This window comes from Vibrio sp. 10N.261.54.E10 (genome assembly GCF_002877735.2).
Lineage (GTDB): Bacteria > Pseudomonadota > Gammaproteobacteria > Enterobacterales > Vibrionaceae > Vibrio > Vibrio crassostreae_C.
In genome coordinates, this window is the sequence record NZ_MCXE02000002.1 from 172560 (window position 1) to 230230 (window position 57671).

57 protein-coding genes and 2 pseudogenes (2 of these 59 cut by a window edge) are annotated in these 57671 nt (G+C 44.4%); 28 read left to right on the forward strand and 31 right to left on the reverse strand.

Features of this window, described 5'->3' with window-relative positions; translation table 11 throughout:
• The 3 genes in view from BCU07_RS12040 to BCU07_RS12050 are tightly spaced (at most 29 nt apart) and all read left to right on the forward strand, a layout consistent with a single transcriptional unit that may run on beyond the window.
• Positions 1–383 carry the 3' portion of a nitrate reductase cytochrome c-type subunit gene (locus tag BCU07_RS12040; protein ID WP_102428554.1) on the forward strand. 79 nt of this gene lie to the left of the window's left edge, so only the last 383 of its 462 coding nucleotides appear in the window; its start codon lies off the left edge, out of view; the stop codon is at positions 381–383.
• A 29-nt stretch (positions 384–412) separates the two neighbouring features.
• On the forward strand, positions 413–994 hold the full coding sequence (locus tag BCU07_RS12045; protein ID WP_009845456.1) for a NapC/NirT family cytochrome c: 582 nt from the start codon (positions 413–415) through the stop codon (positions 992–994).
• A gap of 11 nt (positions 995–1005) precedes the next feature.
• Positions 1006–1143, forward strand: a complete 138-nt coding sequence (locus BCU07_RS12050; RefSeq protein ID WP_010430103.1) for a TIGR02808 family protein — start codon at positions 1006–1008, stop codon at positions 1141–1143.
• A gap of 437 nt (positions 1144–1580) precedes the next feature.
• On the opposite strand, the gene BCU07_RS12055 is transcribed toward BCU07_RS12050, so the two are convergent.
• The gene (locus tag BCU07_RS12055) at positions 1581–2264 is read right to left on the reverse strand and encodes an SH3 domain-containing protein (protein ID WP_102428555.1); all 684 of its coding nucleotides are present in this window, start codon (positions 2262–2264) and stop codon (positions 1581–1583) included.
• 96 nt (positions 2265–2360) lie between these two features.
• Between BCU07_RS12055 and BCU07_RS12060 the strand changes: the two genes are divergently transcribed.
• Together BCU07_RS12060 and BCU07_RS12065 are read left to right on the forward strand one after the other, a co-directional pair.
• A complete protein-coding gene (locus tag BCU07_RS12060; RefSeq protein ID WP_102428556.1) occupies positions 2361–2936 on the forward strand; it encodes a hypothetical protein in 576 nt (191 codons plus the stop codon).
• A 269-nt stretch (positions 2937–3205) separates the two neighbouring features.
• Positions 3206–3448 carry a hypothetical protein gene (locus tag BCU07_RS12065; RefSeq protein WP_017062621.1) on the forward strand — a complete coding sequence of 81 codons (243 nt, stop codon included), beginning with the start codon at positions 3206–3208 and terminating at the stop codon, positions 3446–3448.
• A 169-nt stretch (positions 3449–3617) separates the two neighbouring features.
• Here the strand turns inward: BCU07_RS12065 and BCU07_RS12070 are convergent, their stop codons facing one another.
• Positions 3618–4076, reverse strand: a complete 459-nt coding sequence (locus BCU07_RS12070) for an Lrp/AsnC family transcriptional regulator (protein WP_017062622.1) — start codon at positions 4074–4076, stop codon at positions 3618–3620.
• 149 nt (positions 4077–4225) lie between these two features.
• Between BCU07_RS12070 and BCU07_RS12075 the strand changes: the two genes are divergently transcribed.
• A complete protein-coding gene (locus BCU07_RS12075) occupies positions 4226–5155 on the forward strand; it encodes a DMT family transporter (protein WP_017064490.1) in 930 nt (309 codons plus the stop codon).
• Between the two features lie 158 nt (positions 5156–5313).
• On the forward strand, positions 5314–5778 hold the full coding sequence (locus BCU07_RS12080) for a hypothetical protein (RefSeq protein WP_017062624.1): 465 nt from the start codon (positions 5314–5316) through the stop codon (positions 5776–5778).
• Between the two features lie 48 nt (positions 5779–5826).
• On the opposite strand, the gene BCU07_RS12085 is transcribed toward BCU07_RS12080, so the two are convergent.
• The 6 genes from BCU07_RS12085 to BCU07_RS12110 form a co-directional block, all read right to left on the reverse strand.
• Positions 5827–7200 (reverse strand): sensor histidine kinase, encoded by a 1374-nt coding sequence (locus tag BCU07_RS12085; RefSeq protein ID WP_102428557.1) that lies wholly within the window; start codon positions 7198–7200, stop codon positions 5827–5829.
• A gap of 66 nt (positions 7201–7266) precedes the next feature.
• Positions 7267–7998 (reverse strand): response regulator transcription factor, encoded by a 732-nt coding sequence (locus tag BCU07_RS12090; RefSeq protein ID WP_017067448.1) that lies wholly within the window; start codon positions 7996–7998, stop codon positions 7267–7269.
• Positions 7999–8079: 81 nt separating this feature from the next.
• The gene (locus BCU07_RS12095; RefSeq protein WP_017062627.1) at positions 8080–8760 is read right to left on the reverse strand and encodes a spondin domain-containing protein; all 681 of its coding nucleotides are present in this window, start codon (positions 8758–8760) and stop codon (positions 8080–8082) included.
• A 9-nt stretch (positions 8761–8769) separates the two neighbouring features.
• Positions 8770–9453, reverse strand: a complete 684-nt coding sequence (locus BCU07_RS12100; protein WP_065583911.1) for a spondin domain-containing protein — start codon at positions 9451–9453, stop codon at positions 8770–8772.
• Positions 9446–9586 (reverse strand): hypothetical protein, encoded by a 141-nt coding sequence (locus BCU07_RS12105; protein WP_017067451.1) that lies wholly within the window; start codon positions 9584–9586, stop codon positions 9446–9448. Before BCU07_RS12105 ends, BCU07_RS12100 begins: the two co-directional genes overlap by 8 nt.
• Positions 9587–9852: 266 nt before the next feature.
• On the reverse strand, positions 9853–10194 hold the full coding sequence (locus BCU07_RS12110; protein WP_017062629.1) for a YggL family protein: 342 nt from the start codon (positions 10192–10194) through the stop codon (positions 9853–9855).
• A gap of 254 nt (positions 10195–10448) precedes the next feature.
• On the opposite strand from BCU07_RS12110, the gene BCU07_RS12115 reads away from it, so the two are divergent.
• Complete coding sequence (locus tag BCU07_RS12115; protein WP_102428558.1) at positions 10449–12476, forward strand: PhoX family protein; 2028 nt, start codon at positions 10449–10451, stop codon at positions 12474–12476.
• A 256-nt stretch (positions 12477–12732) separates the two neighbouring features.
• Here BCU07_RS12115 and BCU07_RS12120 read toward each other — a convergent pair whose 3' ends face one another.
• From BCU07_RS12120 to BCU07_RS12130, 3 genes are all read right to left on the reverse strand, one after another.
• Positions 12733–13353 carry a LysE family translocator gene (locus BCU07_RS12120; protein WP_017064486.1) on the reverse strand — a complete coding sequence of 207 codons (621 nt, stop codon included), beginning with the start codon at positions 13351–13353 and terminating at the stop codon, positions 12733–12735.
• 164 nt (positions 13354–13517) lie between these two features.
• A complete protein-coding gene (locus BCU07_RS12125; protein WP_017062632.1) occupies positions 13518–14804 on the reverse strand; it encodes a DEAD/DEAH box helicase in 1287 nt (428 codons plus the stop codon).
• Between the two features lie 182 nt (positions 14805–14986).
• Positions 14987–15970 carry a CobW family GTP-binding protein gene (locus BCU07_RS12130; RefSeq protein ID WP_102333495.1) on the reverse strand — a complete coding sequence of 328 codons (984 nt, stop codon included), beginning with the start codon at positions 15968–15970 and terminating at the stop codon, positions 14987–14989.
• Positions 15971–16522: 552 nt separating this feature from the next.
• Between BCU07_RS12130 and clcA the strand changes: the two genes are divergently transcribed.
• Both clcA and BCU07_RS12140 read left to right on the forward strand, forming a co-directional pair.
• Positions 16523–17929, forward strand: coding sequence for a H(+)/Cl(-) exchange transporter ClcA (clcA, locus tag BCU07_RS12135; RefSeq protein WP_017064484.1), 1407 nt, complete (start codon positions 16523–16525; stop codon positions 17927–17929).
• Between the two features lie 206 nt (positions 17930–18135).
• Positions 18136–19116, forward strand: coding sequence for a TDT family transporter (locus BCU07_RS12140; protein WP_104216296.1), 981 nt, complete (start codon positions 18136–18138; stop codon positions 19114–19116).
• A 158-nt stretch (positions 19117–19274) separates the two neighbouring features.
• Here the strand turns inward: BCU07_RS12140 and hmpA are convergent, their stop codons facing one another.
• Positions 19275–20471: an NO-inducible flavohemoprotein gene (gene hmpA / locus BCU07_RS12145; RefSeq protein ID WP_065583915.1), complete on the reverse strand. Its 1197-nt coding sequence runs from the start codon at positions 20469–20471 to the stop codon at positions 19275–19277.
• Between the two features lie 368 nt (positions 20472–20839).
• Here hmpA and norR point away from each other — a divergent pair, with 368 nt between their 5' ends.
• Both norR and BCU07_RS12155 read left to right on the forward strand, forming a co-directional pair.
• On the forward strand, positions 20840–22432 hold the full coding sequence (norR, locus tag BCU07_RS12150) for a nitric oxide reductase transcriptional regulator NorR (RefSeq protein WP_017062637.1): 1593 nt from the start codon (positions 20840–20842) through the stop codon (positions 22430–22432).
• 89 nt (positions 22433–22521) lie between these two features.
• Positions 22522–22881, forward strand: a complete 360-nt coding sequence (locus BCU07_RS12155) for a glutaredoxin family protein (protein ID WP_017062638.1) — start codon at positions 22522–22524, stop codon at positions 22879–22881.
• 109 nt (positions 22882–22990) lie between these two features.
• On the opposite strand, the gene BCU07_RS12160 is transcribed toward BCU07_RS12155, so the two are convergent.
• Complete coding sequence (locus BCU07_RS12160; RefSeq protein WP_029235219.1) at positions 22991–23626, reverse strand: OmpA family protein; 636 nt, start codon at positions 23624–23626, stop codon at positions 22991–22993.
• Positions 23627–23884: 258 nt separating this feature from the next.
• Between BCU07_RS12160 and BCU07_RS12165 the strand changes: the two genes are divergently transcribed.
• The 6 genes from BCU07_RS12165 (at position 23885) to BCU07_RS12190 (ending at position 29474) form a co-directional block, all read left to right on the forward strand.
• Positions 23885–24511 (forward strand): thioredoxin domain-containing protein, encoded by a 627-nt coding sequence (locus BCU07_RS12165; RefSeq protein ID WP_017062641.1) that lies wholly within the window; start codon positions 23885–23887, stop codon positions 24509–24511.
• 76 nt (positions 24512–24587) lie between these two features.
• Positions 24588–25061 (forward strand): FKBP-type peptidyl-prolyl cis-trans isomerase, encoded by a 474-nt coding sequence (locus BCU07_RS12170; RefSeq protein WP_017062642.1) that lies wholly within the window; start codon positions 24588–24590, stop codon positions 25059–25061.
• Positions 25062–25225: 164 nt separating this feature from the next.
• Positions 25226–25816 carry a TetR/AcrR family transcriptional regulator gene (locus tag BCU07_RS12175; protein ID WP_017062643.1) on the forward strand — a complete coding sequence of 197 codons (591 nt, stop codon included), beginning with the start codon at positions 25226–25228 and terminating at the stop codon, positions 25814–25816.
• Positions 25817–25959: 143 nt separating this feature from the next.
• The gene (locus BCU07_RS12180; RefSeq protein WP_102428560.1) at positions 25960–26991 is read left to right on the forward strand and encodes an NADP-dependent oxidoreductase; all 1032 of its coding nucleotides are present in this window, start codon (positions 25960–25962) and stop codon (positions 26989–26991) included.
• Positions 26992–27026: 35 nt separating this feature from the next.
• Complete coding sequence (locus tag BCU07_RS12185) at positions 27027–27647, forward strand: glutathione S-transferase family protein (protein ID WP_017064479.1); 621 nt, start codon at positions 27027–27029, stop codon at positions 27645–27647.
• 150 nt (positions 27648–27797) lie between these two features.
• Positions 27798–29474, forward strand: coding sequence for an RluA family pseudouridine synthase (locus tag BCU07_RS12190; RefSeq protein WP_102333491.1), 1677 nt, complete (start codon positions 27798–27800; stop codon positions 29472–29474).
• 166 nt (positions 29475–29640) lie between these two features.
• On the opposite strand, the gene BCU07_RS12195 is transcribed toward BCU07_RS12190, so the two are convergent.
• The 3 genes from BCU07_RS12195 to BCU07_RS12205 form a co-directional block, all read right to left on the reverse strand.
• Positions 29641–29934, reverse strand: a complete 294-nt coding sequence (locus BCU07_RS12195) for a YkgJ family cysteine cluster protein (protein ID WP_080582263.1) — start codon at positions 29932–29934, stop codon at positions 29641–29643.
• 175 nt (positions 29935–30109) lie between these two features.
• Positions 30110–31294, reverse strand: coding sequence for a D-alanyl-D-alanine carboxypeptidase family protein (locus BCU07_RS12200; RefSeq protein ID WP_017064476.1), 1185 nt, complete (start codon positions 31292–31294; stop codon positions 30110–30112).
• Positions 31295–31472: 178 nt separating this feature from the next.
• Positions 31473–32060, reverse strand: coding sequence for a DUF4136 domain-containing protein (locus BCU07_RS12205; RefSeq protein WP_102333490.1), 588 nt, complete (start codon positions 32058–32060; stop codon positions 31473–31475).
• A 268-nt stretch (positions 32061–32328) separates the two neighbouring features.
• Between BCU07_RS12205 and BCU07_RS12210 the strand changes: the two genes are divergently transcribed.
• Entirely contained in the window at positions 32329–32583 is a 255-nt protein-coding gene (locus BCU07_RS12210) for a YgjV family protein (RefSeq protein WP_017068159.1), read from the forward strand.
• Between the two features lie 135 nt (positions 32584–32718).
• Here the strand turns inward: BCU07_RS12210 and BCU07_RS12215 are convergent, their stop codons facing one another.
• Positions 32719–34182, reverse strand: coding sequence for a sensor domain-containing diguanylate cyclase (locus BCU07_RS12215; protein WP_102333489.1), 1464 nt, complete (start codon positions 34180–34182; stop codon positions 32719–32721).
• Positions 34183–34455: 273 nt separating this feature from the next.
• On the reverse strand, positions 34456–37623 hold the full coding sequence (locus BCU07_RS12220; protein ID WP_017065692.1) for a chitinase C-terminal domain-containing protein: 3168 nt from the start codon (positions 37621–37623) through the stop codon (positions 34456–34458).
• 476 nt (positions 37624–38099) lie between these two features.
• Here BCU07_RS12220 and BCU07_RS12225 point away from each other — a divergent pair, with 476 nt between their 5' ends.
• Positions 38100–39686, forward strand: coding sequence for a BCCT family transporter (locus BCU07_RS12225; RefSeq protein WP_017062653.1), 1587 nt, complete (start codon positions 38100–38102; stop codon positions 39684–39686).
• Positions 39687–39814: 128 nt separating this feature from the next.
• Here BCU07_RS12225 and BCU07_RS12230 read toward each other — a convergent pair.
• Positions 39815–40176, reverse strand: a pseudogene (locus BCU07_RS12230) (RidA family protein).
• A 281-nt stretch (positions 40177–40457) separates the two neighbouring features.
• Between BCU07_RS12230 and BCU07_RS12235 the strand changes: the two are divergent.
• Positions 40458–40904: a DUF417 family protein gene (locus tag BCU07_RS12235; RefSeq protein WP_017108085.1), complete on the forward strand. Its 447-nt coding sequence runs from the start codon at positions 40458–40460 to the stop codon at positions 40902–40904.
• A gap of 116 nt (positions 40905–41020) precedes the next feature.
• On the opposite strand, the gene BCU07_RS12240 is transcribed toward BCU07_RS12235, so the two are convergent.
• The 6 genes from BCU07_RS12240 to BCU07_RS12265 form a co-directional block, all read right to left on the reverse strand.
• Entirely contained in the window at positions 41021–41539 is a 519-nt protein-coding gene (locus BCU07_RS12240; RefSeq protein WP_102428561.1) for a GNAT family N-acetyltransferase, read from the reverse strand.
• Positions 41540–41608: 69 nt separating this feature from the next.
• On the reverse strand, positions 41609–42073 hold the full coding sequence (locus BCU07_RS12245) for an acyltransferase (RefSeq protein ID WP_017062657.1): 465 nt from the start codon (positions 42071–42073) through the stop codon (positions 41609–41611).
• A gap of 118 nt (positions 42074–42191) precedes the next feature.
• On the reverse strand, positions 42192–42341 hold the full coding sequence (locus BCU07_RS12250; protein WP_198599055.1) for a hypothetical protein: 150 nt from the start codon (positions 42339–42341) through the stop codon (positions 42192–42194).
• A 94-nt stretch (positions 42342–42435) separates the two neighbouring features.
• Positions 42436–42792, reverse strand: coding sequence for a hypothetical protein (locus BCU07_RS12255; protein ID WP_102333486.1), 357 nt, complete (start codon positions 42790–42792; stop codon positions 42436–42438).
• A 213-nt stretch (positions 42793–43005) separates the two neighbouring features.
• Complete coding sequence (locus tag BCU07_RS12260; RefSeq protein ID WP_017064467.1) at positions 43006–44253, reverse strand: RidA family protein; 1248 nt, start codon at positions 44251–44253, stop codon at positions 43006–43008.
• Positions 44254–44822: 569 nt separating this feature from the next.
• Positions 44823–45707 carry an AraC family transcriptional regulator gene (locus BCU07_RS12265; RefSeq protein ID WP_102428562.1) on the reverse strand — a complete coding sequence of 295 codons (885 nt, stop codon included), beginning with the start codon at positions 45705–45707 and terminating at the stop codon, positions 44823–44825.
• Positions 45708–45900: 193 nt separating this feature from the next.
• Here BCU07_RS12265 and BCU07_RS12270 point away from each other — a divergent pair, with 193 nt between their 5' ends.
• From BCU07_RS12270 to BCU07_RS12295, 6 genes are all read left to right on the forward strand, one after another.
• Positions 45901–47049 (forward strand): iron-containing alcohol dehydrogenase, encoded by a 1149-nt coding sequence (locus BCU07_RS12270; protein ID WP_102333484.1) that lies wholly within the window; start codon positions 45901–45903, stop codon positions 47047–47049.
• A gap of 225 nt (positions 47050–47274) precedes the next feature.
• On the forward strand, positions 47275–48021 hold the full coding sequence (locus tag BCU07_RS12275) for an amino acid ABC transporter ATP-binding protein (RefSeq protein ID WP_017078274.1): 747 nt from the start codon (positions 47275–47277) through the stop codon (positions 48019–48021).
• Positions 48021–48818: an amino acid ABC transporter permease gene (locus tag BCU07_RS12280; protein ID WP_102428563.1), complete on the forward strand. Its 798-nt coding sequence runs from the start codon at positions 48021–48023 to the stop codon at positions 48816–48818. The genes BCU07_RS12275 and BCU07_RS12280 overlap by 1 nt, the downstream gene beginning before the upstream one ends.
• A 12-nt stretch (positions 48819–48830) precedes the next feature.
• Entirely contained in the window at positions 48831–49640 is an 810-nt protein-coding gene (locus BCU07_RS12285) for a transporter substrate-binding domain-containing protein (protein WP_017062665.1), read from the forward strand.
• Between the two features lie 138 nt (positions 49641–49778).
• Positions 49779–50705 carry an amino acid ABC transporter permease gene (locus tag BCU07_RS12290; RefSeq protein WP_102428564.1) on the forward strand — a complete coding sequence of 309 codons (927 nt, stop codon included), beginning with the start codon at positions 49779–49781 and terminating at the stop codon, positions 50703–50705.
• 192 nt (positions 50706–50897) lie between these two features.
• Positions 50898–51842: an ADP-ribosylglycohydrolase family protein gene (locus tag BCU07_RS12295; RefSeq protein WP_102428565.1), complete on the forward strand. Its 945-nt coding sequence runs from the start codon at positions 50898–50900 to the stop codon at positions 51840–51842.
• A gap of 63 nt (positions 51843–51905) precedes the next feature.
• Here the strand turns inward: BCU07_RS12295 and BCU07_RS12300 are convergent.
• Positions 51906–52787: pseudogene (locus tag BCU07_RS12300) on the reverse strand (LysR family transcriptional regulator).
• A 102-nt stretch (positions 52788–52889) separates the two neighbouring features.
• Here BCU07_RS12300 and BCU07_RS12305 point away from each other — a divergent pair.
• Complete coding sequence (locus BCU07_RS12305; protein WP_102428566.1) at positions 52890–53501, forward strand: LysE family translocator; 612 nt, start codon at positions 52890–52892, stop codon at positions 53499–53501.
• A 68-nt stretch (positions 53502–53569) separates the two neighbouring features.
• Here BCU07_RS12305 and BCU07_RS12310 read toward each other — a convergent pair whose 3' ends face one another.
• The 5 genes from BCU07_RS12310 to BCU07_RS12330 form a co-directional block, all read right to left on the reverse strand.
• A complete protein-coding gene (locus tag BCU07_RS12310) occupies positions 53570–54757 on the reverse strand; it encodes a DUF1501 domain-containing protein (RefSeq protein WP_102333476.1) in 1188 nt (395 codons plus the stop codon).
• An 8-nt stretch (positions 54758–54765) separates the two neighbouring features.
• Positions 54766–56127 (reverse strand): DUF1800 domain-containing protein, encoded by a 1362-nt coding sequence (locus tag BCU07_RS12315; protein ID WP_017081500.1) that lies wholly within the window; start codon positions 56125–56127, stop codon positions 54766–54768.
• Positions 56128–56268: 141 nt separating this feature from the next.
• Complete coding sequence (locus BCU07_RS12320; RefSeq protein ID WP_017081499.1) at positions 56269–56700, reverse strand: GNAT family N-acetyltransferase; 432 nt, start codon at positions 56698–56700, stop codon at positions 56269–56271.
• 92 nt (positions 56701–56792) lie between these two features.
• Positions 56793–57287 (reverse strand): GNAT family N-acetyltransferase, encoded by a 495-nt coding sequence (locus BCU07_RS12325; RefSeq protein WP_102428567.1) that lies wholly within the window; start codon positions 57285–57287, stop codon positions 56793–56795.
• A 72-nt stretch (positions 57288–57359) separates the two neighbouring features.
• Positions 57360–57671 carry the 3' portion of a zinc ribbon domain-containing protein YjdM gene (locus BCU07_RS12330; protein WP_004731484.1) on the reverse strand. 27 nt of this gene lie beyond the right edge of the window, so only the last 312 of its 339 coding nucleotides appear in the window; its start codon lies beyond the right edge, outside the window; the stop codon is at positions 57360–57362.

The following is a 57671-nucleotide window of genomic DNA, read 5'->3' on the forward strand; positions in this document are numbered from 1 at the left end:
ACCCAGGCGGCATTGGTGGCGTAGAATCTCTACGTGGTGCAAGTGAACTTGAAGCAACTCGCGCAGCAGATGACTTCAAAAAGTTCCCTCGTGACCAAGTACTTGAGAGTGACTACGTATACCAACCACCTCTAGTGCCTCATACTATTCGTAGCTATGAAGTTTCTCTTAACGCTAACAAGTGTCTTTCTTGCCACAGCTGGAAAAACGCAAAAGAAATGGGTGCTACTAAAGTGAGTGTAACTCACTACATGAACCGTGAAGATGCGGTACTTGCAGACGTATCACCTCGTCGTTACTTCTGTCTACAGTGTCACGTACCTCAAGCTAATGCTAATCCACTAGTTGAGAACGAGTTCAAACCTGTAGATTCACTGCGTTAATCGTAGCCGGACTGTAAGAGAGGCTATATATGATAAAATTACTTAAAGCGTTTTGGAAAAGACTTGCGACACCAAGCAAAGCAGCCGTAGGCGTTGTTTTGTTCTTGGGTTTCTCGGGTGGTCTTTTGTTCTGGGGTGCATTCAACACGGGTATGGAGGCAACCAACACGGAAGAATTCTGTTCTGGCTGTCACGCACCTATCGTTGCTGAAATCCAAGAGACAATTCACTACTCTAACCGTTCTGGTGTTCGTGCTATCTGTTCAGACTGTCACGTTCCTCATGAATGGACAGATAAAATTGTTCGTAAGGTTCAAGCATCTAAAGAGCTATACGCACACTTTATTGCGAAAACCATCAATACTGAAGAAAAGTTCAAAGCACGTCGTGCTCACCTAGCGGAACGCGAATGGGCTCGATTGAAGAAGAACGATTCACTTGAGTGTCGTAACTGTCACCAGTTTGATTACATGGACTTCTCAGAGCAGAGCCCCCGTAGTGCGAAACAACACTCGACTGCGCTAGCTTCTGGTGAAAAAACGTGTGTAGACTGTCACAAAGGTATTGCACACAAACTACCAGACATGCACGGCGTTGAAGGCTGGCAATAAGGAGCGATTGAATGAGTACTTTAGAAAGCGTAATTTGGCACATCCTAGGTTACAGCGCTATGCCAGTTATCATTCTTGGTGGCTTTGCAGGTGTTGCAGCCGTATCTCTTTGGATTTTATCTATGGGTAAAGACAAAGAAATCGATTAACAATCGAGATTCCATCAACTTCTACCAGATAATTCTGATATGAGTTGATACGAAAAAGCCACTGATTTCAGTGGCTTTTTTTATTGTCTGGTGCTTCGTATTTCGACTGTTAAGGTATTCCTACTGTTAAGTAAGAGGCAAAACGTTAAGCTTGGTTTTCCGAAGCTTCTGGATCGACGTTCTCTTTATCGACATCTTCCTTATCAAGAATCGGCAGCACCTGCTTTACGGAATCCCGACAACAATACTCTCATATCATAAAAACTGTAGACCCATTGTTTAAACGGAATAGCCAGATACTGCTTATATCGGATTAAATATAATGAGGTGCCAATAAAGAAGCCCACTCTGCGATAAAGTAAGATTTCAAAAATTTTACTTATGAACGGTAACCCTAAAGAATATTAATACGTCCAACACTTAAAATGGGGCGATTTTTACTTCGTAAATATTTCATTTGTATTTACATCAAGATAAATTTTGTTTTCAAGGGACAACCCACCACAATAAATAAAATATACATCTCGATTGCTGTACTTAACAGATTTCACCCATCCGCCTAATTCTTCAAAATCACTTGGGGCACACTCCCCCTCAGAGATCAGTTTAGCCACCGAATTACGGAATTTTTCTTGATGGATCTTGAGATCATCAGACTTAACCAAATAGGAATCCAATATCTCTTTGCTTTCTTTTTCCGAAATAATGACTTCATCATTCGATAAGCCTGACATAGAGACCCATTCCGCCGTCTGTGGGCCGCCATCTTTAAGGACAATATAGTCTGAGATACGAGCCCATTCTCCCTGTTTCTCGAGTACCTCCACCTTTTCCCCTTTGTAGAGGTAATCCGTTATCAAGCCATCAATTTCAGGTTGCTCGACCACTTCTAGCTTTCTCTCCAAAACGTAAAATTCAGGCTGCTCTGGTTCAGGCTGAAGATCCATGATGGGTACGAGGTCAGATTCAGATTGCTCGGTAGCTTCTAACGCCGGCTCTTCCGTTTTCTCTTGTGGGATTGGTGCTTTATTCATGACTAAGAAGTAGTATGCCGCTCCTCCCCCTCCGCCCAATATCAACAACACAAGTAAAGCGATCAGCGCTTTTTTCATCAAATCCACCAGCTCTTCCGTTATAGGTATGTCTCAAGTGTACATCAACTCATGCTGCTGCTCATCTATACTCTCAGTAGAGCGCACGGTAAGTAGAGGAAAGTCATGAGTTTTTGGGGGAAAGTTATCATTGTAAGCGTAACTTTGAGTGCCAATGTCGCTCTAGCGAATCATTGTGACCGTGAAAACTGGCAAACACTGTTGGATCGTCAGCTCTCTTTTGAAGGTCGCTATAGTCAGTACACCAAAGAGTTCAACCAAGTTCTTTCAACCTATGAGTCACAGACATTGTTATCTAAACACTTTAATGAAAAGCAGATCATTGAGCTTTGGGCAAAGTACGAAGAAAGGTTTAATGTGCAGCTCAATAGTCATATGAATACCGCGTATGACGTCTCCGAGGTTTTGCTACAACAGGCGTATTTTGTGTCTAGTGAACTTGAAGGCGCTGACTCTCTAGCGTATTCATGGCAAGCCGTCGCCAAACACTGCACCAAAGCAAAACTCCCACGCCAGGCAGAAAGCGCGCAGGTGCACGTCCAAAGCTCACAATCACTCTCCCAAGATCTCCATACACTCAGTGAAAAATTCCGTCAGCTGTCTTCAAAATACCGCAGAGAAGCGACGATGATTGACGAAGCCCGCCACATAAACCAACCAGCAAACGGTGCATCAAACTGAAATCACCATTAGATTCTCTCACTCGTTCGACTGGACTTTTCCGATAAATATGCTCAATCCCATTCATAATATTCTAAGAACTCGTTAATCAAAGCTTTATCAATAGGTTGTGAAAGTAATGTGCTATCTATCAACAATGAAGTTCAATTTCCGACCAATGCAAGCGAGTATGTGAGATATTCATCACAAAATAGATTTACAAACGCCAGAAAATTGTTATCATGAATCTTCATATAACTTAATAACAAGAAACATTTTGGCTAGGTAATATGCAAAAGACTATGGCTTTCAACTGCTTGAGTAACACGGAATGGACTGCAGAGATAAGAGGTAAACTTTTATCTGTAGCTAAACACATGGAAGAGTTCGGTTCAGTAAGTGAGCTAGAGCTATGTAAGATATTTGGAGAGACAATTTGGAATGACGGCGTGGATTATCATTCACATGCTTTTTCATTCAGAATTAATGCACAAACTGGGGATTGTTCAATCTCTAACTTTAAGTATCACTAAGTTTTGCACCTATCATATACGGAGTACCTTTCACGAGGTGCTCCGTTTTTTATTGCCTGAAGCCTGACACTTAATGGATGATTTTTGATATTGACCGCGCTTCTACTTCAGGAGTAAACCATTTCGTTTTCAGCTCATTCTGCCTTCGTGTTACTGCTCAGAGTTTGGCTTAATCGGTATAAATTGGCAGTGGTGCATTGCCTTTTACTTGTCTTATCGCAAGGTGGGTATGAATATCTTTCACGTTAGAGAGCCTTTGAAGTTTTCTTGTAAATGCCTCGTAGGCCATCAAGTTCGGGCTAACCACTTCTAGCAAATAGTCATAAGCCCCAGATACAACGTGGCAACTGATCACCTCTTCCATCTCTACAACAGCCGCCTCAAACTTATCTATCGACACTTCTTGGTGGTTGTTTAGGCTCACCTCAACAAACACACTCATTGCGATGCCGACTTGTTCTCGTGACAAGCTCACACGATAACCGTCAATAATGCCCTTTTCTTCTAGCCTTTTGACTCGTCTTGCACAAGGCGAAGGTGATAAACCCACTTCATCAGCAAGTTCAGCCGTGGTTAACCTGCCATCTTTTTGTAGCAGTTCGAGAAGATGCCTATCAATTCTATCCATAGTAAATGCCGAACATTAGTTAAATCCGTTAATTATTTGGTGAATATTAGCAGAAATCATCAACGATAGTTCAAGTTTAGCCAAAACTTGCCAACCTGTGGCACACCAACTGTTCCATAATGAGTCATCACCCACTCTCCTTCTATATTATGAATCTTGGCTACTTATCTATTACTGTCACCCTACTCATTTGGGCGAGCTTTTTTCTTTCTCTTAAAGGCGGCGCAAATTCAGATTTAACACCTGCAGATATCGCCCTCACAAGATTTCTCATACCGGCTTTGGTGTTATTGCCTTTGATGTGGAAAGCACGCAGCGCGATTGCCGTCGTCCCTAAACGGTATCTAACGGGTATGTTCGTAGGTAGCGGATTACCTTATCTGCTTGTTGCCGGAACGGCCATGCAGTTTGTTCCGGTATCTCATGGCAGTGCTCTTGTTCCGGGCACGCTTCCTCTGTTCGTTACAGGAATTGCGGTACTCTTTTTTAAGCAGCCACTCAGCCGACATCGTGTTGTTGGTTTAGGTTTGGTTTTGCTCGGCATACTGTTGTTTTTAGGGAGTAGCTTAAGCAGCTTCAACTTCGAATACACCAAAGGTCATTTGTTGTTTTTATGCGGAAGCTTAATGTGGGCGATGTTCACCATCTCAGCCCGTGTCGCTAATCTTAATGCGTTAGTCAGTGCCGGTTTTATTTCTCTCTGTTCTACTTTGCTTTTACTCGTCCTAATCCTGACTGGAACCCTCCCAAGCCACCTAATGGACACACCAATCGCTAATTGGCCCTTCACGGAGCTTGCCGTTCATTCAACAGTGCAAGGCGTTGGGGCGGGTTTAATCGCTGCGTTCACTTACCTTTATGCGGTTAATACCTTAGGGGCTGAACGCTCTGCCGCTTTTGGCAGTGCAACACCCGCAGTGGCGACCTTGTTGGCGATCCCACTATTCAACGAGATTCCTGATGCGATGACTTGGCTCGCCCTTGGTTCTATTTGCATCGGCAGTTTGGTCGCGAGCAACATATTCATGAGAAACGACCAGTCGATGCAGTACCAACCGCCAAGCCACAGCAAAGCCTGATACTGCGTTCAAACCTAAATACAGTTCCCATAAGCATCGATTTTAGGGCTTGTAGTACACAGATAAGCCCACAAACGTAGGCTTATCTAAAATCTGCTTTTTCTGAGCTCGCTTCTCCATTAAACTGTCCGACCTTTTTGCAGATCCAAGAGAACACCATGCAACGCGACTACACCTTAAATTGCTTAATCACCATGCCTCGCCATGAACTAGAAGAATTTAGTTTAAGAATGATTCATCGCCTTGTTCCTGAAGATGCAATGACGGAATTGTTTACGTTCGAGCAAGAAGAAGTCACCAGCGAAGAACGCATGCAATCAGCGAAATTTGACGCAATGCTTCGAATGACAGCTATCGCGCTTGGTGAAGTAAACCTAGCCTTCTCAGAGTCGGATAACTCGCAACAGAACATCGAGCGAATGACTCGCCTACTGCTTTGGCACTTCTACTCAATTTCTTTCAACCTTGAAGAAGCAATCGCAATCGAAGTGCACTGTGAGAAAGTAGAAAAGATCTTAAAGAACGCACCTAAAGATGCGTTTGGCTGGGTTAAAGAATTAACTGAGCTACTTCACTTCTACGCGAAAGTGAACGAAGGCAACGAAGACAGTAAAGACGCTTAACGTTAGTTCTACGTAAGTATACATCGAGCTAAACGAAGGCAGACAGAGCTATACCGAAGGCAAATAAAAGCTTTGCTGAAAGGAGTTCTCTGCCTTTGTTGTTTCTAGCACACTGTGATGCAACATCAGTATCGACTGCGCGATCTTGGTTCCTATTCCCAAAGAACCATTCGGCGCTTCCAGTTCAACCTCATTATGAATCACCACCTTCACCCGTTTGGAATCCGCTTCAAAACCAACATCTAACGACACCACAGTGCCACTTGGGCTATGCCTCAATGCATTATCTAACAGATTCAAAATCAACCTCTCAAGCAGATCACTGTCACCCACAGCCTTGATTCCAATAGGCATATTAATGTTCAACTCAACATTTTTATGGCGATATTTGCTTTGTATCGTTTCTAAGCATTCGCTCATCAGCCCATTGAAATCGATTGAAGCGTATTGATATGTGGGTACCGGGTTATCTTTCTTGGCGCTATCTAACAGCGAATGGAGCTGTTCAGATAACTTGTTGCCATTGCGATATGCCACATCTATGAGTGGATCCGAATGTGGGTTTTGAATCCTCCACGTTTCTAGATACCCCAATACACTCGACAATGGCGTTTTCAAATCATGACTGAGCTGTAATAAGCTTTGTCTTCGATGTGACGACTGATATTCAAGTTGCAAAAATTGCTGTTGAATGTGCTTCGCCATCAACTGATACGAGCGTGCAATCGGCACCAATTCTGGTACTTGATGAATGAAGTTCGGGTCCAATCGAAAATCTTGCTCTGCTTGTTGTTGCAGCTTGTTGGTTACTGCTTCTATTGGGTTTAACAGGCTACGTTTAACCAATAGATAAGCCCCAACTGCAAAACCCAAGATAGAGATCAGCATGAGCCCCGCGAGCGCTATGTATGGCGTGTCGACCTGCGAATTGGCAATCACGGTGTGACGATTACTGCCAATCAACACATACAGATACCCAACTGTTGAACCCAACTCTTCAATCGCAGCAACGGAAAACACCTTACGAGAATCAGGATTGATAGGGTCTTCGCCAAGAATCGGATAAGGCTCGTCATTTAAAAATTGTCTAATGGGTGCTAAGTCTATCTGGCTTGCCAACACAGTGCCTTCTGGCGCAGCATGCGTCGTGATATTTCCTTGGCTGTCGAGAAAATAAATGTCGAAATCGGGACCAATCAACATCAAGGTATGAAATATGGATTTAAGGGCTTTGGGGTTGTAGTCAGTCCCTATCATCAGAGGGTTATCATCGCGCATATGAACCGCGAGCTCTTTGTGTAAGCTCTGCTTAGTTCTTTGTTCTATGGTCTCTTTTTGCCAATTATAGGTATAAGCAATCACCACACTCACGAGCAGAAACCACAAACTGGTGAACAACACTAAACGCGATTTGAAACTCATGTTCTCTCCTCGATGGCTCTTAGGTCTTACTGGCCTTTTAGTAAACTTCGGACGCGACACATAGGCCTAAGCTTTCGACTCAAACTTATAACCAACACCCCAAACGGTTTTAATGAAATCATCATCACTATTCGGCATCGCAAGCTTGGTTCTTAGACGGTTGACTGTGCTACACACGGTATGGTGATAGCCAGAGTGATGAGTATTCCAAACATGATCGAGCAGCTCGTCTTTGCTATACACACGCCCCGGGCGGGTTGCTAAGAAATGAAGTAAGGTAAACTCGGTAGCTGTCAGCGGTACGTCTTGGTTATTGAGTGACACCTGATGGCGTTCAGGTTGAATAGTGAGCACACCAAAATTCATAATCGATTCTGCTGTCACAACCTCTTGAGTCGCTGATTCGACATGGCTTAAACGGCGAAGCACGTTCCTCACTCTTGCTTGAAACTCGAGAACGCTGAAAGGTTTCGTTATGTAGTCATCAACACCGGCTTCTAAGCCTGACACCTTATCTAACTCAGCGTCTCTTGCGGTTAGCATGAGTACTGGCGTCCAATCCTCTTGCTGACGCAACATTCGACAGAAATCGAGTCCGTCACCGTCTGGTAAGCCACGATCCAGTACGATCAAATCGAAATGACCCTCTTTATAGAGCGCCTGAGCCTTTTCAATCACATTAGCTCTGATTACGTTATGCCCTTGGAACTTAAGATGCATCTGCACCAGTTCAGCCAAGTCATCATCGTCTTCAACCAACAATATGTTTGCCATCAAATTTACCGCAGCACTATTCATGATCCCTGCTCTATTCTGAGTCTGCCCACCTTTCAATTGACCGGAACAGAGCAGGAATTCTTTCATCGTACTTTGACCCTGTTACTCAGTTCGAGTAATGGTGATTCTTGCTCCGGGGTTAAGGAAACGATGATTGGCACTTAAAGTAGAAGTCGTAAGGCCGTCATCTTGGCTAATTACGCCAGAGTGGAAACTCACTACATCGGTGTCGTCTCGTGTGGTATTAAAACCTTCACCACCGCCTGCTGGTCCCGGAATGGTTGCAGCAAGCTCATCGTTCAGCTCAGTTCCCGAATCCCAAACATTCATGTTCATGGTAAAGGTATCACCCACCGCTAATGACTTGAGTGATAATCCGGATTCGCCGACAAACGCATCATTGGTGTTCACCAACATCGAAGCAACTGAGATATACCCTTCTTGATTTGGGTCGACACGAATAGACACCGTGTCTTGCTCACCTGAAAGAATCAGCCCATTACCTGAGATGCCTTGATAAACATTGGCGTCACTGTCACTGAGCGCAAGCAATTGTGCATTACTACCCCCTTCCGCCAAGTATTCCAGATCGACAGAGGCACTTTGCCCAACTTCAAACAGATCAAAATTCGTATTGTGAGTTAACACCGCGAGTGGTGACATTGGTTGATTGGGGGTGAGGTTAGTAACACTCACATCATAGCGATAGTAATCGTCGTCATCGTCCGGACAACCCGCTAACACAGCTACTGATGCAGCGATAAATAGAATTCTAGCTTTCATACATCCCCCTTACTTCACAACAATGGTGATAGTTGCAACAGGGTTTAACCATCGATGGCTACTGCTATCGAGGTCACTGATGCCGCCCGCCGCATCACCATCACCAATGTTACCTGGATGAATATGAACCTTAGCGTTTGATACTGCCGTTTCTACACCTGTGCCACCAGCGCCAAAGGTAATGAATGGAGGGTTCGGCATACTGCCCGCCAGCTCATCATTGGCTTCTGTGCCTGCGTCATAACCATTTAGAGTCGCTTTGTAGGTGCCCGCTTGAGTTGGGATCTTCCAGCTATCTAGACCAACAAAGCCGTCGTTTGTCGGCAGCAACATTGCACCCAATGATAGGTACTCTAAATCACCAGTACTGATATCAAACGTAGTTGCGACGCCTGGATTGAGGATGCCGGCCGCTGGGTTCTCAACCACCACGCCTCCCGCGTTGGCAATGACACCAGATAAACCTGAAATATCGCCTCCTTCGGCCATGGACTCTAGTTCCGAAGAAGCCGTTTCACCCGTTCTAAACATGAACAAGCTTGAGTCATGAGCCGCCGCTAAGATAGGCGTAAAGTAGATCCCTTTCGTTGCATTAGTGACAGTGACTTCAAGCTCAGCAGCCTGAACTTGAGCCGCTCCGAAGGCCAACATAGCCGAGCTGATCACTAAGCTGATTTGAGTACGTTTATTCATTTTGATTCCATCCTTTATCGAGTCCTATCGTTGCCAACAAAACGAATAACAGCGATATACCGTTACCTTTGCCAGAACGAACTGTGGTGTTGTTGACTCTAAGAATGACGATCAAATCTATCAGCAACTTCATTGAATTCTCATAAAACTCTCACAAGTTTATCCAAACTTATTACTGCAAATAAAAATAGCGATAAAGTACTAATATTTAATCGAAAAATATCAATTTATCATTTACGTCAGAAGGGATAGAAAAGAAGATAAAGAATAGAAATGGAACGAATAAAACGCAAAAAGGCCGAATCGATTTAACGATTCGGCCTTTATTCTAGCGTACTGTTGTTACTCTTTCCTAAGCCGTATTTGGCCTTTCAATCGAGCTAACAACACAACATCAAATTAGAACGCGTAGTTTGCGTCAATCAGTTCGCTAACTTCCACTTTGCTTACTTCAGCACGAGCTTCAAGCCATTGAGCAACTTGCAGTTGTTCTGCTTCTGTTACTGAACGGTAGCGCTCAATTGAGCATAAGAAACCTTCAAACAGCTCAAGGCCGCCGCCACCAAAGCACAGACCGATGCTGTCGATGAAATCAATGAACTCATCAATGAACACATCGTATTGATCAAAATCAGTAATCGATGTCTTGCAGCTTACTTCAAAACCCAGAATCGCGAATTCACCTAGGTATAGCTTTTTGCGTAGGCGACGATTTTTGTTTTCGATTTTATCTAATTTCATAACTGCCTCTCTTTTCGTTTGATAAAGCATTTATACACAGTTCCACATCAATCCCCAAGAGTTTTGTATTACACAAGGGTGTTAATGGCAAAAATCGTGCTACAGAAACAAAACCTTAATCAAATCTATAAAAATCTGTCACTTAACTGCTTCACGATTAGTCACACATTGACCCAACTTATTAACCAATTAGTTAGTAGGTGGGTAAGTCATGAATAACGAATAATAAAATCAGCCAATAGGAAGCAGTAAAGATGAGCAAGGAAACATTTGATAGCACTCGTTTTAATAAGAGCAAAAACAAACCCTTCGAAGAAGTTTTAGATGCGAACCTTTCAAGAAGAAATGTTCTCAAAGGCGGTTTAGGCATCAGTGCAATGACGGCGTTTGGTGCTTTTGGTTTAGCAGGCCACAGCACAGCGCACGCGGCGACAGCATCATCTAGCGCACCGCAAAAAAGCACTGCTACACTTGCATTCGAATCGGTTAAAGGCTCACTGACAGACAGTGTCGTTGTGCCAAAAGGCTATACAGCACAAGTATTGGTTCCTTGGGGTACTCCACTTAACAAGCAAGGCAATGCTTGGTTAAAAGATGGAACCAACAACGCACAAGATCAAGCAAACTCACTGGGCATGCACCACGACGGCATGCACTTCTTCCCGCTTAATGGCAACAGCAACGACGGTTTGTTGGTGATTAATCACGAATACATCGACCAAAAAGCACTGCACGCTAATGGTCCTACATACGATGAAGGCAACCGCCCTAGCCTTGATGAAGTACGTAAAGAGATCAACGCACACGGCGTGAGTGTGGTTCGTGTAAAACTTGAAGGCAACCAATGGGTGATGGTCGATAACGATCCACTTAACCGCCGCTACACAGGCGCGACCGTAATGGATCTGTCTGGTCCTGTTGCTCACAGTGAATTTACCAAAACCAAGTTCTCACAAGACGGCAGCCAAGCTCGTGGCACGTTGAACAACTGTGGTAATGGCTACACACCATGGGGCACTTACCTAACGTGTGAAGAAAACTGGCCGGGTTATTTCGTTAACAAAGGCGAGACAACACCAGCGCAAGAACGTATTGGTATCGCTACTGACAAAACACGTTACGGTTGGGACACGCTTTCAGGTAACAAACAAGAACGCCTAGACGAATTTGCTCGCTTTGACGTAACACCAACAGGTGAGTCAGCAATGGACGATTACCGTAACGAAGCACACGGTCACGGCTACATTGTTGAAATAGACCCATACACAGCAAACTCTCGCGCTAAGAAACGTTCTGCACTGGGTTGTTTCCGTCACGAAGGCTGTACGTTTGGTAAGTTGACCGAAGGCGAGCCAATCGTATTCTACTCTGGTCACGATTCTCGCTTTGAATACCTATACAAATTTGTTTCTGAAGAGAAATGGGACCCGCGTGACGCAGAACCGAGTAATCGCCTAAGTGCGGGTGACAAGTACATGGATAAAGGCACGCTGTATGTGGCTAAGTTCAACGATGACGGTTCAGGTACGTGGCTACCACTAACGTTGGGCAGCAAGACTACAAACGGCGGCAAGCTAGGTGATTCATTTGACTCTCAAGCAGCGCTTATCATCAATACAGCGGGCGCTGCCGACCTTGTTGGTGCAACGCCAATGGATCGCCCTGAATGGTGCTCTGTTGACCCAATGACGGGTACGGCTTACCTAACGCTGACTAATAACAACAAGCGTAAAGAAGCGAACTCTGCGAACCCTCGCGTAGACAACAAGTTCGGTCATGTTATCCGTTGGGATGAAGGCAAAACGGCAGGCGAGTTCGATTGGGATATCTTCGTATTTGGTTCACCAGCAGTGGAAGACAAGTCTATTAACCGCTCTGGTCTAACAGACATGAACCAATTCGCGAGCCCTGACGGCTTAGCGTTTGATGCTCGTGGCATCTTGTGGATTCAGACAGATAACGGCGCAGACGAAGTCACTGGCTACACCAATGACCAAATGCTGGCAGTGGTTCCATCTCAGTTAACGGATGACAACGGCAACAGTGCGGTGATTGATGCAAACAACCAAGCACAGCTTAAACGCTTCTTTGTGGGTCCAAACGGTTGTGAAGTGACTGGCTTTACCATCAGCCCAGATTTCAAATCACTGTTTGTGAACATTCAACACCCGGCAAACTGGCCATCGTCTGAAGATGCAACCGCACAAACTCAAGGCAAAGTCCGCCCAAGAGCATCTACGGTTGTGATTCGTCGAGAAGACGGCGGTGAAATCGCGGTTTAAATATACAACGCAGGCTAAGATCAGAAACATTTCTGTTATCTAGTCTCTGTTCGCTAGCTAAGTAAAATCAAAAAGAGCGATAAGGCCAAATGCCCTATCGCTCTTTTTATATTCTATGCATTCTTCGGTTTAAGTAAGAATCCGAATTTTCAAAACTCACCGTAATCCTAAGTCGTCATCATCCCACGTACGCGTCACCCTCGAGAAGGAGGAACGACTGAGTCGGGGATCTCTGCTCGTTGTAGGCTAACCAGAATTAGCTCACGAACAACCAAACACCAACGCCCATCATCAACGTACCTGCAATGCGGTTCATCAACTTAACATTGTCGGCTTTGCCCAGCATATGCTTTAAGCTCTTTCCGCCTGTCGCGTATAAGGTCATGCAAACAAACTCAGAAACCAGAATGATTGACACGAGAATGAACAACTGCGGTGCTAAGTCTTTATTGCTGTTAATAAAAGGAGGCAGCAAAGAAATCATAAACGCCCAGCCTTTTGGGTTCGCAATTGCAGTGACAAAACCTTGAACCACCAAGTCCCAATCATTGCTGACTTTTGTTGTTTGGTTGTCAGTACTGATCGCCAGTTTGCCTCTCGAACGCCACATCTGAACGCCTAAATAAAACAGGTAACCCGCACCAACAAATTTAAAGCCCGTAAATAGCCATGGGTAATTCAACATGATCGAAGCGATACCCAATACCGCGGCAATAGAAACCACAGCGACACCAGCCAGTTCACCGATCATCATCCATAATGTACGCTTGTATCCAACACTCATTCCAAGTGTCAACGCCAAAGTCATACACATACCGGGCGTGATTGACACGAAGAAAAACGTGGGAATAAAAGCCCAAAGTAGTGCGCTATCCATATTATTACCTTATCGACTTGTTTTTATTTATTAGTTCTTGTTTCTTGATCGGGCTTGAAATGAAGCGAGGTTGAAACGAAGCAGTAATGACAATAAACAATATTGCGATCAATACAAACAAAAAGAGCCACATAACAGTGGCTCTTTTCAATCACCAACCGTAATTACTTACGACGGTTTTTAATTCGCTTCATCATAGTCAAACGACGTTCAGCGCTTGCTTGATCTTGTGGCTCTTCGTTCGCGTTGTTCTTACGACCCTGACGGTTTTTGTAAGCCGATTTAGTGTTCAGCTTCTCGATGTAAGCATCACGTTTCTTCGGTTCATAACCCGGTTGTTCAACACGACGAATGCGCTGTTGAATCAGTTTTTCAACTTGAACGACAGTCAGCTCTTCTTCGCGGTTAACGAAAGAGACAGCGTGACCTTGCTTACCTGCACGACCTGTACGGCCAATACGGTGAACATAGTCTTCTGCTAGGAAAGGCATGTCGTAGTTAATTACGTGTGGTAAGTCTTCGATATCAAGACCACGAGCCGCAACGTCGGTTGCTACCATTACACGCGCTTTACCTTCTTTAAAATCGTCTAGAGCACGACGACGAGCACTTTGCGCTTTATCACCGTGACACAGTACTGCTTTAATGCCGTCTAGCTTAAGCTCTTTAACTACATCGTTCGCTGTTTCTTTGTAGTTAACAAAAACAAGCACTTGGCGCCAGTTTTTACGACCAATCAGCTCAGAAAGCAGTTCTGTTTTACGCTCTTGATCCACTGGGTAAACCACGTGGCCGACAGTAGCAGCCGTTGAGTTTTCGCGCTCAACACTAATACGTTTTGGTTTACGCAGAATATCAACAGACAGTTGGTTTAACTGAGTAGAAGTCGTTGCAGAGAACATCATGATTTGCGGTGATGTTTCTACATCCAACATGATCTTACGAACGGCATTGATAAAGCCCATATCAAGGATACGGTCAGCTTCATCAAATACTAGAAATTCTAGGTTAGCAATAGACACGTTACCCGCTTCTAAGTGCTCTTCTAAACGGCCAGGTGTTGCAACCAAAATATCCACACCCAGTTCTAGTTGACGAACTTGTGAAGACATCTTGTTACCACCGTAAACCGCAGAAACACTTAGATCTGTGTATTTAACGTAGTCTTTAATGTTTTGAGCGATCTGCGCAGCAAGCTCACGAGTTGGAGCAAGAATAAGGCCGCGAGCCGTTCCTCTAGACGCCTTTTTACCGCTGTTCAAAAGGTGTTGGATAACAGGCAATGAAAATGCCGCTGTTTTACCCGTACCGGTTTGAGCAGTAGCAAAAATATCATGGCCTTTACGAGCCATTGGAATCGCTTTTTGTTGAATTGGAGTGAGTTTTTCATAACCACACTCAGTCAACGCTTTGACTAATTCAGGAGCAAAACCTTGAGAGGAAAATGACATTGTTACGGGTTCCTTAAGCAGACAGCCTACATTCTTATTTCAGCCGAGCACTATAAAGTAATTAGAGTGATTTATCTCACATTTATCGTGATATAACGCAAACTTTCTCATTTAATCTGGTGTTTATCCCGCCTTCAACGAGGTAAACACCAAGATCCTTGGTTCAAACAGCAAAAACAGGGCTATTTGATGCCACACAGCTTGAGTAGAATCTGCTCGAGATCGCCCCATGGCATGAGCTGCGAGTCGATCACTTCCAGTCGAGATTCAAAGCCATCAAGCGTAATTTCGTTCACAGACACGACTTGATTCGCCACATTGAATGCGTAGCAACCTTGGTCGGTGTTCACGACAGCTTTTACACGCTCGGCCGTTAGATCTGACAACATAGAGAATAGCGCATCGAAGTCGAACTTATGCTCTGCGCCAAACAACCAACCACAACTGAAATAGCCCTGTCCTTTATTCTCTTTACGGATGAAAGCTTCACCAGGAGGAAGTTGGAATTGAGGCTCTTGTTCAGCGTGATCGTGATGATGCGCTTCAATATGAGAGGAAGCACTGCCGTATACTCTTTCAATGTCTAACACTTCCAATGGCACTTCACCATCGTGAATTAGCTTATGGAAGACTTTTGCTGGCGTTTGATCCGTCACCCAATCATTGAACACATCGATGTCTTCAGAATGAACAAGGTCAACCTTAGTACCAAGAATCACATCTGCACTATTTAGTTGATCATTAAAACTCTGATTCGAGGTGTACTTTTCATTAGACAGATTTCGTGGGTCAACCAAACCAAGCGTCGCTTTTAAATCGACATATGGTGTGTACTGATCGGAAGTCAGTGTCGCTATAACCTGTTTAGGGTGACCAAGCCCTGTCGGCTCAATCAATAAACGGTCTGGCTTTTGGCGAAGTAAGGCATTAATACCCACTGACATAGGCACGCCCGCAGTACAGCACATGCATCCACCCGGCACTTCTTTAATCAAAGCGCCTTGATCTGTCATCAATGCACCGTCAATGCCGATTTCCCCGAATTCATTAACCAGAACAGCCCAGTTTTCATTCTCAGGTTTATTTTTTAGCAGGTTCAAGATGGCTGTCGTTTTACCAACACCCAAGAAACCCGTAATGATGTTTGTAGGAACTTTTTTAGTCATATCAGTTCTCCTTTTTAAGGGAGTATATACTCAATCACCAAAAAGTTGACCCCAATCGATTGTTTACACTGAGATTCGTTAATAGAGGTTGGCGCGAAAATAATCAGAAGAGATAAAGCAGTAGAAGCGGGATGAGGAAATGGGATGCTCCAGACGAACTAAAGGCGTACTTACTCAGTACGCCTCACCCTCGTTACTCAATCGTGAGTTCGCGAATCAGGAAGCCTTAAATATCGACCTGAACATTTAACGAGGAACTAAAACTTTGTTTCTGAATCCATCCAAATTGTGTGTAAAACCTCACTTCTCCTTGCGGTTCGTTATGTTGCTTTACGATTTAACTATGGTTCATTTTTGGGGATATTCAAGCCGCCGCCAGAGAATCGATCAAAACTGTGACGGTGATTCCACTATTGACCATAGATTCCATTTATGTAACACGCACATTCCATAAATGAAATTCAACTTTTCATCTTTGTTGCTATAGGATATGCAGAGGAAGCGTATAATTTAATGCAACCCCGCCTTAACTCATTCAGGAAACTTATTTCTATGACCAGAAGAGAGAAAATTAAGCAGTCCTTATTAGCCAAAATGCCAAGGGATGCTATCAATCAATTTCTCTCAAGAGATAAGACCCCAGCCTCCGTTCTCTTTCTTTCTTGTATTGTGGGTGTACTTGCGGGCGTTGTGGGTACTTATTTCGAAGTTGCGGTTCATTTCATCACAGAAACTCGTACCGATTGGCTGAAAGATGAAATCGGTAGCCATTTACCATTGTGGCTTGCTGCTTTCCTTATTAGTGCGGCATTTGCCTTTATTGGCTATTTCCTCGTTCACCGATTTGCTCCAGAAGCTGCTGGCTCAGGTATCCCTGAAATCGAAGGTGCAATGGACGGCATGCGTCCTGTTCGATGGTGGAGAGTATTACCCGTAAAATTCTTTGGCGGCATGGGCGCGTTAGGCTCTGGTATGGTTTTAGGCCGCGAAGGGCCAACCGTTCAAATGGGCGGCAGTATTGGTCGCATGGTCACCGATATCTTTCGAGTCAAAGATGATGACACTCGCCACTCACTGTTGGCTTCAGGTGCCGCTGGTGGCTTAGCCGCCGCATTCAACGCACCACTGGCAGGCATCATGTTTGTAGTCGAGGAGATGAGACCGCAGTTTCGCTACTCACTCATATCAATCAAAGCCGTCATCATCTCAGCAGTTTCAGCCAACATTGTATTTCGTTCTATCAATGGCCAATCTGCCGTTATCACAATGCCTCAGTACCAGCCGCCTGAACTCGACGCACTTTGGTTATTCTTATTATTAGGTGTGTTGTTCGGCCTGTTTGGTGTGATTTTCAATAAACTGATTACGCTTTCCCAAGACCTGTTTGTGGCGATCCACAAGAATGACCGTAAACGCTACTTGATGACAGGCACCCTACTTGGCGGTTGCTTTGGCTTGTTGCTCCTTTATATACCTGAATTAACTGGTGGTGGTATTGGTATCATCCCGAACATCACGAATGGCAGCTACAGCGCCAATGTGTTGTTGTTGATTTTCTTAGGCCGAGTCCTCACTACCCTGCTTTGTTTCGGCTCTGGTGCGCCAGGCGGTATCTTTGCACCAATGCTTGCGCTAGGAACACTCTTTGGTTATGCGTTCGGGCTTATCGCAGCGGCATTCTTTCCCGAACTGAATATTGAACCGGGTATGTTTGCAATTGCTGGCATGGGAGCATTATTTGCCGCCACCGTGCGAGCGCCTATCACTGGCATACTGTTGGTTATCGAAATGACCAATAACTACTACCTGATCCTGCCGTTGATCATCACCTGCTTAGGTGCGGTAATCATTGCTCAAATGTTAGGTGGGCAGCCAATTTACAGTCAACTGCTTAACCGTACGCTGAAAAACGAAAAACTAAGACAACAAGATCTCCCTCAACAAGAGGAAGTACGTTAATTACAAATGACTCATGAAACAAAAGCACACATTCAACGTGCTTAATCTCCCGATTCCGTATCAAAATCAAAAAAGCAAACGTTAAACTTGGTATCATCCACTCAAAATTAGTTGAGTGCCCTCAAAATCTATTGATGGAAGACCTACACACTCTAACTAAGGCAAATAGTCCAATATTCTGTAATTAACTAAGTCGGAGCAAGTCGTTGAACTGGAGAAGATTAACCCAAGTAAAAAATGTGCCGCCATCTCAGGCGTCTTTAGCACTTGGCGTTATTGGGTTAGGACAAGCTTGGGCGTTATATATCCCGGGCATTGGTGAGATAATTCGTCCCTACCTCGCTGCATTCGGCGCGCTATTATTGCTGCCTGTTTTACTGCGCTATTTAACGAGCTTTAATACCTTCCTTAATGATATTCGCCACCCGTTAAGCGGAAGCTTGATGGCACCAATGAGCATGGCTTTACTGATTCTGTGCGACTATTTAGCCGAGATATCGCCAGCTATCGCCTACCCAGTTTGGTTCTGCGCGCTATTGCTGCACTTTACCATGATGGTGTTGTTCTTCAGTTTTCAGATCATCAACTTCAAAATGTCGAACATTGTACCGAGTTGGTTTCTGTATCCGGTCGGTTTGATCAGCAGTTCCTTAGCTGGCACACAGTTCGGGCACACCGTATTTTCAGAAACACTTGCGGTCACTTGTATTGGTATCTATTTCCTTATGTTGCCAGTGGTGTTGTACCGCTTGGTGTTCGAAGGCAATCTTCCTCGCCGAGCAAGACCAACACTCGCTATCATGGCAGCTCCGGTTAACTTATCTTTAGCCGCTTACTTGGTTAACTTCGACAACCCAGACCCGATTCTAACAGGTGCATTGGCGGGCATTGCCATCACCATGACTTTGTTGATTTACTTGTGTTACATCCGCCTGATGCGTTTGAAGTTCCAACCTTCGATTGCTGCCGTCACCTTCCCATCTGTGATCAGCGCTATTGCCATGCATCGTCTAACTACATTTTTCGGCGCGGAATACCCACAATGGTATTGGCTACACAAGTTTGGTTTCTTTGAGCTAACCATCGCCACCATTCTAGTGATTTGGGTTGCCGGTGGTTACGTAAAAATGTACTGGCCTGAGTTTTTCGATTCCGACTACATGTCCAAGAAGATGAAACGTTCTTAGATAGAAGCGAAAAGATCTTAGCTGAACCATCGTGTTCTGCAGTAGTCGATGATGTCAGACAAAACCAACCAAACCCAAAAAGGCCTCACACTGTGAGGCCTTTGAATAGGCAAGGTATTAATAGTTCAGGCGAGTGTTACTAGAAATGCCGAGACCTATTAGAAGTTAGCGTGAGGGCCGAATACTTCGTAGTGAACGCGTGAACGGTCAACTTTCATTGCATCTAGCTGCTCTACGATGTTCTTCATGAAACCAACAGGACCACAGATGTAGAAATCGCTCTCTTCAAAGCCTTTAGTATCAGAGATAGACGCTAGATCCATTTGACCTTGATGCGTGTTTTCACATGCAGATTCATCTTTGTTCATGTACCACGTTTTCGCTTCCCAACCTTTGTCGGCAACAATATCTTTAACACGAGTCGTGAAAGAGTGTTGGCCTACGTTCTCACAAGCGTGAAGGTAAAGTACTGGCTCGTTTTTATCTTCCGTGTTTAGGAACTCAAGCATAGACTGCATTGGCGTTACACCAACACCTGCAGAGATAAGTGTTACTGGCTTGCTGCGCTCTTGATACATGAAGTCACCCGCTGGTGCGTATAGGCTAACCTCATCACCAACAGCAACCTTATCGTGTAGGTGGTTAGATACAACGCCTTGTGTCTCTTGGCCTTGTCCTTCACGTTTAACAGAAATACGGTATTGCTTGCCGTTTGGCTTATCAGACAGTGAGTATTGACGAATCTCGCTGTATTGAGAGCCTTCTGGTTTCACTTCGATACCGATGTATTGACCTGGTGTGTAATCCAGAACTTCACCGCCGTCTTTTGGCTGAAGGATAAAACTTGTTACTAGCGCTGACTCTTCGATTTTGTCTGCAATCACAAACGCACGCGCTGCTTCCCAACCACCAACAGCTTGCTTACGCTGTAGGTAAAGTTCAGCTTCACGATCGATGAATACTTGCGCCAAGAATAGGTAAGCGGCTGTCCATGCTTCTTCCACTTCTGGAGTAAAGGCGTCAGCAGCTAGTTCACGTAATGTCTCAATCAGGTGCAAACCAACAATTTGGTAGTGCTCTGGTTGAATGTTAAAGCTTGTGTGTTTCTGAGCAATACGTTCAACGGCAGTTGTTAACGCTGCTAGATTTTCAATGTTCTTTGCATATGCCGCGATAGCTTCAAACAGTGCTACGCCTTGGCGACCTGTTCTTTGGTGAGTCATATTGAAGATATCTTTCAACTCAGGGTTATGCGTGAACATACGTTGATAAAAATGCTGAGTTAAAGCTGGGCCTGCGCTCTCAAGTAGAGGAATAGTAGATTTGATGATTTCGATATGTGCATTGTTAAGCATGAATTTACTCCGAACACTGAGCCTTATGACCTATATGTCATTTTGACTACTAAAAATTAAGAATGACTTATCGATTTTCTGAAACCTTAGTTATTTTTAGAAACTGAGTTATTTTGACTCGTTTTCATTTCAAAAAATCGCGAAACCTGATTAATGCAACCTGATTGATTGAGATCAAGAATAGTCTGTTTAATCAGCGCTATAATTGGGCTTCTCTGTATCTTCTGCACAATCAGTGCCAACTTTATCAATCCCCGTCATTACTGGTTTTCTTCTCAAAACTCATCTTATAAAAATGTCAAAAAGACCTTTTTTTTAAGTCAATAAGACTCTATTATGTAGATAAACACACACGGTTAGAGTTTTTTATGCAAGATATCTCCGCATCTACCCTCATGGAAATGACCATTGGCCTCGCAAGTGGTGTCAACGATCAAGATCGTTTCAATCGCCTGATCGATGCCATTCGCAAAACCATAACGTGTGATTGTGTCGCGCTTTTAAGCCTTCAAGGCGACACGCTAGTACCTATCGCAATGCAAGGGCTCAGCCGAGATACGTTCGGTCGTCGCTTTATCATTTCAGAACACCCACGGTTTGAAGAGATCTGCGCGTCTCGCTCTCCTGTTCGTTTCGATGCTGACAGCTCCTTACCCGATCCTTTCGATGGTTTGCTTATTGACCATGATGGCGATTTACCAATGCATGCTTGTATGGGCTTGCCTTTGCTATTTGGCGATAAGCTCTTAGGTATTCTGACTCTAGACAGCTTGAAACCTGATGTCTTCGCGAATATTCCGGCGCGTAACCTTGAAGTACTGGCAGCTATTGCAGCCTCAACCATGCAGATGGCACTGACCTTCTCGCAACTTGAGCATCAAGCAAAACAGTCAAAGCAATTACTCGAAGAATTGAACGTAGAAGCGTGGGAACGTGACGGCGGTGAGTTGATTGGTAACAGTGACACCATGGTCGCGCTTAAGAACGACATCGCTGTTGTAGCTCCATCTGAGTTTAATATCTTGATTCATGGTGACACCGGGGTTGGTAAAGAGCTTGTGGCTCGCACCCTGCACCACCAATCTCAACGTAAACGTAACCCACTCGTCTACGTAAACTGTGCTGCAATTTCTGAAAACTTAGTAGAGAGTGAACTGTTTGGTCACGTTCGTGGCGCGTTCACTGGCGCAGACAAAAACCGCTTAGGTAAATTTGCTTTAGCCGATGGTGGCACACTGTTCCTTGATGAGATTGGTGAATTGCCTTTGGCCGCTCAAAGTAAGCTCCTACGTGCGCTGCAAAACAACGAAATCCAACCGGTTGGCCAAGACAACATTCAAACCATTGATGTGCGAGTATTGGCAGCGACAAACCGAGATCTAAAACAAGAAGTTGAAGACGGTCGATTCAGAGCCGATTTGTACCACCGATTGAGTGTGTATCCTATCGCGGTGCCAGCACTGAAAGATCGTGGTGACGACATCAGCCTATTAGCGGGTTTCTTCTTAGAACAAGCTCGTCGTAAGCTTGGTATCAACCAAGTTAAGTTCCGCTCCGACGTTCTTTCTTTCCTAAACCGTTATGGTTGGCCGGGTAACGTGCGTGAACTTGAGCATGTGATCAGTCGTTCCGCATTGAAAGCGTTAGCGCGCAGCACCAATAAAAACCTGGTGACAATCACCAAGGAAGATTGTGGTCCTCTAGACCAAGATCAGCCAATTGCGACGACTCAGGTGAAAAACACACCATTATCGACACCAACGATCGACCTTTCTGCAGGGCTACGTGGTGCAACGGACGATTTTCAACGCAGTATCATTACTGAGGTGTTGGAAGATGCCAACTTTAACTGGGCACAAGCAGGGCGAGTTCTGAAAACAGACCGAGCAAATCTGACTCGACTGTCTAAGCGTTTAGGGCTAAATGTGGCTAAGTCTCATACGATCGAACGGACAAAATAGATATTAGCGGTTTGTTGCGAGCATCTGACAAAACTTGTGTATATAATGCTGCAAATTGTAACGCTAATTTTAAATATGTAGAGAGAGTTATGAAGTTTATCCGTTGGTTCTTAGGTCGTGTCATCTTGTTATTGAATTTTGTTTTCAGCCCACGTGGTGTGAAGCGTTCTCAAGAAGAACAAAGCAAAGTAAATGAGCAAGCAAAAACGCACACGTTATACCAATTCGAAGCGTGCCCATTTTGTGTGAAAGTGCGCCGCGCGATGAAACGTCAGTCGGTTCAATTTGAACTTCGTGATGCAAAAAACAACGAGCAACACCGTGCTGAGCTTGAAGCTGGCGGCGGTCGTGTGAAAGTGCCTTGTCTACGTATCGAAAAAGACGGTAAAACTGAGTGGATGTACGAATCTTCAGATATCGTGACTTACTTAGAAAAGCAGTTTGCATAAGCAATAAAGCAACAAAAGTCAGATACAAAAAATCCCTCGAATGTGAGGGATTTTTTATGTCTGTTATTTGGCGTTAATCGCTTCAAATTGGGCGCGAAAGTTCAAACGACTACTTCGTGACAATCAGCATCAATTCAACACGGCGGTTACACGCCTTGCCTTGCGCAGAAGCGTTGGTGCAAGCTGGAACATACTCACCGAAGCCACGAGTATAGATGGAACGACTTGATACGTAGTTACTCTCTAATCGAGCCTTCACTTCTTTTGCTCGCTGCTCTGAAAGCGGATCATTGATTCGATCTGTGCCCGTGTTATCGGTGTGCCCTTCAATCACCACATCAATATCTTGGCGTTGAGCAAGGTAGCTGCCTAGCGTATCTAGCCATTGATTATACGCTGGCTCAGGGAATGCTGAACCTGTTTTAAAGTTCACGTGCTGCTCAAGCTTTACCATCACATGGTTACCCGGCAACACTTCAAAATCGATGCGGTTTTGTCTTAAAAAGACTTCCAGTGGGTCGTTAGTCGAAACGCCACGTCCGTAGTTGGTCGTGATGGTTCTGTGTTGATGAGTGCTACTCTGGATAGAGTACCCACGATTGCTTGCTACATGAGTCGTTTGAACCACACCCCATTCAGGATGCATCAAGTCGTAATCGGTTTGTGGTGCAGTCTCTAGCATGTCACCGCCAAGTAAGTCAGTTGGTGACGTGGCTTCACACCCAGCCAAAGCTATGCTTAACATTATCGCTAAATATCTCATTACTTCACCAACCACTCATGCAGATAAACCATTCACTAATGTCTATATCGGCACCGAGGGAAAAACTTTAGACGAAAAGAAAGCAGAACCCCAAAAAGTGCTGTTGATCACAGTTAACCGTCTACTAGCTTGTCTTCAGCCGCTAGTTCGAACTGTTTGCATTTATTTACCTTATAATTGTTTTCCAATTCGTACTAAATAGTTAGAATCTCACGACTTCTCAACGCTAGAGCAAACATTATGTTTAAACCATTTACTAAATTCATCACAGCACTCGCTGCCGTACTCATTATCGCGGGTTGTAGTGAAACAGACGAGCCACAAAAAGGCGTTCAATACGAAGCGCTTCCTACTGCTCTAACAGAATTTAACTTGTCTCCGATCACTGAAATCTTCTCTCTTAACTGTGGTCACTGCCGTCAAATGGAAAGTGCCATTCCAGAGATTGAATCTCTAACAGACCAAACTATTGGCAAGATGCACGTGACGTTCAACGAAAGCGCTCAAATCAGCGCAATGATCTACTACACAGCAGTGATGCAGCTTGATGCGACGCCTGACCACGCATTCATGGACGACCTATTTGGTGCCGTTCAAATGGGTGCAGATGCAACACCTGAGCAGCGTCAACAAGCACTAGAGACAGCGTTTACTTCTCGTGGTTTGGTTAGCCCATACCAGCTGAATAAAGAACAGCAAGTCGCTCTTTTCGACTACGTTAAGCAAGCAGAAGAGATCTCAGTAAAAGGTCAGATCAACTCAGTACCAACCTTTATCATCAACGGTAAATACCAAGTACTAACAGCAGGTCACCAAGACGTTGCTGGCATTGCAAAAACGATCAACTACCTTTTGACTCAACCATAATCACGGCTTTAGTCAACTGATTAACACATTTTGTATTAACTACGAAATTCAGCACTCAATATAAATAGGTTTTACTATGTCTAAATTTGTCATCCCGGTCATTGTCTTTCTTTTGGCGGGTTTCATGATTTACCGTACTTGGACGAATCATAAGTCTGGCGGAGAAAACTTCGAACAAGGCCAACAATTTCTAATTGAAAACGGCACTAAAGAAGGCGTGATTACGACTGAAAGCGGTCTTCAATACCTTGTTCTTGAAGAAGGTACAGGCACAGAGCACCCAACTAAGAACAGCAAAGTAACGGTTCACTACCACGGTACGCTAATCGACGGCACTGTTTTCGACAGCTCTGTTGAGCGCGGCGAGCCAATCTCATTTGCTCTTAAGCAAGTAATTAAAGGCTGGCAAGAAGGTTTGACTTACATGGTTGAAGGCCAAAAAGTTCGTCTATTTATTCCAAGCACTCTAGCTTACGGTAAAGGCGGTTCAGGCCCTATCCCACCATCATCGACTCTGATTTTTGATGTAGAACTCATCTCTATCAAATAATCGAAGTTACTGATTTAAGCCCCAACATACGCGCTATGTCGGGGCTTTTTTATATCTGAACATTTGAAGCCTCTTTAGATATTTAGCTACTGTAACAACGACCAAATATACCCTCGAAAACCGACCACTAGACGACTGGTCTAATTTAACTTATAGTACCGCCCATGAACGAAAAAACGAATGACACACGCCTGCATGTTTTAGATGTTGGCTACCAATTAATAGTGAACAACGGCTTTAACGGCGTTGGCTTATCGCAATTGCTTAAAGAAGCGGACGTGCCGAAAGGGTCGTTTTACCACTACTTTAAATCGAAAGAGCAATTTGGCGAGGCTCTGATCCAGCACTATTTTGAGACCTACATCAGCAGAGTTGAAACTATTTTGGTTCATGGTGAAGGCAACCATTACCAGAGAATTGTCAGTTATTTCACTCGATGGTCACAGATTGAAAACGGCACCTGCAATGCTCATAAATGCTTGGTCGTTAAACTCAGCGCGGAAGTTTCTGATCTTTCTGATCCTATGCGCCAAGCGCTATTAAAGGGTGCAGAAAAAGTGACGAATACCATCGAACAGTGCATTGTCGGCGGTATTGAAGATGGCTCCATAAAGGTTGAAGAGAGCCAAGAAGCAGCTCAGAACCTATACTCAATGTGGTTAGGCGCCAGCTTATTGAGCAAGCTGAGCCAAAGCTCACATAGCTTACAGTCAGCTTTGAGCCTTACCGAACGAATTTTAAAAGGTGAAAGCTAATAACGCGCAGCGCGCTTTATTGGCTTTAACTTAAAAAAATCACCCGCCCTCTTATCAATTTGATGACGGCGGGATTTTTAGACAACAAGACTAGACGACTGGTCTAATTCTAAATGTATAAAATACACAATTAAGGACATCCAATGACTCAACAAGACAATCGCCGAATCGTATTGGCTTCTCGCCCAGTTGGCGCACCGACTCAAGACAACTTCCGTTTAGAGACAGTAGCTGCGCCAAGCATCAAAGACGGCGAGATGTTACTTCGCTCAGTTTACCTTTCTCTAGACCCATACATGCGTGGTCGTATGAGCGATGCTAAATCTTACGCAGATCCCGTTGCGATTGATGAAGTGATGGTAGGCGCAACCGTATGTCAGGTTGAAGAATCAAACCACGCTGATTACGAAATTGGCGAGTGGGTACTGGCTTACACAGGTTGGCAAGATCTTGGTGTGTCTAACGGTGAAGGCCTTATCAAACTAGGTAAAGAACCAACGCACCCTTCTTACGCGCTTGGCATCATGGGTATGCCTGGTTTTACTGCTTACATGGGCTTGCTTGATATCGGCCAACCTAAAGAAGGCGACACGCTAGTCGTTGCAGCAGCAACAGGTGCTGTAGGCGCAACCGTTGGACAAATCGGCAAACTAAAAGGCTGTCGTGTTATCGGCGTTGCAGGCGGTCAAGAGAAGTGTCAGTACGCGAAAGAGATTCTTGGCTTTGATGAATGCATCGACCACAAAGCTGACGACTTCGCGGAGCAATTGGCTAAAGCGTGTGACAACGGCATCGACGTTTACTTTGAAAACGTTGGCGGCAAGGTATTCGATGCAGTAATGCCTCTGCTTAACACAGGTGCTCGTATTCCTGTGTGTGGCCTTATCTCTCAATACAATGCGACTTCACTGCCTGAAGGACCAGATCGTATGTCTAGCCTGATGGGTATGCTGCTTGTTAAAAGAATTAAGATGCAAGGTTTCATCATCTTTGATGACTACGCACACCGTTACAACGAATTTGCTGTTCAAATGACAGAATGGTTGTCTCAAGGCAAGATGCACTATCGTGAGCACCTGGTTGAAGGTCTAGAAAATGCGCCACAAGCATTCATGGGCCTATTGGAAGGTCAGAACTTCGGTAAGCTTGTTATCAAAACGAACGAAGCTAAATAAATTCAATAAACTGAACCCGTTAACTAGGTAGAATCATGATTACTTTGCATCACCTGAATAAGTCGCGCTCAAAGCGCATCATCTGGCTATTGGAAGAGCTTGGGGTAGATTACCAAATCAAACCCTACCAACGAGACAGTGTCACTTTTCTTGCACCACCAGAACTCAAATCCATTCACCCATTGGGTAAATCTCCTGTCATTGAAGACGATGGCGTCGTGATCACTGAATCTGGTGCTATCACGGAATACCTAATCGACAAATACGGTCAGGGTAAGTTCGCACCTACACGCGGCACCGCAAACTACGTTGAGTATTCGCAATGGCTTCACTTCGCTGAGAGTTCAGGTATTTTGCCAATGCTGCTTAAGATCTTTGTAATGAAGGACGGCTGCGAAACTAACTTCCTAGGCGGTTATGCAGACGATGAAAACCAAAAGATCTTAACTTACGTGAATAATGCACTTGAAGGTAAAACCTACTTGGTTGCAGACACATTAACAGGTGCAGATTTTATGATGTCGTTCATCGTAGAAATCGTTGGTAACTTTGGTGCAACTGCGCTTTACCCTAACATCGCTAAATACGGTGAACTTTTAAAGAGCCACCCTGCTTACCAAAAAGCTGAGCAAGTAGAGCTAGAACACTCGAACTGATCGAGTTTCACTCAAACACGTGCTTGCTAGAGTAAACACAAGAAACTAAATGAAGCCAAAGCCGATTTATCTTCTGCTTTGGCTTCTCATTTGTCTTCATTTCGACAACAATACCGAACTCTAACTGAACAGCCATAGAGTTTGATCTTAATGCCAACAAACGTCGCTCAATACACACCTCTGCACCTAGCAAACACGAATGTCGATTTAGCGCTACCGACTCGTTTTACGTTTCCGTATTACTATACCCCGCACCCTGTGTGTGAATTCGCTATGCTGCAGCTTCAGCAATCACTTGTCGACTGTGGTGTGAATGAAACCTCGCAAGGTAATCTCTACGCTGTGCTTCTTGTTCAGAATCCAACCACACAAGGGTTAGGTTACCTTTCTGCGTTTTCAGGCTTGCAGTTAGATCCGGCTTTGGTCTCTCAGTTAAACAACATTCACTTTGTTCCACCAGCCTTCGATTCAAAACAGTTTCAATCTCAAAACAGTGCGAACCTTGCTCGACAATTGCAGCTCTCGGACGACATTGAAAAGCTGCAACAGTCGCACAATCTAGACACATTATTGGCCGAGCTTGAAGGGTTAAAAATCGAATCAGCAAAAGCTATCGAAGCCTTTCAGTTAGCAATGGCCGCAAACAAAGCTCAGCGTAACGAACTCAGAGAACAAGCCAATCAAGAAAAAGCATTAGGGAATCTAGAGTCAGCGGCGAATTTGCTCAAACAACTGGGCAATCAAAGTAGCCAAGAGAAACGTGACCTAAAAGCACTTCGTATTGAGTGGAAACAGAAGATCGCAGAGCGCCAATCACAAATTGATTTGATTGAAAGCGAACTGAAAAACCGTAAGCAAGATCACCAAGCAGTTTCACAACAGTTGGAAACTCAACGCCTCTCTCACTATCGCTTTATCAATCAAGCCAAGCAATCTAAGAATTTACTCGAGTTGCTCGATGGTAAAGACGCGCTTGAAGGCTCTGGTGACTGCTGCCTACCAAAGCTGCTTAACTTCGCCTTTGAACACGGGTTCAAGCCGTTAGCTTTGTCTGAATTTTGGTGGGGATTACCGCCTACAGACATCATTCGACAACACGCAAACCTCTACCCTGTTTGTCAGAGTAAAAGCTTTGAGATCCTCGAACACCAGTTAAGTGGCATAGAGCTAGAAGATAACCCGCTTATCGTGAACCCTGCGGTTGGTAAGTCTTTTAATATTGTTTATGAAGACGATGAAATCGTAGTCGTCAATAAGCCAGAAGAGTTCTTGTCGGTTCCCGGTAAGTTCATCGAAGATTCAGTTTATACCCGCATAAAAGCGCGTTACCCGGATGCGACTGGTCCTTTGATTATCCATAGGTTGGATATGTCGACGTCAGGTTTGTTGATCTTGGCGCTCACGGCGGAATCAAACAAGCATATTCAGAAGCAGTTCATTAATAGAACCGTAGAGAAACGCTACACCGCTTTGTTAGATGGCGAGATAACGGGCGAATCTGGCAATATCAGCCTTCCTTTGCGCGGCGACATCACGGACAGACCAAGACAACTGGTTTGTCACCAACACGGCCGAAATGCAGAGACCCATTGGCAAGTGGTTAGCACTCACAATGGCAAAACCAAGGTTCACTTGTACCCTAAAACAGGGCGAACCCACCAGCTGCGAGTGCACTGTGCTCATCCATTAGGGCTTGCTGTACCTATTCGTGGTGACGACTTATACGGATACAAACGCGAGCGCTTACACCTGCACGCTGGCTACTTAAAGTTGATTCACCCGACAACCGGTGAATGGATGGAGTTTGAAGTGCCTTCCGAGTTCTAAACTCTAACTTATCGAGCTAAGACTCTTATCTCACTCAATATTTGATCTCATAAAACGCATCAAGGTTCTACAACTGCTTAAGGTATAGAACCCTGATATTTAATTTTAATGTGATTATCACAGTTCATTAGCGTACTTTAGTTACTGAGTTCAATACTGCAGACGCCTAGCCCATCACATCTTTGCGCTGGTCAACACATTCGAAAGAGCCCATTTCGAACTCGCGACAGATCCATGGTCGGTTTTCGTAGATAGTACACATCAGTGTTTCTCTATCTACCGCAGAACACCAGCCGTCGTCTAAGCGCTTCATGGTTTCACCGCCCCATTCATCATAAGCGATGTGCTCTTCAGGTACGCCCGTATCTGTGATGATCATAACCTCTAAACGACAACAGCATGCCTGACAATTTGCACAGGTTACTTCGGGTTCGGTTACGTTCTTTATATCTATCGTCATAAGTGACTACACTGCTAAATTTTGCGTATAGTAATCGAAACCGCCCGCTACGGCTAATAAAGATAGTGCGGCGCGGCGTTTTCATTGATGTAGAAATAACAAAGGGCGCTGTGATTCACTCACAACACCCATAATATTTCGACTTTTCAGCGCGGCTTATCGCCACAGGCTCTATTTAGAACAGGCTCGCGAAGAACAGCTTAACGTAGTCTATTAAACGTTTGAACAAACCGCCCTGTTCAACCGCTTCAAGCGCGATCAAAGGCTGAGTTTGAACATCTTCGCCATCAACGGTGTAATGAACCACACCTAGAGTTTGACCTTCTGCAATTGGCGCTTTCAGTTCAGAGTTAAGCTCGATAGATGCAGTCAGCTTTTTACTGTCTGACTTAGGCAACGTAATGAACGTGTCTTCTGCCACACCTAATTTCAATGTGTCTTGCTCACCAAACCATACCTTCTCTTCAGCCACTTGATCGCCGCCTTTATGCGGGTTTAGTGTATCGAAGAAACGGAAACCGTAGCTCAACAGCTGTTTGCTGTCTGATTCACGGCTCTTAACGCTTGATGCGCCCATCACAACCGCGATAAGTCTCATCTCACCTTGTGTCGCTGAACTCGCCAAACTGTAGCCAGCACCAGAGGTGTAGCCCGTTTTCATGCCATCAACGGTTAAGCTTCTATCACGCAACAAGCCATTACGGTTATGTTGAGTGATGCCGTTGTAACTGAAAGAGCGTTCGCTGTATAAGCCATACACATCCGGTAAATCACGAATAATGGCACGACCGAGTAACGCGATATCGTAAGGAGTCGAATAGAGGTCGTCTGCATCCAAACCATGTGCATTGGCAAAATGGGTGTTTTCTAGCTTCAGAGAGGTAGCCCAAGAGTTCATCAGGTCAACGAATGCATCTTGTGAGCCTGCAACATGCTCTGCAATCGCAACGCTAGCATCATTACCGGATTGAATAATCAAGCCACGATAAAGATCCATCATTGCTACATCGGTGTTTACTTCGATGAACATTTTTGAAGAGTCTGGGAAGTTCTTCGCCCACGCGTTCTCACTGATTCGTACCTGATCATCAGCAGAGATGTTGCCTCGCTTCATCTCTTGACCTGCCACATAACTGGTCATCAGTTTGGTCAAGCTTGCTGGGTTTAACTTCGTATGTGCGTTTTTTTCTACCAGCACATCACCAGAATTAAAATCAATTAACACATACCCTTTTGCGCCTAGGCTAGGTGGGCTTGGTACTATAGAAGGTGCTGCGATAGCTGCATTACTTACCATCGCGGCGTTACTTACAATGAATATACTTAATAGAGGGAGAGAGTATTTGGAAAACAGTTTCATTGAATCAAACCTAAGTTAACGTTTTGAGCAGTATAGACAAATGCTAGCAAAAGAAGCGCGAACTTTACGTTGCTTTACGTATTTGTACCATTCGTTACAAATAAAAAAGTATAATCTGCGATCTGACCATATTTTCCACAACTAATATTTACTCCACGAATGCATTCAACGCCTAATGCTATCGCTCAGGCATGCGTCTAAATAACATTTCAACAAAGCCAGTAATACGCTGTTTGCTCTCGCTTGGCTCTAAATCAGGTTGGATGCCAGACTGTGCTAATGCTTGCCATTGTACGACCTCTGAGTTAGGTACGAAAAACGCAATGTACAACGACCCTTTCTCCGCGACTTTACCTTCACCATCGTAAAATGGCACACCAGTAAATAGCTTAATCGCATCGAAGATAGACTCATCGTTCAGTTCCGATTCTTCCGCTAATCCAAAGCCTACAACAACATCACCGACACCATCCTGCTTTAACTGATAACCTTTACTTGAGAGCTGTTCTTGAATCGAATCACGCACTAAATCGGTTACCACGGTTTCATCGTATTTTTGAGAAAGGTAAACCTTTTCTGACTCAGGGTGCCAGGAGTACGTCATCACGCCGTGTTTCATGAAACCAAAGTCACCGCTAGTGACCACACCATAATTGTGTGTGGGTGGTATTTCTTGCGTAGAGCATGCGGTCAGCCCAATAGCCATCAAAGCCAATAGTGCTGCTTTTTTTATGCTTTTTGTTGCACAAATGGATCGTTTTATCATTCGAGGCTTCCTTACCTATATAAGAATAACTATCAATTCAACCTCCAACATAAATAGTAATTATGTTAATAGAAAGGTCATTAAACGTTTGCGTAATCGCTAACCTTCACCTCTGTCTGTTTTGGGGGTTTAATCACAAAAACAGAGTTGGTATAGTTCTCCCCGTTAAACAAAACCAGACCATTCGAGGCACGGAGCTTCCTCAATCATCTCATGAAGAGAAGAATTGGTACCGACAAAGTATCGGCAAATTTAAGAGGGTCAAACAATGGAATTCAATATGGTTGAAATTTTAGGTTACGCTGCGTCTATTATGGTCGCAATTTCATTAACAATGAAAGATATCGTTCGTCTGCGTGTCCTTAACTTTATTGGCTGTGCACTCTTCACAGCATACGGCATCATGATTGACGCATGGCCAGTTGCAGCCACCAACGGCTTTATCGCTTGTGTAAACATCTACTTCCTTGCAAAAATGCAAAAGGAAAAAAAAACGGAAGCGATGAAAGCAGCGAAAGCTTAAATTAACGATTAGCCTTTCAAATAATTCTGAAAAAGCCCAAATAGAGCGATCTATTTGGGCTTTTTTGTGTTTGTCGTTCTCAAGAGCTCGATTTGTGTGAACAAAACTTTTCAATTCAATGAGGCTTTCAACCGATCACATGTAAGCAACGTGATATTCGTTCTCTCGATACGCTTGAGTGTTGTTACGTCCACTCTCTTTTGCTTGATAAAGCGCTTTGTCGGCTTTATCGATAGCGGTTTCAATGTCAGTCAGTGCTTGAGCATGGCAACAACCAGCGCTGATTGTTACTGGCGACACTAAGCCTTGAAGTTGCTCAACACATAACCGTAACGCCTCTGATAATTCGAATAACTCATGTTCATCACAATCAAACGTCACCAAAATAAACTCTTCACCGCCATAGCGTGCAATCAAACGACGACGGTTAACAAATCTCTTCAGTGATTTTGCGACCTCACAGATAACCCTATCGCCTTGAGCATGACCATATTGATCGTTCACCCGCTTGAAATGGTCAATATCCAGCAAAATGACACCGACATTTGTTAGCGGATAAGGCGACCTTTGAGTAATTTTCAGTTTTAGCTGCTCGATAAAACTCCGTCGGCTAGGAAGGCCTGTGAGGTAATCGAGGCTCGCAACATCCAATATTTTGAGATGACGATGCCGCAGGTAAAGCACCAGAACAACAATGATACTCAGTAGACTAACAACCAACGTCATCAAACTTGCCAACAATAAGCTGTGGTTCTTGTTGAGCTCTTGTTCTAAGACACCAGCAGAAATAACCCAATTAAGATACGGATAAAACTTGTAGAAGATGTTTTTACTCGTCGTGCCATCTGCCGTAGAGATAGAGTAACTAAAGTGACCTTCAGGTTCATCGACGACTTTATCGATAAGCAACTCTGAAGAGTCATCAATCAAGGTTTTTAAGTGCTCGTGTTCAAAGTTAGGTTGAAGGACTAACGTGCCTTGTAAATCAACGATATATACATAGCCACTATCGCCATACGAGTACTTTCTCAATTTGTCTTTAAGTGCTTCGAGATCAACCAGGTACATCAGTTCATCTTTATAGGTGGTCGCCACCAATGTATTGCCACTCGGTAGCCTCACTGAATATGCGACCTTCGCACGCTTGCCAACTTCATGTGGATTGGCGTGCGAGTATTGGGTCATTCCAGACTGTAAGCTCAGTTGTTGTTGAATATGGGTTAAATGCGCGCGATTTTTCCCTTGTAAAAACGGGTGATATAGATGAATACCTTGTGGTGACATCAGGTAGATATAACCAGACTCTCCAATCACCAATTCGTTGGCAATTCGAATGACTTCTTCAACTTCTTGTTCTGGAGAGACACGCAGTGCGTGAGAGGCGACGGTATCAGTCACACCTTTTAGATAGGTTTTGATCGCTTCGTTGACTGTGGTGTCTACGATGTCGTAACTCGCGTTCACAATAGTACGAAAGAAGAATTGGTTGGAATCTAATAATGATTCTTTCGTCCGGTTGAATTGAACAGCAGAGAGGATCAGAGAAACTACGGCCAGCACAATTGAGAAACTAAGAATGTATTTACGTCTGACTTTCAAGATTACCCCATAGCTTTCTAATTTTAGGTAACGCTATTTTTTGTTATAGGCAGACTGTTTTATATCATACTTATCTTTTTTACTGAACGAGTGTCGATATTCTGAGAGGTTTCTATACGCAATCTGTGACTTATAGCAAAAACGCCGAACTGGATTCAGTTCGGCGTTTTAATTTTACGCTTCAGTCATGTATTTAAATCAAACTAAGGTATTGATAAATAAACTTAAAATCATTCTCATTCGTTATCTATGAATACATAATCTAGCGTTAGATTAAGAACAAACCTGAGTCCAGCTACCATCACTGCCCGGTTCAGAACTTGTCCACCAGTTTGCTTGGTAAATACTGCCGTTGTGAACCACTTGGTCACCTGTGTTTGCATGGCTTGGATTACCCGCCCAATCTTTCTGAGGTAAGTCTGGGTAAACCGCTAAACCTGCCGTATCACATGTACCTGGATTGGTGCCACCATCGCCAGGGTTACCGCCACCTGAACTGATATCACCTAATGGTAGATCTGGCTGCTCGAAGCTAAACGCGTAATCAACGCCACCGACATTCACCGCGTAGTTAGCAGGGCCAGAAATTGGCAAGTAATACACCATGTCTAACTCATACACACCGCCAGCAGGAAGCTCTTCCCATGTCGGCAACGTAAACGCCACTCGGTGCATGGTTCCATCTAGTCCACCGATGTTATCCGCGCGAGTATGACCTGAAGCAATCACGGTCAAACCACCACCCGATTGATCTTTCGCGTTATCAGGTGCAGATACTGGGATATCGAATTGGAACTCAGTTCCACCCGGAAGAGCTTGCCCTGTGTTGTTCGTGAACGTGATCTTAGGGTTGATTGGGTAGTTTTGGTCACCGACTTTGAAGCCACCAACCGATACCGCGATATCTAGCGCTTCTGTTGGAATAGCACCCGTCGCTACTTTGTTTCCATATGGTGTTGCAGACTTAAACTTATCGTAGATAGCTTTCGTCATGGTGTTACCCATGTGGAACTCACCGTTACCGCTGTTACACGCTTGCTCAGTCGTATCGATAGAGCTTCGGTTGCCATTCGCATCGAGAACATAACAGTTATAATCCCCTGCTAGTTCCCAGAACATAATGCCGCCGATCTCTTTGTCGATAACGTAGTCCGCTTTCACGTCGATAGACTGTTTATCTTCTGTTGAAAGGAATACGCCCTTCTCTGCGTTCCACAACCAAGGGGCAACCGCCACACTGTCGTAGTTTCTCGTGTAAGTGCCCGTTAGAACATCTGAAGGATCATTCACAGGATCAAGCTTGTAAGCTTCAGCGTAAGAGCCCCAAATACCCTTCTCTAGGTTCTTCGCGTGCCACATAGGGTTAGAACCCGCGCCCATTTCGTTACCTTTTGGATCGGTATCGTGCCACATGTTGTCGATACCAATAGCGCCATGGCCACAGTTGTTTTTCTCGCCTTCACCCGTACCCGCTGAACATTCAGATTGGTTTGGCAGTGCTGCTCGGCCCCAAAGACCATTCTCACCACCCGTTACGCCTTGCCAACCACGAGTGTAGTAAGGCACACCGATGTTAATACGGCCTGCTGGCATAGAACCACGGAAGTAATGGTAAGCCCAATCCGTGTTCAGATAACCAATACCACCGTAAGCCGCCGTGTCGTATACGTTCCACTGCGCTAGCTCTGAATCTTTACCCGTATCAAACAAGGCTGCGTTATGACCTACGTGATCGTTCCACGCACCGTGAAGGTCGTAAGACATGATGTTTACGTAATCGAGGTACTTGGTTACATCGAATGTTTCCATACCGCGTAATAGGTAACCAGAAGAAGGCGCTGCGATCGTTAACATGTAGTGATTGCCATCTTGCGCAGACGCCGCATCGAGCTTCTCACGTAGCACTTTCATCAACACTTGGTACGACGCCCACAGGTATTGACGACGCGGCTCCATGAAGTCTTTGTCGTATGGGTTACCTGCGCCAGCCATAGAAGTTGGGTATTCGTAATCGATATCTAGACCATCGAACTGGTACTTACGCAGCATTTCGACCGCTGAAGTCGCGAATGTTTCGATACCTTGATGGTTGATAGAACCATCAGCATTGGTCGTCATGGTGTAGAAACCACCATCAGCCACGCGGCTGCCATCAGTCGCGAAGTGACCACCTGTTTCAGCCCAACCACCGATTGAGATTAACGTTTTCACGCCGTGTTTTTTCTTCGCTGTCGCTAATGCACCGAAGTGACCTTTGAAGCCTAATGCCGGATCAACTTCCACACCCGGCCACTCTTTACCAACCGCTGCGTTATTTGGATCGTTTACATCACCGACGTTTACTTTACCATCTGAACCGATGCTCACGAAAGCGTAGTTAATGTGTGTGAGTTGTTCCCAAGGAATATCATTTACTAGGTAAGCAGCTTGTGGGTCATCCCCTGCACGCCAACTTGTGAAGTAACCAATGACACGACGGGGATGGTCTGCGCCCATTTTCTCACGGCCTTCATCATCGTAAATTGTACAGTAAGGAACATCGACACCTTGAGTTTGATATAAGCCATCAGGGCGACATGTGCTCACTGTTGGAGCGCCGTTCACGGTCAAAGATGCCAACGCAGAATCTGCAGTCGCACCTTGGTCGTCTGTTGCTTTCGCGTAAACCGCTAAAGAACCCGCTTGAGTTGTTGTGTAATCTAACGTGTAAGGGCTCGTTGCAGCAGTGCCCACAAGAGCACCCGCTACGTAGAAATCAACCTTATCAACCGTGCCATCGCTATCTGCTGCCGTTGCTGTCAGTGTGACTACACCACCAACATCAACAGATGTCACTGAAAGTGCAACTGAAACTGTCGGTGCTTCATTCCCTGGTTGTGCTGAATCAACAGAAACAGAAACCGCACTTGCAACACTTGCTGCGCCTTCATTATCCGTTGCAACAACAGAAACCTGATGATTACCCGACGTTGCAGCCCAAGTCGCTTCGAAAGGTGCCGCTGTGACTACCGCAACAGATGCGCCATCAACAAAGAACTCAACCGAAGCCACACTGCCATCAGAATCTAGTGCTGTTGCACTCAATACAACATTATCGCCTTCAGTAATCACGTCAGAAGCAGAGGGTGCCGTTAATGAAGCCGTTGGTACTTCATTTGGCGTACCGCCACCTCCGCCGCCACTACACACATCAATCTTTTTCCATTGTGCATAGTCACCCTCAAATTGGCTCGGGTTGTTATTTTGATTCCAGTAATTCGCTGAGTACGCGCTGCCGTCATGTGAAACCTGATCACCACCGGTGTACACCGTGGCGGAATCCCACGCTTCTAACGTTGAACAATCCACAGCCGCGTAGCTGTTGAACGCCATTAAGCATGACGCGGTGAGAGTACTGAGTGTAAAAACTTTCTTGGCCACTCTTCCTTGGTTTAGGTGCATGTTAGCTGTCCCTTAAGTTATTGTTTCAAGATGCTTAATTTAAGTGTCATATTTCTCATCACTTAAATCTCTTCGCAAAACAACTGTAGGTAACAGTGCCAATTTAACACCTAAAATATTCGATATTTATAAAATGACTCGCATTAATTTGTTTATAGCATGCAATGAGTCGACACTTATTTTGCACGAACAACTAATATTAAATTTATTTCGGTACGCTAAAAAATATCGCCTAATTCGTATTCTTAATTACAAAACTCTATTCATATCTGCTTTATTTGTTCGTTCTGAAATTTCGTTTTAAAACTAACCAAAAGGGATTGATTTCGCCGTAGAACTGATTTCTTTTCTAAATTTGCCCACTTTTTCTTAACAATTGTGGTAGTATCGCGGATTTTTTTGACGAACCTCACATTTCCAATGCAAGTGTGGGAGAAATACATAGGCTCGAAAGAGCCAAATATAGCGAAGAAATAATGTCCAACTTGACGCAAGTCGCCAACGAAAACATCAACGCAGAATCTACTTCTATCGATTTCAATAAAGCTCAATCTTTGGGTGAAAAGCTGGAACTCGGAAACCCAGTCTTTTGGCTTAGTGGCAGTTTTTTAACCCTCTTTGTCATCCTAGCCTTCACCAACACCTCCGTGTTGTCCGAACTTGTAAACATCGGCTTTAGTTATTCAACTAAATGGTTCGGTGCTTTCTGGCAAGTCCTACTACTTCTCAACTTCATTATCGGTTTAGTGCTTGCACTAGGTCGCACTGGCCACGTTCGCTTAGGAACGCTTGCCCTACCTGAAATGACCACCTTTAAATGGATGTCTATCGTCCTATGTACGCTGCTAGCCGGCGGTGGGGTGTTCTGGGCAGCCGCAGAGCCTATTGCTCACTTTGTTTCAGCTCCGCCACTGTATGGCAACGCAGATCCTCAAGCGATGGCGTTCAATGCTCTATCACAATCTTTCATGCACTGGGGTTTCCTTGCATGGGCAATCTTAGGTGGTTTGTCTTCCATCGTGTTAATGCACTTGCATTACGACAAAGGCCTTCCTCTTAAGCCTCGCACTCTGCTTTACCCAGTACTTGGCGACAAAGCGATTAACAGTTGGGTTGGTAACGTTGTCGACGCATGCAGCATCGTGGCTGTAGCCGCAGGTACTATCGGCCCTATCGGCTTCCTTGGCCTACAAATCAGCTACGCACTGAGCGAACTGTTTGGCATTTCAGACAGCTTTGCAACTCAAAGTGTTGTTATTATCTTTGCTATCGCAATGTACACGCTTTCTGCTTTGAGCGGCGTGAACAAAGGTATCCAACTGGTAAGCCGTTACAACATCATCTTGTCTGTGTGTCTAATCGGCTACATCCTTCTTGTTGGCCCAACGAGCTTCATCGTTGATGGCTACCTGCAAGGTATGGGCGAAATGGTTGATAACTTCATCCCAATGGCGCTATACCGCCAAGATACAGCATGGCTAGGTGGCTGGACGGTATTCTTCTGGGGTTGGTTCCTAGGTTATGGCCCAATGATGGCGATCTTCATTGCTCGTATCTCACGTGGCCGTACTATTCGCCAAATGATCGTTTCTATTAGCATCGTTGCACCGCTTGTAACGTGTTTCTGGTTCAGCATCGTTGGTGGTAGTGGTCTAGCGTTTGAATTAGAGAACCCAGGTGTGATCTCTAGTGCGTTCGAAGGCTTCAACCTTCCGGCGGTTCTTCTAGCAATTACCGCTCAACTGCCGTTCCCGACTTTGATTGCAATTCTGTTCCTGATCCTGACGACCACGTTCATCGTGACAACAGGTGACTCAATGACTTACACAATCAGTGTGGTAATGACGGGTACGACAGAGCCAAACGCAGCGGTACGTACCTTCTGGGGTATCATCATGGGTGCGGTAGCGATCACACTTATCTCGATGGGTTCAGGCGGCATCTCCGCTCTACAGTCGTTCATTGTAATCACAGCGGTTCCGGTATCGTTTATCTTGCTCCCGTGTCTATGGCACGCGCCGAAGATCGCGAAGCAGATGGCAAGAGATCAAGGTATCGCTTAATACCTGACCCGATTTAGTTTCGGGTAGCGTAGAACACTAAAAAGCCACTCAAGTGATTCACCTGAGTGGCTTTGTTTTATCTGTTCGTTACTTCTATCTACGAAGCTTATTTCAATCGATAGTTCGGCTTATTGAAACTTTTCACCCGCAGCAACCATAAACGACATCTCAACCAGTAGCTCAGGATTAGCAAGTTCTGCTTTCACGCATGCACGGCTTGGCGCGCAGCCTTCAGGAACCACGCTTCCCAAACTTCATTGAGTGCATCAAAGTTAGCGAAATCCGTGAGATAAATAGTCACTGACAATACGCGAGATTTGTCGCTGTCTACCAAACTCATCATTTCTTCGGCTTGTTCGAAGATTTGCTGAACCTGACTCTTAATTCCTGCTGTTGTATCCGTCTCTGCCACTTCCACAAAGCTTGCAATACCGTTAAAAACAGTTACATCAGACCAACGTTTGGTCGGGTTAATTCTATGAATTTTCACTGGTTATACTCTTCTTATAATTAGGGTGAACATCAGCGTAATCTAATCCAAATCATGAATATTGAAAACAAAAATTAGAAAGCTCGCGTTACCTTTTGAACAGCACTATCGCCTACCCATTGCTTTGGTTCTCAACATCACTAGCCTTTGAGTTCCTATCGAGACAATAAGTCGCTACCTATTAAGTTTTTAGATAAATATATTAATTATTATTCTCAATGCGAAATTTAATCTGAGCTATTGCGGTCATATTCAGGGAGTTTATTAAATTGAGTACTTTTATGCATGTTCAAACCTATGATTTAAAACAGAGTAATGTGGGATATAACCTAGGCGTGATTGGCGTAGCGTTGGTGTTAGCTTGGATTGGTATTTACAAGTTTACGCCAACCGAAGCAATGCTTATCGAGCCTTTAATCGCAAACCATCCTGCAATGAACTGGCTTTACAATCTGTTCTCAGTCCAAGCTGTGTCTAACATGGTGGGTGGCGCGGAGATCATTGTCGCGATTGGACTGATCGTTGGATTTAAGAAACCGACAGTTGCCTTCTACTCAGGCATTGCTGCAGCGGCTATCTTTGTTGTGACACTCAGCTTCCTGATTACAACGCCAAACGCTTGGAAAGTATCGGATGGCATCTTAGTCACTAACTTCTTCCTAGTGAAAGACATCCTGTTTTTGGCAATCGCAATTAGCGTAATCGAACGCAATAAACCTCAGAAGTAACTGTATAACTAGAAGTGGCCATAACCCTAGAAGTAACCTTAAACCTTGAAAATAAAGGCTCGAAGCTTGCTAGAAGGACGCTGCCAGCTTCTAATGTATAAGGCACTGATAGTCACCTAGTCAGCTAAAACCTTACGATAATAATGAGCATCTTGATGTTCTCCTTTAAACACCGCGTAGCTCTCAACATACTCGACCAATTCAAAACCGGTATTGGATAAGATTTTGTTGGAACCGATATTGTCCACTAACGCATAGGCATCAACATATTTAAGGTTGGTCTGTTCCTCCAAATAGAGTAGAAACTGCTTTACTGCGTTAGACGCAATGCCTTTTGAAGCAAAGGAACGACCTACTCGATACCCTAGCTCTCCACTATGGGCGATCTGGTCGATATCGCGGATGTTGATTCTTCCACAGACAGTGCCATTGGCGTCTTTGATCAACATAGGAATCATCTCACCATTCTCGTATTCAGTTAGAAAGCTGGTGATTTGCTCGGTCACACCTGCATTTGAATAGAAGCTATCACCCCTAACTGGAATAAATTGCTCAAACCACTCTCGATTTTCGACCTCAAAATCCAAAAGCGCACTCGCGTCATTCGGTTGAAGTAAGTGTAAAAATACATCCATGACAAATACTCTAATGTTTCCCTAAAAAGCCGCACCTTATGATTCATGAACCACGGCTTATTAATACGGTTACGGTAAACCTCTCAATTTCTTGGCTGGGTTACCTGCGTAGATACCTTTTTCGGTGATGTCTTTCGTTACCACACTGCCCGCGCCGATTACTGCACCTTCGCAAATGCTGACAGACAGAACCGTAGCGTTAGAACCGATCGTGACGTTGTCAGCTATCAAGGTACGCCCCCAACTTTCAGGATTAGGATCTGGCTTGCCCTCTTTGAATAAGTCGTTGGCAAACATGACTCCGTGACCAACAAAGCAGTCACTTCCAATGGTCACATACTCACAGATAAAGGTGTGAGATTGAATCTTGCTTCTCGCACCTATCACGGTGTTCTTTTGAATCTCAACAAAGGGGCCAACGAACACATCATCTTTAAGCTCACAGCCATAAACGTTACTTGGCTCGATGATAGTGACATTCTCGCCACAGGTAATATCAGTAATCTGTGACTTTAATACTCTTGGACTTGCCATACTTCACTTCCTCTCGACATTAGCGTCACAATTCAACCTAAGAGATTGTGCCGTAGCCATTAAAGTGCAGCAAATAGATATGTTGAGAGTTGGCAATGGATCAGAAATTCTGCATAAATTAAAACAGTCCTACCAGCACAAGTGACAACAGCACCCCACCGATAAAACTTGGGGCGTGGAATGGCTGAGCTTTAGATCTAACGTACTCTTTTTGAAGGTCTTCTTGGTAAGTTTTAACGGCGAGTTCTTTTATGTAGTTATTTTGCATAATAAGCTCCTTCTTAATCAGTAAGAGAAGCTTAAGACTTGAAGTTAGGTTGAGGTAAAGCAAAAAATCAGATTAATTAAACACTTTATTTTTGTTACTCGAGGATTACCCTGAACACATCGTTATTCACGCCGCCAACATCTACTAACTCTCCCGGTTTCATTAGAAGCGAGGTGTTAAGCTGTCGTGTTGAACGTGGCTCTTTTGTTTCTCGAATCACTAACATATCGACAAAATAGCCAGACTCTTTCTTTGATATTGAGCCCGAAAACGTAACGCTTTCAACCCTATCGGCAAGGACTGAATTGAATGTTTTATCCTCTAAAACACCTGCGGCGATGGATGTATCACCATAAAATAGCGTGATGGTTGTTGGGTCGGGTACCAACTCTTGATTGGACGAACACCCTATTAGGGTAAGGCATAGCAGTAAAATGGCTCGAAATTGCATAAACTGGTTTTCTTTATTACGTTAAGCGTCTGTTTTTCATATTAAAACACTTCAACCTTATAAATACCATGTTTACGGGATAAGCTTAGGTGTGTCGCTTAGATGGACTTGAGTAATGAAGTGAACGGATCAGATCTCGGCCTGTTGAGTTTGCTCCCTATTTGGAAGCTAAACCGAGATCTGATCGATATTATCGAGAAGGGTTCAATTGATTTATGCAACAACGTCTTGTGGAGGTGTCCCTTCACAGTTAGAAACGACAGCATCAATTTGTACTAAAGCATTCATTGGGATTTCTGAAACCCCTACTACCGTTCTTGCAGGCAGCTCAGCATTAAAGAATGTGGTGTAGACTTCGTTTACCACATCAATATCTGAAATATCCTTAAGTTGAATATTAATTTTCACCGTATCGTCCATGCTATGGTCAACGCTTTCAATTATCGCCTTAATATTGTTTAAACATTGTTCCGCTTGTTCTTTTACCCCGCCAGCAACGATTTCATTTGTTTTCGGATCTAAAGGTAATTGGGCTGAAATATGATTGTAGTGAGAGAAAGCAACAGTATGCGAATAAGGCATGAATGGTGCAGAAACAGTATTATTGGTTTCAATAACCAGTAAGCGAGTGTCTTCTGGTAATTGCGGCGGTGTACCGTCGCCATGTGAAATGGATGTATCAATTTGAATTAAAGCACCCATTGGTAATTCAGCTGCGTTAACAACAGTACGAGCAGGAACGTAGCTTGGGAAGAATTTAGCACATACTTCATTTACCACTTCCGCATCTGCGATATTTTTTAGGTAGATAGTCGTTTTAACCACATCATTCATGACGTGTCCGATGCTTTCTAAAATAGCTTTAATGTTTGATAGACATTGCGCTGTTTGCGCTTTGATACCACCATCAACCAACTCACCTGTGGCTACATCTATAGGCAACTGAGCTGAAAGATTGTTGTAGTGAGAAAAGGCTGCAGTCTGCGTAGACACAGCACTTTGAGGTGCGTTATCCGTATTTCTTGAGACCTTAATTAGCGCGCAAGGAGCTTGTGGTTTAGTGCCTTCACCGTTAGAAATGAGAGCATCCATTTGAACCAGCGCATCGCTGCTTGGCAGTGCAGTGACACCCACGACAGTGCGTGTTGGAAGGCTGTTGTGGAAGAAGTTTTTGTAAACTTCATCAATAGCATCGATATCAGAAATATTCTTAACGAAAACATTAATCTTCACGACATCATCCATAACATGGTCGATGCTTTCAACAATCGCTTTAATATTATTCAAACATTGTGCTGCTTGATCTTTAATATCACCGATGACTATTTCACCCGTTTTAGGGTCAATCGGAAGTTGAGCAGAAAAGTTATTATAATGAGAAAAAGCGACCGTTTGTGTAGATACAGAATTAATTGGTGCGTTTTCAGTGTTTCTTGAAATTTTAATGATATCGCTACTCATCGGTATTATCCTTTAAATAAAATAGGTATACGTATTTATATTTAACAATCGTATTTGGAAGAATGATTAAAGTAGCGCCATGTTAAGTGAATTATTTTAGGGTAAACGTGATACCCGTCAGACTCTAAGGTGACTATAAATCAGCAAGTTACAGAATAATTAGTCATCACACGACTAAATATCCGTCACATTCGGCTTTATCAACTGCTAAATTCTCTTTAATTTTTAAACTATTCAATAATCCTGAATACTCTCTCAAGTAGTGTGATAAGTAATTTACGAAATTTAGATGCAGTTTGATAGGTTGTTCACACTAAAACTTCGTTAATAGCTAAGTTAGTGAGTTTCTCCCCTATACCTGTGCATAAACTCTTAGGCTATTTAATTAATTATTTTCGAGAGCTTATTTTATATAAGTACGTTAATAATATATTCGAGAATCAAATACCTACAATCTGACAATGCCTATGATTAGATACATTTACTCATATAATTCAACAAATATGAGCAATCGTCACCATAGCTTTTGGCATTATAGCTCTCAACACATAGTTTCGTTGAAAGAAGAACTAAACCGCTCTTGGAGTAGTATTGAAGTGGCGCTTAAATTCGCGGCTAAATTGAGATGGGCTGGAGTAACCGACTCGACGTGCAGCATCACTAATACGAAGGCCTTCTAGTTGAATCAGCTCTTTGGCTTTATTAAGTCTAACCTTTTTCAAGTATTGAAGAGGTGATTCAAAGGTGACATTACGGAATGCATTGTGGAAGGCAGACACGCTCATGTTGGCTTCGTCAGCAAGCGATTGAACGGTGATGGTTTGGTCGTACTCTTCATGCACTTTAGACAGCGCTTTGGCGACACGTGCGTAATGGCCGTCATGATGGGCCAAATCAAACAGCACTCGCCCTTCTGAACCGGTTAAGGCACGGTAGACAATTTCGCTGACCATGGCATCACCCAATATGTTGGCTTCGATGTCGCAATGCAGCATTTTCACCAATCGAGTAAAACTTTCTAGCATTTGCTCTTCCATCGGCGTGGATTCTAAGCCGCTAGAATTCTGTTTGTGCTTATTGCAGTAGCTCTCTAAGAAGCCTTGATCTTCGAGCTTTTTGACTAAGCTATGCAAGCGTTGAGAATCAATGCTAATCGACAAGCCAAGCAATGGTTCACCATTAACAGGCAAGGCTTCGCACTCTAACGGCATTGGCACACCCACCACAAGATAATCACCTGCTGCGTAAGTTACTGGGCGTTCGCCAATATAGATGTTCTTTTTTCCTTGCCCCAGCATTATGATGCCAGATTGGTAAGTAAAAGGCTGACGCTGATTGCCACCGCTGCTTCTATATAACCACACGCCGTCAATTTCTGTTTCTCTGATCCCTTCAAGATCATCCCAACCTTTGTGTTCAACGTAAGACTGCATTAACTGAGCGAGTGTATTCATAACTGGCGATATTCCATTCAAGGTGCGGAGTGTATTTGCACAAAAGCCCAAAAAGAATATCAAGTTTGTAGAAATAGGCAATTTATTTGGAGGAACAGCTCTTCATTGACCTAGATTACTGTACTAATATGCAAATATAGAAATTGAGCAATAAACCAAAATAACAAATTTCGCTTTACACAAGGAATCTCTGATGCAATTTACTTACGTTAACCCTACTGTTATCCATTTCGGCCAAGGCCAAATCAACGCTATCAGCCAAGCGGTTGATACTTCGAAGAAAGTACTGGTCATCTATGGTGGCGGTTCAATCAAGAGCAACGGTGTTTACGACCAAGTTGTAGAAGCTTTAAAAGATCACTCTTGGATTGAGTTCTCTGGCGTTGAAGCAAACCCTACCAAAGAGACGCTAGACAAAGCAGTCGCTCTTGTTAAAGAAGAAAACGCAGAGTTCATTATCGCTGTTGGCGGTGGTTCGGTAATCGACGGTTCTAAATACGTTGCTGCAGCGGCTAAATACGACGGCGACGGTTGGGACATTCTAGCGGGCAAACACCAAGTAACTGAAGCGACGCCAATCGGTGCGGTGCTGACGCTTCCTGCGACAGGTTCTGAATCTAACATGGGCGCGGTAATCACGCGTAAAGCGACTCAAGAGAAGCTTGCTTTCCTTAACCCTGCAGTACAGCCTAAGTTTGCGGTTATGGACCCAGATGTAATGAAGTCTCTACCTGAGCGCCAGCTGATCAACGGATTAGTTGATGCGTGGGTTCACGTATGTGAGCAATACATCACGATGCCAACAGACGCAATGGTTCAAGACGGTTACGCAGAAACACTGCTTAAGAACCTACTTGTACTGGGTAAGCAATACGACGAGCGTGACAACGATGCATGGCGTGCAAACCTAATGTGGACAGCAAACCAAGCGCTTAACGGCCTGATTGGTACAGGTGTTCCTCAAGATTGGGCAACTCACATGATTGGCCACGAATTCACTGCACTATGGCATGTAGATCACGCACGTTCGCTTGCGATTGTTCAACCTTCACTACTTCGTAACCAAATCGAAGCGAAGCGCGGCAAGCTAGAGCAAATGGGTCGTAACGTATTTGGCCTAGAAGCGGGTGCTGATTTAGCAGAACGCACAATCGCTGCAATCGAAGCGTTCTACCACAGCCTAGACGTAGCAACCATGTTCGACGGCTACGAAACAAACAAAGCAACGGCGATTGACAATGTTGTCGCTCAACTTGAATCACACGGTTACCTGCAACTTGGCGAAAACCAAGCAATCACGCCAGAGAAAACGCGTGAGATTTTAGAGTCTGCGATTCACTAAGAATTGCTAAAGTAGAGAGAAAGCAAAGACAATGGTCACACAAAGATGATTTTTTACATCTGACTGAACCCATTACTTATTTCTTTCGTACAAACAAAGCAGCGTTCATTTTGGGCGCTGCTTTTTAATTTGCCCTACAAGATGCTATTAAATTCTCATAAGTCCTTAATTTTATGTGCATTCAGATTTCTATATTGGTAAGGTAAACCTGTCTCTTTACTAGGTATGAACAACGATTTGAACAATCTCAAGGAAATGGTTAAGTTTAAGTCACTTAACAAGTGGTATGGTGATTTTCATGCCCTAAAGGATATCGATTTAAATATTGAACAAGGAGAGATAGTGGTGATTTGCGGGCCATCAGGTTCGGGTAAATCAACCTTAATCCGTTGTATCAATCAGCTAGAACCTTTCGAAAGTGGCGAGCTTTGCGTGTTAGAACAAGTACTTCCGAGTAAATTTAACACACCAGGCCAAGTCGGAATGGTGTTTCAGCATTTTCATTTATTCCCCCATCTTACCGTGCTTGAAAACCTAACTCTGTCGCCGATTCGTACGCTGAAAAAAAGCAAACGAGAAGCCGAGAAGATTGCAATGCACTATCTCGAGCGCGTACACATCGCTGAACAAGCCAACAAATACCCAGTGCAACTTTCTGGCGGTCAACAACAACGTGTAGCTATCGCCCGTTCGCTGTGCATGAAGCCTGAATTACTGCTTTTTGATGAACCGACTTCAGCGCTTGATCCGGAGATGATCAACGAAGTGCTCGACGTGATGGTTGAACTGGCGAGCGAAGGTATCACCATGGTGTGTGTGACCCACGAAATGGGCTTTGCGAAACAAGTGGCCGACCGCGTTATCTTCATGGATGAAGGACAAATTGTGGAATCGAATACGCCACAAGCGCTCTTTGAAAACCCTCAACATGAACGTACTCAAGCGTTCCTAAATCAGATCCTGACTTATTGATGTTGATTCGAATTATTAAACCCGCCCTATCTGCTTTGGTACAGATTGTTGTACTGGTGGCTGCTGTTGTTTGGATTCTCGATTCTGGCGCTCAAACCATGGGATACAGCTGGCAGTGGGAGCGTGTGCCGGACTATATTGCTTTCTATGAAGATGGTGAATGGTGGCCTGCAGAGTTAGTTGAAGGGCTACTGGTTACCATCAATATCTCTCTGATTTCTTTGGTCGCGACACTGATCATCGGCTTAACGACGGCGCTATTGAGAAACTCAAATTCTGTGGTTGCACGCACCTTAGCCACCAGCTATGTTGAGTTGATTCGTAACACGCCGTTATTAGTACAAATTTATTTGCTCTATTTTGTATTTGGCCCCGTATTAGGGCTCGATCGCTTTAGTACTGCCGTTTTAGCCTTGGCACTTTTCCAAGGCGCTTACACCGCCGAGATATTTCGTGCTGGTTTAAATGGTATTGCGAGAGGACAATTTGAAGCAGCTCAATCCTTGGGCTTATCAAAGACCTATACTTACTGGGATGTGATTCTTCCTCAGGTGGTGCAACGCACCTTGCCACCTTTGACCAATGAAGTGATCTCTCTTATTAAAAACTCTTCAATTGTGAGTGTCATGGCTATTTTTGACCTGACGACTGAAGCCAGAAACATTGTTTCTGAAACCGCGATGCCATTCGAGATTTGGTTCTCTGTGGCGATCATTTATCTTGCTCTTACACTTTCACTTTCTGCCGTTGCTGCTTGGCTTGAGCATAAGCTCGGAGCTAACTGGCGAACACAATAAGGATTTATCAGCATGAAGCTATTTAAAACCGCAATTACAGCCCTACTTGCGCTTGCCGTCAGTTTGCCTGCTCTTGCTTCTGAAACGCCTAACCTAGACAAAATCAACGAACGCGGCTCTCTACGCGTTGGTATGTCGACGTTTGTTCCTTGGGCGATGCGTAACAAACAAGGCGATCTTGTTGGCTTTGAAATCGACGTGGCGAAACGCCTTGCCGAAGATTCGGGTTGGAAAGTCGAGTTCGTTCCTACGGCATGGGACGGCATCATCCCTTCTCTACTTTCGAACAAGTTTGATGTAATCATTGGCGGTATGTCTATCACTGAAGCTCGCGCTAAAAGCGTATTGTTCACTGAACCTTACTCGCACTCCGGCGTCCAACTGGCGGCGAATAAAGAGCTAGCAGAAGGTTATACACAAATCTCTGATTTTGATTCTCGCCGTGTAAAAATCGCTGCGCGTCGTGGTGCGTTCACAGTTCAAGTGGCTCGTGAAACCTTCCCTAAAGCGAAAGTTCTACAGTTCGATGACGATGCTCAAGCATTCCAAGAAGTGTTAAACGGCAACGCGCACGCAGTTATCGCGTCTAGCCCGAAACCAGAACATGAAGCGATTAAAAACGCAGACACGCTATTTATTCCATTCGAAGAACGCCTATCAAAAGGTAATGAAGCATTTGCAGTTCGCCTAGGTGAAACTGACAAGACAGAATTCTTCAACGAGTGGATCAAAGCACGTACTGAAGACGGTTGGTTGAAAGAGCGTTACGAGTACTGGTTCTCTACTCTAGATTGGCAAGACCAGATTGCTCAAGGTCAGTAATCAACTGCCAATTAGACGCTAAAGAACCAATCAAGGCAGTACCTTGCTGGTACTGTCTTTTAAGAAACACCCGAGATAGCTATAAACTCATAGCCACTCTCACAGCATATTAATTATCATTGTTTAAACAGGAATGACGTGAGTAGTACTAGCGCATTATCAACGCCCAAGCCCAACCTTCACACGAAGCCTTGGTATCAACGCCTCAATCTATTAGATGGAGTGTTGTTTGCGATCATTTTCGCGTTCGCAGGTTGGCTTTATTATCGTTCCGCTGTTGGTATTAACTACCATTGGCGCTGGGAAGATGCGTTTACCCTGATTTTCATTCCGCCTTCTCAAGGCAATATTCCTTACTTTTTCCAAGGCTTGATCGCGACACTGCGCTTGAGTGTTTGGAGCATGGTTTTAGCACTCTCTTTTGGCACATTACTTGGCGTTGCTAGGCACTCTAAAATTGCTTTCTTTCGTACGCCTGCACTGATTTTTATCCAACTGGTTCGAAATATTCCACCACTGGTTTTTGTCTTCATATTCTATTTCTTCGTTTCTAACCAACTGATTCCATTACTTGGTTTAGAAAGTATCTTACGTGAACACAACGGCGAGATTAACGCTGTTCAAGCCTTTCTGTTTGGTCCTGCTAACCTTTGGGAAAACTTGGCGTCTGGTGTTATCTGTATTGGTTTGCTCTCTTCGGCTTACATCGCAGAAGTGATTCGAGCTGGCTTAGAAAGTATTCCTAAAGGGCAATGGGAAGCGGCCGATTCACTCGGCTTATCGGCGTTGTCTAAGTATCGATTTGTGGTTGGCCCGCAAGTATTAACGGCCATCACACCGCCTTTAGCAGGTCAGGCAATTTCTCTAGTAAAAGATACCTCGATTGTATCCCTGATTTCGATTCAAGAGATGACATTTGTTGGCACTGAAATGGCGAACTCTTCCGGTTTGATCTTCGAGATCTGGCTGATTGTAGGCTTCGTATATTTTGCTTTATGCTTTGTGCTTTCGCGTCTGTTCAAAGTGATTGAGCAACGTTCTAGTGCTTACCTTAACCATCAGTAACGTCATTAATAAGAAGTACCGACTCGCCCAGCTATTCATCACCCTTACCCATTTCACCTGATTGATTTAAGTTATTGATCAGTCAGAATTTATTCCTTCATATTTCTTCTTAGAAACACAGCAAAATGCTCGGCTAATCACTATACTTAACGTATCGAACTACGTTGATTCATCTCAAGGACATCGCTCAACATGGACAATCATAAAGAAAGAGCTTTTTACGCCGTTGTCGGCGCATTAGTTGGAGACGCTGCTTCAATGGGGCTGCACTGGCTATATGACCAAGAGAGGATCTTACACGTAGCAGGTTTTGAGCCAGAATTTCGCTCACCGAATCAGTTCGATTATCAAGACAAGGGCTACTTTGCTCACCAAGGAAAAACCGCAGGTGAACAATCACAGTATGGTGCTCAGCTATTGGCGATGGTCGACAGTTTAGTCGACAACCAACAGTACGATGAAGCGAGCTACATCAAGCACTTCCGATTCTGGTTTGATTTTGGTGGTAGTTGGAAAGGCTACATTGATAAAGCGACTCGTATGAGCTTGTTGAACATCCATCAATTAGAATTGGCAAACGCTCCGATTACAGCGTGTGGTGCGGATGATACACAGCTCCCCACAGTCTCAAAGATCATTCCATTAATCGCATGTACTTATACTTCTCACACCTTACCAGCAATGGTAGAGAGTGCGGTACGAGTGACCAACAACAACGACAAAGCCGTGGAATGGGCACAAGCCATCACCTTATTGGTTCAAGCGGCAATTCAAGGCAACTCTCCACTGCAATCGGTAGAAATGGTGCGACAAACTTGTAGCAAGTTCATACACGATCAAATCGACGAAGCACTGGCTGATCCAGAGCTTTCGATTACAGATGCCGCGAAGAAGTTTGGATTGCATTGTGAACTGAGTGCCGCGTTCCCCTTGCTGATTCGCATTATTGCAGGTGCTCAGAGTTATCAACAAGGCATTCGCGACAACATCTTATGTGGTGGTGACAGCTGCGGTCGTGCGATTGTAATTGGCGCGGTATTAGCGGCGTGTTTCTACGAAGGAGATGGCGAAATTCCAACCGAATGGCTAAAACAAGTCGAACTCAATGGTGGCGTGCTGTCTTTGCCTATTGAGTGATTTCCACAACAACGAACTAGAGCCTGACATAAGACAAGCACACTTCTAGGTCGGATGTCGTTCCTATAAAGTTGGAACACACTGCGATAACTCATTCTTCAGCCAAACAACAAACGGGCTTTCTGGCTCTTCATGGTTGCTATCTTGCGTGAGCAATATGTACTGGTGACCAGAAGGTACGAAGCCAAACGGCGCGATCAAGTTACCTCTTTCAAGATCGTCGGCGACAAGTGGATAAGACCCAAGCGCTATGCCTAACCCATCGACAGCCGCCTGAAAGCAAAAGTAGAAGTGTGCAAATGTTTGGTTCGCTCGAGCTTTTGACCACTCTCCACCATTAACTTTATCTATAGTGATAGCACCCCAATGACTCCAAGCACCTGGCCGTGTACTGCTGTGCAGTAATTTCACATCATCTAAGTTATCTTTTACCTGCTGCCAATAACCCGGGGAACACACAGGGCCTACCCACTCTTCAACTAGTGGTATCTGTTCGTAACGCTCGGTTAATTTAAAGTCATCTCGGCGAATCGCCATATCGAGCCCTGTCGCATTCAAGTTCACAGGCCCACCAGCAGTCGACAATCGAACATCAATTCCGGATTCGTTATAGAAATCACCGAGTCGAGGCATTAACCAACGCATGGTCAATGTGGGTTCGCATGAAACTTCCAACGCTTGATGATTCAGCTGATTAAGCTTATGGACTCCAGTCTCCAAGGCTTGGAACGCTTGCTCTGTGTAACCTTTGAGTAATTCCCCTTCTTTGGTGAGACACACATTCCTGCCCTGTTTGTAGAACAAAACTTGGGATAAGTGATTTTCCAATACCTTGATCTACTTACTCACCGCGCCATGTGTGATATTGAGTTTATCCGCCGCTTCACTGTAACTACTCGAATGCGCTGCTACGTGGAAAATATGAAATGCTTTCAAATGTCTCATGTGTGATTTTTTCTCACAGATAGGTGGAATTCATTTCGATTATAGGCAGCAATAAAAAACCATACAATGCTGGCTCATCAAATATAAAGAGTTGGAGTCATTATGGAGTGGTTAATCCTAGCAGTATTGGGACTATTGATTGTTATCAGCCCAGGCGCTGATTTCGTTTTAGTTTTGAAAAACAGTGTCAACCAAGGAAGACAAGCAGGGATTTGGACTGCAATCGGTGTGAGTTTAGCGATTTGTGCTCACATCAGTTATTCAATGCTTGGGATCAGTTACTTAATCTCACAGAATGAGCAGCTGTTTGACATGATTAGATACGCAGGTGCAACCTACCTTATTTATCTAGGGCTAAAAGGTATCTTGAGTGCGGACAACAAGCTTGCACCGATGGAAGATGCAAAGCAAAGCACCAGTGTTTGGCGCTATTTAGCCCAAGGCTTCTTATGTAACGTGCTCAACCCAAAAACCATGTTGTTCTTTTTGAGCATCTTCAGCCAAGTCATCTCACCTGATGCAGAAAACCAGCATGTCGCGCTCGGCTATGGGCTTTACATGATCGTTCTTCACGGTTTATGGTTTGGCGTTGTCGCTATGCTGTTTACTTCGAATACATTGCAAAAGCATCTATTGAGAGCAAAGAAAAGGCTTAATCAAGCATGTGGATTTGGCTTAGTGACGTTCGGAGCACTGTTGGCGATTAAATCGTAAACAAGCGAGTCACAAATAGAGAGCGATTCAAACGACTGAATCGCATCTAACTGGGTCTTGGTAAAACTCTAAACAAGATTCATCGGTCTAATATCGGCACTATCAGGGAAGATAGCGTTGAGTTGTTTCACTTCTATCGATAAATGTCGGTTGAGCACACCCTTGATAACCGAACGCATATCAGTCGTTGGACTAAGGTCTCGGCCTTCATATAGCTGGCTTTGGCTCAAGCCCGGCCAATTGGTAATAACCTTACCACCCGCTCCTTTCAACGATGGCAGCGCACCACCCGCAACAAACATGACGTTGCCAGTGCCATGGTCGGTGCCTTTGGTGCCGTTTTCTTTTGCTGTTCGACCAAATTCACTGGCTGCAATGATCACTGTCTTCTGCCAACGATCACCTAGTGAAGCTTTGAGAGCCGCTAACCCAACATCCAAAGTTTTAAGCTGATTACTCAACCGTCCATTTACGTTGCCTTGATTGGCGTGAGTGTCCCACCCACCGAGTTCTAACGCTGCGATGTTTGGTCCGTTATCAGCCGACAATATGTCGCCTGTTTTACCCATCAATGATTTAAACTGTTTGCCGACACCTTGGTCGCCTACCAGTTGATCTATCTTCATGACACTTTCAAAGTTTGAAGACAGCATTTGGTCACTTTGAAACAACTCTTCCAGCAGTTCCGTTTGTTTATCACGTGTTTTTAAGCGGTTTGGGTACCAACTTGCAACGGTCGATTCGCCCTGCATGATGAGTGGTAAGCCCGAATCAATCGCTATTCCATCGTATTTTTCTGAGCTCAACGTGAGTAAACGGTTAATCCACCCTACGGTGTTAAACGGGTCGGAAGTGCCATTCTCCAATATCTTCTGTCCATCAAAATGTGAGCGCTCGCGATAAGCGGTTGAACAAGCGTGTACAAAGCTGAGTTCGTTACTCTCATACCATTGATGGCATTGCTTTAGGGACGGATGGAGCCCAAAGAAATCATCCAACTTCACTAGCTGTTCAGGTTTTAATCCGATGTTGGGTCTCAAATTAGAGTAATCCGGATCGGCATGCGGCACTACAACATTTAAACCATCCATCGCGCCACGCAGTGATACCCAAATGAAGATATTGTCTGAACCTGTTTTGGCAAAGCTTGGAAATGGCAGCATCGCACTGACGCCAACAGCCGCCGCAATACCCATGAACTGGCGGCGGTTAATACTATGTGGCGCTTTATTCTGAGAACAATCTGACTTTTTCATACCCACTCCTAACGATATTGAAACTGCGGACTTAGCCACAACAGGGAAAGTTGCATTGCAGCGCTGTCGGCTTTGTTCAATACAATTTGGGTGTGTTCATCAATAGCATCGCCATATAAACCCGCGATCACTTTATCCACTACCGCTTTCGGCTTAACTCCTGACGCTTTAGCCGATTTTATTGCAGCAGACGCAAGCCTATTCGCAACTTGCATACGTTGAGTCAACGCCGAAGGGCTATTGTAGTCTCTGTCTTGATCCGACCAGCCTGCAGGTGAACCCGGTTTAAAAGGAGGCTGCCCTAAATTGTTGAGTGCATTGAATGCCTGTTTCTCGTTTAAAGAAATATCGGCACTACGAAGAACGGCAAACAGCCACTCCTTCGGCGGTCTAAAACGATTAGGGTTAGGTTTACTCGCCTCAGCGCTGTTCAATAACAAGCGATAGATAGGCAGTAAATCTCCCTCGCCTTTCAGATATTCAGCAACCATTTGCTCTGAGAGTTCTTTAGATATGTCGCCAATGAAATGCTGGCAAAGCTTATCAACCAAGTGCGCAGCAGTGTCTTTGTGGGTCGCTAAGGTTTTTAAACACGACTCTCCTTGCGAGACCCCGGATTGAGAATAGGACTTTCCAAGCAGTGTGATACTTCCTGGCTCATGCAGATTATTAGCGAATCGAAAACCAGCATCAGGAGATTTGAATTTAATGCCCCAGCCTGAAATGCCTTTTGCTAAAGCAATAACATCTTGCTGAGTATAAGAACCGTCAACGCCAAGAGTGTGGAGTTCTAAGATCTCACGAGCGAGGTTCTCATTGAGCCCCTTATTACGGCGCTTTCCGACTTTTGAATTGGGACCAATCGAGAGTTGATTGTCGAGATACAGAAGCATCGCAGGATGTTTAGAAGAAGCCATCAGCATCTCGCCAAAGTTACCATTCCAATGCTGGCGAACCACATCGTTTTCAATGCTGGCGGCCAAGGGCATCAGTTTTCGATTATCGACCGAGATGGCGAAGTGATTGCTCCAAAACTGAATGATGCGCTCTTGAAAACCATAAGGAGTTTCAACACTTTGTAGGTGGCGAGCTTGAGCTTGTTGTCGATACTGCGTTCGAAGAAAAGACTGCGCTTCTTTCTTCGTGGCTTGCATCTGTTGTTCGTCACCCTTGGCCTTCATTCGTTGTACACGATTCTCTCCTACTTTAATCAGAGTAGATTCAGTACTCGGTAAGTCTTGTATAGCTTGGTGAACGAATGGCTTTTTATCCAACTGTTCTACAGGAGAATAATAGGTTGTTTGACCTAGTTTTGGCCCAAAGCCAAACCTTTGTTCACCCACGATTTTTGAAGTCGGGTAATAATTCATTGCACACTCCCTTACGCTCGATCTTTTTCTAAGTGTAATCGCTTAGTCATCAAGCATAGGGAGCTTTACAAGGTTTTACGTTAGATAAGTGTCAGGTGCCTATCAAGTTACCGACACGGTGTGATCATTTTGAATGAGTGTCTATTCACGCCACATATAGACAAACTGATCGTTTTGCGAGGTGATTTCGAAGCCAAACCTTAAATACAACTCCCCAACTCGATTACCTTGTAAATAACACAACTCCACAGGCTTATTGAGTTTGGCTGCTTGAGCTAAGCAATCCGTTAAAACTTGGCTGCCAATACCTTTGCCATGATATTCAGGCAGTAGAAAGAATCGGCAAAAATAGAAGTGCTCGCCTTTGTCTTGCAACAACACACTACCAATCGCTTTACCTTGATATTCAATGATTTCAGGGCGTTCTTCTGCCCACTCTTCGGCGTGTATATCTCGTTGAATTTGCTCATCCCAGCCAAATACGGCTTTGATCGGTTCAAACTCAGCGGCTTTCTTGAGCTCAAACAGAAATTCATAATCTGATGACTGAGCCGGTCTTGTTGAATACTTCAAAATACCTCCAACAATAATTGGCTATGGTTTCATTTTCGTTTAAGCCGGAATTCAGAGCCCCAGACACAACCAAAAATGCCACGCTTAAATGTTCATTTTGGTTCTAGTTGGTAACGTAAGACTTCGTGTTTATCTTGATCTGAATAAAAGGTATTCAGGAATTGTCCACCGCACTTCTCTATCACCTTTTGCGAAGCAATATTGCCTCTCTCACACGTAATAATAGCGCTTTCGGTCAATACGTGTCGTTGAACCCAACACAACATATGACTTGCGATACCCCGCCCTCTGGCTTGTGGCAGCGTCTCATATCCGATATGTCCGATGACATCGTGAATGTACGGACTGGTGCCATGACGAACTCTTATCACACCAAGGATTTGACCAGAGTCGATACAAAAATACGTAGAAGCAGGCGTCCACCCTTCTGGCAAACCCTCGCCTTTTGAATAAGCAATTCGTCTTTCTAAATAGGCATCACTGCCATCGGAAATCCCCGTGTAAATATCTACCCCATCCTCAGCGCAAGCGTTCACATAGTAATGAAAGGCCGTTGAATGTGAAAGAGCAGCTTTAACCATGTCCATATGATGTTGATTATCCAACGGCTTCTACGCTATTTAGTTCAGGAGCGACTCGCAATTTTGACCTATTATCGACTACTGCTTCTTAACGTACTTCGCCGTAACCAGCATTTCACCGCCACCATCCAGCTTGCAATCTAGTTGGTGATCTTTGCCTTCATTGATGCGTCGAATCACAGCTTTAGTACCAATTTTCAATACGCTAGAACTGCCTTTAATTTTTAGATCTTTAATGAAGGTAACTTTATCGCCACTTTCCAATACAACGCCATTCACGTCCTTAACACGCGCGGCTTCTCTTTCTAAACGCTCTTCTTCTGGGTTCCATTCGTAGGCACACTCAGGGCAGATTAGGTTGTTTTGATCTGGGTAGACATATTCAGATTG

Excerpts from the sequence above, each read along its gene's own strand:
- BCU07_RS12045 (WP_009845456.1), top strand. The coding sequence starts at position 413 with ATGATAAAATTACTTAAAGCGTTTTGGAAAAGACTTGCGACACCAAGC.
- BCU07_RS12050 (WP_010430103.1), top strand. The coding sequence starts at position 1,006 with ATGAGTACTTTAGAAAGCGTAATTTGGCACATCCTAGGTTACAGCGCT.
- BCU07_RS12060 (WP_102428556.1), top strand. The coding sequence starts at position 2,361 with ATGAGTTTTTGGGGGAAAGTTATCATTGTAAGCGTAACTTTGAGTGCC.
- BCU07_RS12065 (WP_017062621.1), top strand. The coding sequence starts at position 3,206 with ATGCAAAAGACTATGGCTTTCAACTGCTTGAGTAACACGGAATGGACT.
- BCU07_RS12070 (WP_017062622.1), bottom strand. The coding sequence starts at position 4,076 with ATGGATAGAATTGATAGGCATCTTCTCGAACTGCTACAAAAAGATGGC.
- BCU07_RS12075 (WP_017064490.1), top strand. The coding sequence starts at position 4,226 with ATGAATCTTGGCTACTTATCTATTACTGTCACCCTACTCATTTGGGCG.
- BCU07_RS12080 (WP_017062624.1), top strand. The coding sequence starts at position 5,314 with ATGCAACGCGACTACACCTTAAATTGCTTAATCACCATGCCTCGCCAT.
- BCU07_RS12085 (WP_102428557.1), bottom strand. The coding sequence starts at position 7,200 with ATGAGTTTCAAATCGCGTTTAGTGTTGTTCACCAGTTTGTGGTTTCTG.
- BCU07_RS12090 (WP_017067448.1), bottom strand. The coding sequence starts at position 7,998 with ATGAATAGTGCTGCGGTAAATTTGATGGCAAACATATTGTTGGTTGAA.
- BCU07_RS12095 (WP_017062627.1), bottom strand. The coding sequence starts at position 8,760 with ATGAAAGCTAGAATTCTATTTATCGCTGCATCAGTAGCTGTGTTAGCG.
- BCU07_RS12100 (WP_065583911.1), bottom strand. The coding sequence starts at position 9,453 with ATGAATAAACGTACTCAAATCAGCTTAGTGATCAGCTCGGCTATGTTG.
- BCU07_RS12105 (WP_017067451.1), bottom strand. The coding sequence starts at position 9,586 with ATGAAGTTGCTGATAGATTTGATCGTCATTCTTAGAGTCAACAACACC.
- BCU07_RS12110 (WP_017062629.1), bottom strand. The coding sequence starts at position 10,194 with ATGAAATTAGATAAAATCGAAAACAAAAATCGTCGCCTACGCAAAAAG.
- BCU07_RS12115 (WP_102428558.1), top strand. The coding sequence starts at position 10,449 with ATGAGCAAGGAAACATTTGATAGCACTCGTTTTAATAAGAGCAAAAAC.
- BCU07_RS12120 (WP_017064486.1), bottom strand. The coding sequence starts at position 13,353 with ATGGATAGCGCACTACTTTGGGCTTTTATTCCCACGTTTTTCTTCGTG.
- BCU07_RS12125 (WP_017062632.1), bottom strand. The coding sequence starts at position 14,804 with ATGTCATTTTCCTCTCAAGGTTTTGCTCCTGAATTAGTCAAAGCGTTG.
- BCU07_RS12130 (WP_102333495.1), bottom strand. The coding sequence starts at position 15,970 with ATGACTAAAAAAGTTCCTACAAACATCATTACGGGTTTCTTGGGTGTT.
- clcA (WP_017064484.1), top strand. The coding sequence starts at position 16,523 with ATGACCAGAAGAGAGAAAATTAAGCAGTCCTTATTAGCCAAAATGCCA.
- hmpA (WP_065583915.1), bottom strand. The coding sequence starts at position 20,471 with ATGCTTAACAATGCACATATCGAAATCATCAAATCTACTATTCCTCTA.
- norR (WP_017062637.1), top strand. The coding sequence starts at position 20,840 with ATGCAAGATATCTCCGCATCTACCCTCATGGAAATGACCATTGGCCTC.
- BCU07_RS12155 (WP_017062638.1), top strand. The coding sequence starts at position 22,522 with ATGAAGTTTATCCGTTGGTTCTTAGGTCGTGTCATCTTGTTATTGAAT.
- BCU07_RS12160 (WP_029235219.1), bottom strand. The coding sequence starts at position 23,626 with ATGTTAAGCATAGCTTTGGCTGGGTGTGAAGCCACGTCACCAACTGAC.
- BCU07_RS12165 (WP_017062641.1), top strand. The coding sequence starts at position 23,885 with ATGTTTAAACCATTTACTAAATTCATCACAGCACTCGCTGCCGTACTC.
- BCU07_RS12170 (WP_017062642.1), top strand. The coding sequence starts at position 24,588 with ATGTCTAAATTTGTCATCCCGGTCATTGTCTTTCTTTTGGCGGGTTTC.
- BCU07_RS12175 (WP_017062643.1), top strand. The coding sequence starts at position 25,226 with ATGAACGAAAAAACGAATGACACACGCCTGCATGTTTTAGATGTTGGC.
- BCU07_RS12180 (WP_102428560.1), top strand. The coding sequence starts at position 25,960 with ATGACTCAACAAGACAATCGCCGAATCGTATTGGCTTCTCGCCCAGTT.
- BCU07_RS12185 (WP_017064479.1), top strand. The coding sequence starts at position 27,027 with ATGATTACTTTGCATCACCTGAATAAGTCGCGCTCAAAGCGCATCATC.
- BCU07_RS12190 (WP_102333491.1), top strand. The coding sequence starts at position 27,798 with ATGCCAACAAACGTCGCTCAATACACACCTCTGCACCTAGCAAACACG.
- BCU07_RS12195 (WP_080582263.1), bottom strand. The coding sequence starts at position 29,934 with ATGACGATAGATATAAAGAACGTAACCGAACCCGAAGTAACCTGTGCA.
- BCU07_RS12200 (WP_017064476.1), bottom strand. The coding sequence starts at position 31,294 with ATGAAACTGTTTTCCAAATACTCTCTCCCTCTATTAAGTATATTCATT.
- BCU07_RS12205 (WP_102333490.1), bottom strand. The coding sequence starts at position 32,060 with ATGATAAAACGATCCATTTGTGCAACAAAAAGCATAAAAAAAGCAGCA.
- BCU07_RS12210 (WP_017068159.1), top strand. The coding sequence starts at position 32,329 with ATGGAATTCAATATGGTTGAAATTTTAGGTTACGCTGCGTCTATTATG.
- BCU07_RS12220 (WP_017065692.1), bottom strand. The coding sequence starts at position 37,623 with ATGCACCTAAACCAAGGAAGAGTGGCCAAGAAAGTTTTTACACTCAGT.
- BCU07_RS12225 (WP_017062653.1), top strand. The coding sequence starts at position 38,100 with ATGTCCAACTTGACGCAAGTCGCCAACGAAAACATCAACGCAGAATCT.
- BCU07_RS12235 (WP_017108085.1), top strand. The coding sequence starts at position 40,458 with ATGCATGTTCAAACCTATGATTTAAAACAGAGTAATGTGGGATATAAC.
- BCU07_RS12240 (WP_102428561.1), bottom strand. The coding sequence starts at position 41,539 with ATGGATGTATTTTTACACTTACTTCAACCGAATGACGCGAGTGCGCTT.
- BCU07_RS12245 (WP_017062657.1), bottom strand. The coding sequence starts at position 42,073 with ATGGCAAGTCCAAGAGTATTAAAGTCACAGATTACTGATATTACCTGT.
- BCU07_RS12250 (WP_198599055.1), bottom strand. The coding sequence starts at position 42,341 with ATGCAAAATAACTACATAAAAGAACTCGCCGTTAAAACTTACCAAGAA.
- BCU07_RS12255 (WP_102333486.1), bottom strand. The coding sequence starts at position 42,792 with ATGCAATTTCGAGCCATTTTACTGCTATGCCTTACCCTAATAGGGTGT.
- BCU07_RS12260 (WP_017064467.1), bottom strand. The coding sequence starts at position 44,253 with ATGAGTAGCGATATCATTAAAATTTCAAGAAACACTGAAAACGCACCA.
- BCU07_RS12265 (WP_102428562.1), bottom strand. The coding sequence starts at position 45,707 with ATGAATACACTCGCTCAGTTAATGCAGTCTTACGTTGAACACAAAGGT.
- BCU07_RS12270 (WP_102333484.1), top strand. The coding sequence starts at position 45,901 with ATGCAATTTACTTACGTTAACCCTACTGTTATCCATTTCGGCCAAGGC.
- BCU07_RS12275 (WP_017078274.1), top strand. The coding sequence starts at position 47,275 with ATGAACAACGATTTGAACAATCTCAAGGAAATGGTTAAGTTTAAGTCA.
- BCU07_RS12280 (WP_102428563.1), top strand. The coding sequence starts at position 48,021 with ATGTTGATTCGAATTATTAAACCCGCCCTATCTGCTTTGGTACAGATT.
- BCU07_RS12285 (WP_017062665.1), top strand. The coding sequence starts at position 48,831 with ATGAAGCTATTTAAAACCGCAATTACAGCCCTACTTGCGCTTGCCGTC.
- BCU07_RS12295 (WP_102428565.1), top strand. The coding sequence starts at position 50,898 with ATGGACAATCATAAAGAAAGAGCTTTTTACGCCGTTGTCGGCGCATTA.
- BCU07_RS12305 (WP_102428566.1), top strand. The coding sequence starts at position 52,890 with ATGGAGTGGTTAATCCTAGCAGTATTGGGACTATTGATTGTTATCAGC.
- BCU07_RS12310 (WP_102333476.1), bottom strand. The coding sequence starts at position 54,757 with ATGAAAAAGTCAGATTGTTCTCAGAATAAAGCGCCACATAGTATTAAC.
- BCU07_RS12315 (WP_017081500.1), bottom strand. The coding sequence starts at position 56,127 with ATGAATTATTACCCGACTTCAAAAATCGTGGGTGAACAAAGGTTTGGC.
- BCU07_RS12325 (WP_102428567.1), bottom strand. The coding sequence starts at position 57,287 with ATGGACATGGTTAAAGCTGCTCTTTCACATTCAACGGCCTTTCATTAC.